Origin of the sequence: Acinetobacter sp. COS3 (assembly GCF_000475335.1) — a bacterium.
Classification (GTDB): Bacteria; Pseudomonadota; Gammaproteobacteria; order Pseudomonadales; family Moraxellaceae; genus Acinetobacter; species Acinetobacter venetianus.
In genome coordinates this window covers 57,672-114,209 of the sequence record NZ_AXCD01000003.1, presented here as the reverse complement: position 1 = coordinate 114,209, position 56,538 = coordinate 57,672, and the positions used below count along the sequence as shown (strand labels likewise).

General features: G+C 38.1%; 54 protein-coding genes (1 of these 54 cut by a window edge). 18 read left to right on the top strand and 36 right to left on the bottom strand.

Annotation, left to right across the window (positions count from 1 at the left end):
- The 3 genes from IO68_RS18970 to IO68_RS18960 all read right to left on the bottom strand — a co-directional run.
- On the bottom strand, positions 1-514 hold a 514-nt coding region (locus IO68_RS18970; RefSeq protein WP_023012556.1), incomplete at its 3' end, for a contractile injection system protein, VgrG/Pvc8 family.
- A gap of 166 nt (positions 515-680) precedes the next feature.
- Entirely contained in the window at positions 681-953 is a 273-nt protein-coding gene (locus IO68_RS18965; protein ID WP_004879988.1) for a YeaC family protein, read from the bottom strand.
- Positions 950-1,858: an NAD(+) kinase gene (locus tag IO68_RS18960; RefSeq protein ID WP_004879991.1), complete on the bottom strand. Its 909-nt coding sequence runs from the start codon at positions 1,856-1,858 to the stop codon at positions 950-952. The genes IO68_RS18965 and IO68_RS18960 overlap by 4 nt, the downstream gene beginning before the upstream one ends.
- A 234-nt stretch (positions 1,859-2,092) precedes the next feature.
- Here IO68_RS18960 and mrcB point away from each other — a divergent pair, with 234 nt between their 5' ends.
- On the top strand, positions 2,093-4,504 hold the full coding sequence (mrcB, locus tag IO68_RS18950; RefSeq protein ID WP_023012554.1) for a penicillin-binding protein 1B: 2,412 nt from the start codon (positions 2,093-2,095) through the stop codon (positions 4,502-4,504).
- A 20-nt stretch (positions 4,505-4,524) separates the two neighbouring features.
- Entirely contained in the window at positions 4,525-5,082 is a 558-nt protein-coding gene (locus IO68_RS18945; protein WP_023012553.1) for a tetratricopeptide repeat protein, read from the top strand.
- A 1-nt stretch (position 5,083) separates the two neighbouring features.
- On the opposite strand, the gene IO68_RS18940 is transcribed toward IO68_RS18945, so the two are convergent.
- On the bottom strand, positions 5,084-5,995 hold the full coding sequence (locus IO68_RS18940) for an NUDIX domain-containing protein (RefSeq protein WP_023012552.1): 912 nt from the start codon (positions 5,993-5,995) through the stop codon (positions 5,084-5,086).
- Positions 5,996-6,172: 177 nt separating this feature from the next.
- Here IO68_RS18940 and hemP point away from each other — a divergent pair, with 177 nt between their 5' ends.
- Positions 6,173-6,343, top strand: coding sequence for a hemin uptake protein HemP (hemP, locus tag IO68_RS18935; RefSeq protein WP_004661888.1), 171 nt, complete (start codon positions 6,173-6,175; stop codon positions 6,341-6,343).
- Positions 6,344-6,475: 132 nt separating this feature from the next.
- Here the strand turns inward: hemP and IO68_RS18930 are convergent, their stop codons facing one another.
- Complete coding sequence (locus IO68_RS18930; RefSeq protein ID WP_023012551.1) at positions 6,476-8,233, bottom strand: GspE/PulE family protein; 1,758 nt, start codon at positions 8,231-8,233, stop codon at positions 6,476-6,478.
- Positions 8,234-8,457: 224 nt separating this feature from the next.
- On the opposite strand from IO68_RS18930, the gene IO68_RS18925 reads away from it, so the two are divergent.
- Positions 8,458-9,720: an MgtC/SapB family protein gene (locus IO68_RS18925; protein ID WP_023012550.1), complete on the top strand. Its 1,263-nt coding sequence runs from the start codon at positions 8,458-8,460 to the stop codon at positions 9,718-9,720.
- Positions 9,721-9,730: 10 nt separating this feature from the next.
- Here IO68_RS18925 and tsaA read toward each other — a convergent pair whose 3' ends face one another.
- Positions 9,731-10,435 carry a tRNA (N6-threonylcarbamoyladenosine(37)-N6)-methyltransferase TrmO gene (gene tsaA, locus IO68_RS18920; RefSeq protein WP_031234657.1) on the bottom strand — a complete coding sequence of 235 codons (705 nt, stop codon included), beginning with the start codon at positions 10,433-10,435 and terminating at the stop codon, positions 9,731-9,733.
- A gap of 118 nt (positions 10,436-10,553) precedes the next feature.
- On the opposite strand from tsaA, the gene IO68_RS18915 reads away from it, so the two are divergent.
- The gene (locus tag IO68_RS18915; RefSeq protein ID WP_004880003.1) at positions 10,554-11,333 is read left to right on the top strand and encodes a ferredoxin--NADP reductase; all 780 of its coding nucleotides are present in this window, start codon (positions 10,554-10,556) and stop codon (positions 11,331-11,333) included.
- A gap of 126 nt (positions 11,334-11,459) precedes the next feature.
- Here IO68_RS18915 and IO68_RS18910 read toward each other — a convergent pair whose 3' ends face one another.
- Entirely contained in the window at positions 11,460-12,020 is a 561-nt protein-coding gene (locus IO68_RS18910) for a TetR/AcrR family transcriptional regulator (protein WP_004880004.1), read from the bottom strand.
- A gap of 446 nt (positions 12,021-12,466) precedes the next feature.
- Between IO68_RS18910 and IO68_RS18905 the strand changes: the two genes are divergently transcribed.
- Positions 12,467-13,327, top strand: a complete 861-nt coding sequence (locus tag IO68_RS18905; RefSeq protein ID WP_023012548.1) for a hypothetical protein — start codon at positions 12,467-12,469, stop codon at positions 13,325-13,327.
- Between the two features lie 49 nt (positions 13,328-13,376).
- Here IO68_RS18905 and IO68_RS18900 read toward each other — a convergent pair whose 3' ends face one another.
- On the bottom strand, positions 13,377-14,255 hold the full coding sequence (locus tag IO68_RS18900) for an NAD(P)/FAD-dependent oxidoreductase (protein ID WP_023012547.1): 879 nt from the start codon (positions 14,253-14,255) through the stop codon (positions 13,377-13,379).
- 105 nt (positions 14,256-14,360) lie between these two features.
- On the opposite strand from IO68_RS18900, the gene IO68_RS18895 reads away from it, so the two are divergent.
- Together IO68_RS18895 and IO68_RS18890 are read left to right on the top strand one after the other, a co-directional pair.
- On the top strand, positions 14,361-14,798 hold the full coding sequence (locus tag IO68_RS18895; protein WP_034603132.1) for an Rrf2 family transcriptional regulator: 438 nt from the start codon (positions 14,361-14,363) through the stop codon (positions 14,796-14,798).
- A 123-nt stretch (positions 14,799-14,921) separates the two neighbouring features.
- Positions 14,922-15,377, top strand: a complete 456-nt coding sequence (locus IO68_RS18890) for a DUF441 domain-containing protein (RefSeq protein WP_004880012.1) — start codon at positions 14,922-14,924, stop codon at positions 15,375-15,377.
- A gap of 11 nt (positions 15,378-15,388) precedes the next feature.
- Here IO68_RS18890 and IO68_RS18885 read toward each other — a convergent pair whose 3' ends face one another.
- Positions 15,389-16,309, bottom strand: coding sequence for a LysR family transcriptional regulator (locus tag IO68_RS18885; RefSeq protein ID WP_023012545.1), 921 nt, complete (start codon positions 16,307-16,309; stop codon positions 15,389-15,391).
- A gap of 370 nt (positions 16,310-16,679) precedes the next feature.
- Here IO68_RS18885 and IO68_RS18880 point away from each other — a divergent pair, with 370 nt between their 5' ends.
- On the top strand, positions 16,680-17,375 hold the full coding sequence (locus tag IO68_RS18880; RefSeq protein ID WP_017196651.1) for an epoxyqueuosine reductase QueH: 696 nt from the start codon (positions 16,680-16,682) through the stop codon (positions 17,373-17,375).
- Positions 17,376-17,434: 59 nt separating this feature from the next.
- Here IO68_RS18880 and IO68_RS18875 read toward each other — a convergent pair whose 3' ends face one another.
- Complete coding sequence (locus IO68_RS18875; protein ID WP_023012544.1) at positions 17,435-18,226, bottom strand: DUF4198 domain-containing protein; 792 nt, start codon at positions 18,224-18,226, stop codon at positions 17,435-17,437.
- 195 nt (positions 18,227-18,421) lie between these two features.
- On the opposite strand from IO68_RS18875, the gene IO68_RS18870 reads away from it, so the two are divergent.
- Positions 18,422-19,630, top strand: a complete 1,209-nt coding sequence (locus IO68_RS18870; RefSeq protein WP_031234654.1) for an MFS transporter — start codon at positions 18,422-18,424, stop codon at positions 19,628-19,630.
- A gap of 87 nt (positions 19,631-19,717) precedes the next feature.
- Here IO68_RS18870 and IO68_RS18865 read toward each other — a convergent pair whose 3' ends face one another.
- The 6 genes from IO68_RS18865 to IO68_RS18840 form a co-directional block, all read right to left on the bottom strand.
- Positions 19,718-20,332 (bottom strand): DUF2238 domain-containing protein, encoded by a 615-nt coding sequence (locus tag IO68_RS18865; RefSeq protein ID WP_023012542.1) that lies wholly within the window; start codon positions 20,330-20,332, stop codon positions 19,718-19,720.
- Between the two features lie 98 nt (positions 20,333-20,430).
- Entirely contained in the window at positions 20,431-21,384 is a 954-nt protein-coding gene (locus IO68_RS18860) for a siderophore ABC transporter substrate-binding protein (RefSeq protein ID WP_023012541.1), read from the bottom strand.
- A 9-nt stretch (positions 21,385-21,393) separates the two neighbouring features.
- Positions 21,394-22,158, bottom strand: a complete 765-nt coding sequence (locus IO68_RS18855) for an ABC transporter ATP-binding protein (protein WP_004772594.1) — start codon at positions 22,156-22,158, stop codon at positions 21,394-21,396.
- On the bottom strand, positions 22,149-23,105 hold the full coding sequence (locus tag IO68_RS18850; RefSeq protein ID WP_023012540.1) for an iron chelate uptake ABC transporter family permease subunit: 957 nt from the start codon (positions 23,103-23,105) through the stop codon (positions 22,149-22,151). The genes IO68_RS18855 and IO68_RS18850 overlap by 10 nt, the downstream gene beginning before the upstream one ends.
- Positions 23,095-24,051 (bottom strand): ABC transporter permease, encoded by a 957-nt coding sequence (locus IO68_RS18845; protein WP_023012539.1) that lies wholly within the window; start codon positions 24,049-24,051, stop codon positions 23,095-23,097. Before IO68_RS18845 ends, IO68_RS18850 begins: the two co-directional genes overlap by 11 nt.
- A 269-nt stretch (positions 24,052-24,320) precedes the next feature.
- Positions 24,321-25,304, bottom strand: coding sequence for an ion transporter (locus tag IO68_RS18840; RefSeq protein WP_023012538.1), 984 nt, complete (start codon positions 25,302-25,304; stop codon positions 24,321-24,323).
- Positions 25,305-25,528: 224 nt separating this feature from the next.
- Between IO68_RS18840 and IO68_RS18835 the strand changes: the two genes are divergently transcribed.
- Positions 25,529-26,986, top strand: a complete 1,458-nt coding sequence (locus IO68_RS18835; protein ID WP_023012537.1) for a DASS family sodium-coupled anion symporter — start codon at positions 25,529-25,531, stop codon at positions 26,984-26,986.
- Between the two features lie 83 nt (positions 26,987-27,069).
- Here the strand turns inward: IO68_RS18835 and IO68_RS18830 are convergent, their stop codons facing one another.
- The 8 genes from IO68_RS18830 to IO68_RS18795 all read right to left on the bottom strand — a co-directional run bounded on the left by IO68_RS18830 (position 27,070) and on the right by IO68_RS18795 (position 39,843).
- On the bottom strand, positions 27,070-27,291 hold the full coding sequence (locus tag IO68_RS18830; protein ID WP_023012536.1) for a hypothetical protein: 222 nt from the start codon (positions 27,289-27,291) through the stop codon (positions 27,070-27,072).
- A gap of 40 nt (positions 27,292-27,331) precedes the next feature.
- Positions 27,332-27,853: a hypothetical protein gene (locus tag IO68_RS18825; RefSeq protein WP_023012535.1), complete on the bottom strand. Its 522-nt coding sequence runs from the start codon at positions 27,851-27,853 to the stop codon at positions 27,332-27,334.
- Positions 27,854-27,856: 3 nt separating this feature from the next.
- The gene (locus IO68_RS18820; RefSeq protein ID WP_023012534.1) at positions 27,857-28,558 is read right to left on the bottom strand and encodes an ImmA/IrrE family metallo-endopeptidase; all 702 of its coding nucleotides are present in this window, start codon (positions 28,556-28,558) and stop codon (positions 27,857-27,859) included.
- Between the two features lie 50 nt (positions 28,559-28,608).
- Positions 28,609-31,248: a bifunctional aconitate hydratase 2/2-methylisocitrate dehydratase gene (locus tag IO68_RS18815; RefSeq protein ID WP_023012533.1), complete on the bottom strand. Its 2,640-nt coding sequence runs from the start codon at positions 31,246-31,248 to the stop codon at positions 28,609-28,611.
- A 257-nt stretch (positions 31,249-31,505) separates the two neighbouring features.
- On the bottom strand, positions 31,506-31,871 hold the full coding sequence (locus IO68_RS18810; protein ID WP_004880036.1) for a hypothetical protein: 366 nt from the start codon (positions 31,869-31,871) through the stop codon (positions 31,506-31,508).
- 97 nt (positions 31,872-31,968) lie between these two features.
- A complete protein-coding gene (locus IO68_RS18805) occupies positions 31,969-32,433 on the bottom strand; it encodes a DUF4124 domain-containing protein (RefSeq protein WP_023012532.1) in 465 nt (154 codons plus the stop codon).
- Positions 32,434-32,568: 135 nt separating this feature from the next.
- A complete protein-coding gene (locus tag IO68_RS18800) occupies positions 32,569-37,074 on the bottom strand; it encodes a translocation/assembly module TamB domain-containing protein (RefSeq protein ID WP_023012531.1) in 4,506 nt (1,501 codons plus the stop codon).
- A gap of 48 nt (positions 37,075-37,122) precedes the next feature.
- Positions 37,123-39,843 carry an autotransporter assembly complex protein TamA gene (locus IO68_RS18795; protein WP_023012530.1) on the bottom strand — a complete coding sequence of 907 codons (2,721 nt, stop codon included), beginning with the start codon at positions 39,841-39,843 and terminating at the stop codon, positions 37,123-37,125.
- A 165-nt stretch (positions 39,844-40,008) separates the two neighbouring features.
- On the opposite strand from IO68_RS18795, the gene IO68_RS18790 reads away from it, so the two are divergent.
- Positions 40,009-41,328, top strand: coding sequence for an MFS transporter (locus tag IO68_RS18790; protein ID WP_023012529.1), 1,320 nt, complete (start codon positions 40,009-40,011; stop codon positions 41,326-41,328).
- A gap of 3 nt (positions 41,329-41,331) precedes the next feature.
- Positions 41,332-41,967 (top strand): 2-polyprenyl-3-methyl-6-methoxy-1,4-benzoquinone monooxygenase, encoded by a 636-nt coding sequence (coq7, locus tag IO68_RS18785; RefSeq protein ID WP_023012528.1) that lies wholly within the window; start codon positions 41,332-41,334, stop codon positions 41,965-41,967.
- A gap of 50 nt (positions 41,968-42,017) precedes the next feature.
- Here the strand turns inward: coq7 and IO68_RS18780 are convergent, their stop codons facing one another.
- From IO68_RS18780 to IO68_RS18745, 8 genes are all read right to left on the bottom strand, one after another.
- Positions 42,018-42,476 (bottom strand): hypothetical protein, encoded by a 459-nt coding sequence (locus IO68_RS18780; RefSeq protein ID WP_004880048.1) that lies wholly within the window; start codon positions 42,474-42,476, stop codon positions 42,018-42,020.
- A 118-nt stretch (positions 42,477-42,594) separates the two neighbouring features.
- The gene (locus tag IO68_RS18775) at positions 42,595-43,146 is read right to left on the bottom strand and encodes a DUF2799 domain-containing protein (protein ID WP_023012527.1); all 552 of its coding nucleotides are present in this window, start codon (positions 43,144-43,146) and stop codon (positions 42,595-42,597) included.
- 39 nt (positions 43,147-43,185) lie between these two features.
- A complete protein-coding gene (locus IO68_RS18770) occupies positions 43,186-43,620 on the bottom strand; it encodes a 2-amino-4-hydroxy-6-hydroxymethyldihydropteridine diphosphokinase (protein WP_023012526.1) in 435 nt (144 codons plus the stop codon).
- On the bottom strand, positions 43,577-43,957 hold the full coding sequence (gene folB, locus IO68_RS18765; RefSeq protein WP_023012525.1) for a dihydroneopterin aldolase: 381 nt from the start codon (positions 43,955-43,957) through the stop codon (positions 43,577-43,579). Before folB ends, IO68_RS18770 begins: the two co-directional genes overlap by 44 nt.
- A 56-nt stretch (positions 43,958-44,013) precedes the next feature.
- On the bottom strand, positions 44,014-45,312 hold the full coding sequence (locus IO68_RS18760; protein WP_023012524.1) for an ABC1 kinase family protein: 1,299 nt from the start codon (positions 45,310-45,312) through the stop codon (positions 44,014-44,016).
- 57 nt (positions 45,313-45,369) lie between these two features.
- On the bottom strand, positions 45,370-46,098 hold the full coding sequence (locus IO68_RS18755; RefSeq protein ID WP_171068553.1) for a HesA/MoeB/ThiF family protein: 729 nt from the start codon (positions 46,096-46,098) through the stop codon (positions 45,370-45,372).
- A 234-nt stretch (positions 46,099-46,332) separates the two neighbouring features.
- Positions 46,333-47,373 (bottom strand): lipase secretion chaperone, encoded by a 1,041-nt coding sequence (locus tag IO68_RS18750; protein WP_023012522.1) that lies wholly within the window; start codon positions 47,371-47,373, stop codon positions 46,333-46,335.
- A gap of 83 nt (positions 47,374-47,456) precedes the next feature.
- Positions 47,457-48,473, bottom strand: coding sequence for a lipase family alpha/beta hydrolase (locus IO68_RS18745; protein ID WP_004880063.1), 1,017 nt, complete (start codon positions 48,471-48,473; stop codon positions 47,457-47,459).
- A gap of 277 nt (positions 48,474-48,750) precedes the next feature.
- On the opposite strand from IO68_RS18745, the gene IO68_RS18740 reads away from it, so the two are divergent.
- Entirely contained in the window at positions 48,751-49,770 is a 1,020-nt protein-coding gene (locus IO68_RS18740) for an AraC family transcriptional regulator (protein WP_023012521.1), read from the top strand.
- A gap of 54 nt (positions 49,771-49,824) precedes the next feature.
- Positions 49,825-50,403 (top strand): flavin reductase family protein, encoded by a 579-nt coding sequence (locus IO68_RS18735; RefSeq protein ID WP_023012520.1) that lies wholly within the window; start codon positions 49,825-49,827, stop codon positions 50,401-50,403.
- A gap of 90 nt (positions 50,404-50,493) precedes the next feature.
- Here IO68_RS18735 and IO68_RS18730 read toward each other — a convergent pair whose 3' ends face one another.
- Together IO68_RS18730 and IO68_RS18725 are read right to left on the bottom strand one after the other, a co-directional pair.
- Entirely contained in the window at positions 50,494-51,069 is a 576-nt protein-coding gene (locus tag IO68_RS18730; RefSeq protein WP_023012519.1) for a hypothetical protein, read from the bottom strand.
- A 179-nt stretch (positions 51,070-51,248) separates the two neighbouring features.
- The gene (locus IO68_RS18725) at positions 51,249-52,019 is read right to left on the bottom strand and encodes a 3-hydroxyacyl-CoA dehydrogenase (protein ID WP_023012518.1); all 771 of its coding nucleotides are present in this window, start codon (positions 52,017-52,019) and stop codon (positions 51,249-51,251) included.
- 144 nt (positions 52,020-52,163) lie between these two features.
- Here IO68_RS18725 and IO68_RS18720 point away from each other — a divergent pair, with 144 nt between their 5' ends.
- On the top strand, positions 52,164-53,225 hold the full coding sequence (locus IO68_RS18720) for an AraC family transcriptional regulator (protein WP_023012517.1): 1,062 nt from the start codon (positions 52,164-52,166) through the stop codon (positions 53,223-53,225).
- Positions 53,226-53,241: 16 nt separating this feature from the next.
- Positions 53,242-53,874 carry an FMN-binding negative transcriptional regulator gene (locus IO68_RS18715; RefSeq protein ID WP_023012516.1) on the top strand — a complete coding sequence of 211 codons (633 nt, stop codon included), beginning with the start codon at positions 53,242-53,244 and terminating at the stop codon, positions 53,872-53,874.
- On the opposite strand, the gene prmC is transcribed toward IO68_RS18715, so the two are convergent.
- Together prmC and prfA are read right to left on the bottom strand one after the other, a co-directional pair.
- Positions 53,871-54,689: a peptide chain release factor N(5)-glutamine methyltransferase gene (gene prmC / locus IO68_RS18710; RefSeq protein ID WP_023012515.1), complete on the bottom strand. Its 819-nt coding sequence runs from the start codon at positions 54,687-54,689 to the stop codon at positions 53,871-53,873. The two genes, IO68_RS18715 and prmC, sit on opposite strands and share 4 nt — an antisense overlap.
- Positions 54,689-55,777 (bottom strand): peptide chain release factor 1, encoded by a 1,089-nt coding sequence (prfA, locus tag IO68_RS18705; protein WP_023012514.1) that lies wholly within the window; start codon positions 55,775-55,777, stop codon positions 54,689-54,691. The genes prmC and prfA overlap by 1 nt, the downstream gene beginning before the upstream one ends.
- A 466-nt stretch (positions 55,778-56,243) precedes the next feature.
- Between prfA and IO68_RS18700 the strand changes: the two genes are divergently transcribed.
- Positions 56,244-56,538 carry the 5' portion of a hypothetical protein gene (locus IO68_RS18700; RefSeq protein ID WP_004880080.1) on the top strand. Its footprint extends 131 nt past the window's final position, so 295 of the gene's 426 nt are visible here — the first part of the coding sequence; the start codon lies at positions 56,244-56,246; its stop codon lies beyond the right edge, outside the window.

Genomic DNA, 56,538 nt, shown 5'->3' with positions numbered 1-56,538 from the left:
GTTGCATGATAAAGGGACGGACATCATAGTTCTGACTAAGTCCGCTTAAATCAAGGCTTAAGCTCGCAGCGAAGAGTGGGCTTTTTTGTTGCCATTCTTTAAAGATAATCTCGATAACATCAACCACAGTTTTATTCATAAACACTCGGCTATTGCGACGTTTTTTCCAAAGTGTGGTGGGATCTTCAAGTGTGAGTTTATAGAGGCTTAAACTGCCGTCGGATTGGCCTTGTAGTGCCTGAGTAATAATACCTGTGGTACGGAACAATTGTCCTGAGTCGGTGACTTGGTCGACCGCCACTTGGCTACCAATGAATTGTTTTAATGGAATCGTAGCATCAGTGGATAAGCAAATCAGTTCTGCACGAATGCCTTGATTGATTTCATGTTGCCCATCTATACGTTGTAAAAACACCTGAGCATTTAATATAGGATTAGAAAATTGAATATGGATGGCACGTTTTTGTGGGGTGATGCCTAATTGATCTAATGCGCGAAATATATTATTCAACATCTCTTGTTATTTAATATTAACTTAAATTTCGCGCATTCTATAAACCATAGACTAATCTGTCTATGTTTTTAATGTTACTTTATTGCAACAATTTAAACATTATATTGATCTATTAAGGTGCTAATTAGCTACACAAAAAAGCCCAGTCATCACTGGGCTTTTTAAATTAAACAAACCGAATTGGTTTAAACTCAGGCTCATTTTTGTGATGATCATCATCACACTCTTCACCATCTTTTTTGGTACCACGATCGATATAACCGCTACGCTGTTCTTTCGGTAAATTTTCCATTTCCCATGCATAAACAGCTTGCATACAAATTTCGCGTTGCTCTTTTGTCAAAGCTACACCATTTGGCCATTTACCAATTTCAACAGCAGTTTTTAAGCGCTCAACAATCTCAGGATTTAAAATAGCGAGCATTTGTTCAATATTCATGATTCATCCTGTTGAAAAGATTCAAAATCTTGATTCCAACCCAGTTTAGTACGGCAAGCCATATAAAAGTCATAACCAGGCGGATGTAATAAGCTAAGTTTAAACGGATGTTTACGAATATGCACGGTGTCACCAACATTTAATGCAACACTGTGTTGTCCATCAGCACTTACCATTGGCAAAACACGATTCTCACGAATTGTAATTTTGATTTCACTCTGACCACCAACCACAATTGGACGAGATGACAATGTGTGAGGATGCATTGGAACAAGAGCAATTGCATCCATACTAGGGTGTAGAATCGGTCCACCACCCGACAACGCATAAGCTGTTGAACCAGTAGGCGTTGAAACGATTAAACCATCACTGTGCTGGCGGTACACATACTGACCATCGATATTCAAATCAAAATCAAGCATGTGTACTGATTTACCCGAATGCAATACCACGTCATTGAGTGCAATTGCATCATAAATCGTTTCACCATTTGTCCGAACTTCCATTTCTAATAAGAAACGGCGATCGAGCTGGAATTGACCTTGTAATACCTGATCAAGTTTAAAAATGGCTTCAGCAGGTTTTATATCAGTTAAAAAACCTAAACGACCGCGGTTAATACCAATGACTGGCGTACTATAGCGAACCAAGGCACGCGCAGCATGTAACAGCGAACCATCACCGCCAACGACGATCACAAGATCTACAACTTCACCCAGCAAGTTACGACTTACTGTTTGACCGTGACTATAAGGTACAAGTTTTGCCGTTTCTTGGTCAAAAACTGGGTTTAAGCCTAAAGTGATCAAATGATCATGAATTAAACATAACGTTTCTACTACAGAATATTTATCTGGTCGCCCAATTAGACCAATATTTCGAAAGGATTTATGGGAAATTTGCACGAATAATTCAGCTCCGCTGCGATTCCTGACTATCATATCATTAACAATCAATGTTGCGTTGATGATTGATTAAAAAGTATAAAAATGTCTATCCGTTGTTTTTTTATACGATTAATGTCAACGGATTCTTAAAGTTTTTATTGCATGTTGCTATTTATTCACAGTTTTATGATTGCAAATTACTGACAAGCTATCGCATCATTACCACCATTGTTTTGGTTTTAACGCAAATCTATGAAGTTTGAACGTGGTATTGGTTTTCTAGCACTTTTATTTTCAATTTTAGTGATCGGTGTTTTTATTGCCTTTAGTATCTATTTGATCCGTTTAGATAATATCATTCGGGACAAGTTTGAAGGTAAGCGTTGGGATATCCCTGCAAAGGTATTTGCTCGGCCTTTAGAGATCTATGCGAATGCACCAATCACTCAAGATAATTTCACTCAAGAATTGAAATTACTCGGCTACAAAAACACAGCGAATTACGACAAATCTGGTAGCTATGTTGTTCAAGGCAACCAGATGTATGTTCATACACGCGGTTTTGACTATGGTGATAGTACCGACCCTGAGCAAGTATTAGAACTTGCTTTCAATGATGGTCAAGTGAGTGATGTACGCTCTACCAAGCCATCGAATACGGGAGTCGCACGTTTAGAGCCATTATTGATTGGGGGAATTTATCCTCAGCATAATGAAGACCGTGTTCTGATTAAATTAAACAAAGTTCCTAAAACACTCATAGAAGCGTTAATTTCAACCGAAGATCGTAATTTTTATCATCATCATGGTATTTCGATTCGTGGTACTGCCCGTGCAGTAGTTAGCAATATCACAGGTGGTCGACGTCAAGGTGGTTCTACATTAACTCAGCAGTTGGTCAAGAACTTTTATCTCTCACCTGAAAAAACATTGAAGCGTAAGGTGAATGAAGCATTAATGGCTTTGTTAATTGAGTTGCACTACAGCAAAGATGAAATCCTTGAGGCTTATTTAAATGAAGTAAATCTCGGTCAAAATGGTAACTATTCAATTAATGGCTACGGTTTGGCTTCACAGTTTTATTTTGGTTTACCCTTACGTGAGTTAAATATTTCACAACAAGCTTTTTTAGTCGGCTTAGTTCAAGGCCCTTCTTTATACAACCCTTGGCGTAATCCTGAATCAGCAAAAAAACGTCGTGATGTCGTGCTCAATAACATGTTAGTGATGGGCTATCTCACTGAAGCAGAATACCAAGATGAAATTGCTCGTCCTTTAAATGTAGTAAGTAAGCCAACTTTAGGGCCAGCAAAATTCCCTGATTTCCTTGACATCGTTCGTCGTCAATTGCGTACTGAATATCAAGAAAGTGACATTACCAATCAAGGTTTAAGAATTTTTACAACACTTGATCCTATCGCACAAACACAGGTTCAAAACTCATTCAAGAGTACAGTTGAACGTTTAGCAAAGAACAATCCTGCTCGCTTAAAGAACCTACAAGGTGCTGTGCTTGTTGCACATCCAGAAAATGGTGAAATCATTGCAGCAGTTGGTTCAACCCAAGACTTTACAGGCTTTAACCGTACTTTAGATGCCAAACGCCAAGTAGGTTCATTATTGAAACCTATTATTTATCTCAATGCGATTGAGTCTGGTCGCTATACATGGGCTAGCCCGATTGAAGATAGTGCTGTAAACATTCCTATTGATGGCGATAAGAGTTGGACACCAAAGAACTATAGTGGCGGTGAACACGGCGTTGTTCCAATGCAACAAGCGCTAGCAAACTCATATAACTTATCGACAGTCCGTTTGGCAAATGAGTTTGGCCTTGCTGCATTTAGTAATAAATTGCGACAATTCGGTGTTAGCTCGGATATTCCAGCCTACCCTTCTATCTACCTTGGTGCTGTGAATATGTCACCGATGGAAGTCCTGAGCGTATACGGCAACTTTGCAACGGGTGGCTTTAAATATCCGCCACGCTCGATCCGTACAGTTGTTGATGCTAAAGGTCGCCTACTTGATCGTTATGGTTTAAACGTTCAACAAACCATTGATCCAGCTGCTGCCTATATTCTGAATTATGGTTTACAACAAGTCATGCGTTCAGGTACAGGTCGCTCAGCCTATAACAGTCTTCCTGAAACACTCAATCTTGCAGGTAAATCAGGTACAACTAACGATACCCGTGACTCATGGTTTGCTGGTTACTCTGGTAATAATCTTGCGGTTGTATGGTTAGGCTTAGATGATAACAAAGTGACAGGTTTAACGGGTTCATCAGGTGCTTTACCTGTTTGGATTAATGTGATGAAGCAACTACGCCAAGAACCAGTTAATCTACGTCAAACAGATAATGTTCAGTGGCAATGGATTGATAGTGCAACTGGTGATTTATCTGCTCAAGGCTGTGATGGTGCAATGTATATTCCACTATTAAGACAAACTGTTCCACGTCGTGCAACGGTATGTGGCCAATCACATTATGAAGTGGAGCCGACATATATTCCTCAAACTGATGAAAATCAGGATTATGATCACAATGATGGCATCACTAACTATATTCGAGAAAGTGAAAACCAAATGGATGCTGACCTGAACAATCACACAGCTCCAAGCCGCATTATTTCTAGCGGTAGTTACAACGGTGATAACTAATCTACAAGGATGTTTTTAGTATGATGAAGAAAATTACATTGATTATTGGCGCGTTAGTTCTTGCTGGCTGTACAGCAGCACCTGAAAGAACTACCAAACCACCAACACACTCAACGCAAAATAAGACTCAAAAGAAGAAAGTTGAACAACCTTCTTCCGGCGTCAAAATTACGCCTTATGAGCAAAAAGAAATTAAACGTCAAAATGTGCCTGTGATTGTTCCTGAGCAGAAAGTTCAACAGAAGTTTAATGACGGAAGCCAACTTCCAGCTTTCAGAAACTTGATGCAAAAGACTCAAACAGCCTTTAAACAACGCAAATATACTGAGGCCGAGCGTTATGCACTTCAAGCACAACGCATCGCTCCACAAGCTTCTGAAACCTATTTGTATCTAGGCTTAATTGCCGAGCAGAATAAGGAATATGCAAATGCAGAAGCCTTAGCACGTCGTGGTTTAAGCTATGCTCAAAGCAATGCGATGAAAAAACAACTTTGGTTAATCGTATTACGTGCGAGTCAAGCACGTAATCATCCAGTCAAAGCACAAGAAGCCAAGAAAGCAATTCAGGCACTTTAATTTATACAATTGAATTAAATTGACTTATTCCTGCAAGCCCATAAGCGTGATATTTCTGGGCTTGTTCTATTTCTGTTGGTGCAACACCACCAAGTGCAAAAACTGGAATATCACTTTTCTGTGCTAAGTCTGAAAAATTATCCCAGCCTAGAACTTTCGTATCAGGATGTGTTGCTGTCACATGCACAGGACTAAGTAGGATTGCATCACAACCTAAATGATGTGCATGCTGAATTGATACTGCATCATGGCATGCCGCTAAAAAACGTTTGCCAATATTTAGATCACCTTTACTCAAACTCATAAGTTGTGATTGTTTTAGGTGAATGGTTGAAATTTTGTCTTTTAGCTCAGTATTTAAGCGTTGCCAGATATCAAAATTAATGGCTAACTTAGCTAACTGCTGATCATCTAATCCAAGCAATTGTTGTTCAATTTGCTTTATATCTGTTAGTTCTGTCCGCCAGTAAAATAAACTTGTTTGTTGTGGTAAAGCGGATAATTCATGATTTATTTTTATTAAATGCGACCAAATCAAACGATCTAAAATTGCAGCATTTGCTTTTGGAAAGTTTAGTTCTGCGAGTTGATCACGGTTAAACCATGTCCACGGCTGATGAATTAAGTTAAGTAATTCATCAGGTACATAAGCATGGAATAAGTGTAAATTTACGATAATGTCATCATACTCATGACATATCACATCAAATCTATGCCAATCTTTTAAACCGATTCCAACCTCCTCATAAATTTCTCTTCTACACGCTTGTTCAGGTGTTTCCCCTTTTTCCACCTTTCCACCAGGAAATTCATGCTTATTTCCTTGATGCTGATTAGCTTGTCTCCAACCCACTAAAACTTTGGATTTGTGTAATAAAATTGCGATTGCAACATCAACTGTAGCTTTTGCCATAACAGTCTAAAATCTCTCATCTTTTCCAGTTGATTTTAAGTAATTAAAACAATCTTTCCCATGCCATTTTAGGAAATAAATAAATCATTTTGTAAATTATAAAAATTTCCGTTGACAGGTCTATTCGATAATGATTATCATTTAAAACATTAAGAAATACACCACGGAGCATAACAAATGAACGCACCATTTAACTTATTTACTCGCAGCACTGATGCAGCTCAATCGCTACCAATGCTACATTCAAACAACCTTTTTGCTTTAGGGCGTGAAATTAGAATTATGCATGCAGGTGAAGAATATCGTTTACGGTTAACTCGAAATAACCGTTTGATTTTAACGAAGTAATATAATAATAACCGAATAAGAATAAACGTGGGAATAGCAGTATGTCAGCGCGTACTGCTCTTTTTGTTTTGCTTAAAATTTTATCAATATGATTTCCACATCTGAAAACCATATCGATCATTTAACTCACAATTAACTTAAAGGTACAATCCTTAATACTTCTTCTAAAGTCGTGACTCCTTCAATGACTTTACGCGCACCAGCAATTCTCAAAGGTTCAATGCCTTCTTTCTTCGCTCTCGCTCTCAACTCATCAAGCGTGCCATTTGCACTAATCAATGATTTTAGTTCCAAGCTTACTGGCATAAACTCATAGATACCCACACGACCTTTGTAACCCGTTTGACGACAAACCTCACAGCCTACAGCTTTATACATTGTCGTTGGCATTTCCATGATGTAGTCAAAGGTGAGATGCTCCCACTCTTGCTCATTCATTTGTGTTTCTTGCTTACAGTGTGGGCATAATCGACGTACTAGACGCTGTGCTAACACACCTAAAATGGTCGCTGCGGTTAAAAATGGTTGAACACCCAGATCATGTAAACGGGTAAGACTTGATGGTGCATCATTGGTATGCAAGGTTGATAAGACCAAATGCCCTGTTAATGCTGCTTGAATTGCCATGTTCGCTGTGTCATGGTCGCGAATCTCACCTACCATAATAATGTCAGGGTCTTGACGCATTAAAGCTCGCACGCCATCTGCAAAACCAAGTTCAATATTTGGATTGACCTGCATTTGGTTAAAACTTGGCTCTAGCATCTCGATTGGATCTTCAATCGTACAGACATTGACTTGTTCTGTGGCCAACTGTTTTAGAGATGAATATAAAGTTGTAGTCTTACCTGAACCCGTAGGCCCAGTCACCAGAATGATGCCATGACTATGCTGAGTGAGCGATTGCCAGCTTTGCAACAAATGACCTTCAAACCCAAGTTGTTGGAAACTGCGTACCAACACTTCAGGGTCAAAAATACGCATTACAAGCTTTTCACCAAAAGCCGTAGGTAATGTAGAAAGACGTAACTCTGTTTCTTGGCCTTTAGGTGTTCTTGTTTTTAAACGGCCATCTTGCGGTTTACGTTTTTCAGCGACATTCATACGTCCTAAAATTTTAATACGCGAAATCACAGCCGTAAGCGTATTTGCAGGCATGTTATAGATAGTATGTAATACACCATCGATACGAAAACGAACTTTCCCTTTGTCTTTCCTTGGCTCCAAATGAATATCACTAGCACCTTGTTCAAAAGCAAATTGCAACACCCAATCTACAAGTTTGACAATATGCTGATCATTTGCATCGGGGTTTTGTGTATCCCCTAATTGTAATAATGCCTCAACCCCTTTATTTTCACGATCATAAAGATTGGCATTTTGTGATGAATTAACAGCACGACTCACTTGGTAATATTCCACCAAATAACGCTGTAATTGTTCTGGGCTCAGTAAAACTGCTTCAATCTTTTTCGGCGCTAAACTTCGTTCTAAGTTATTTTTCCATTCCAAAGAAAACGGTTGGCTTGTACCAATCAGAAGTTTTTCAGCATGTACCTCTACCGCCAAAATATGGTTACGTACAGCAAATTCTTGTGACATAACACTGGTTAATGCAGTCACATCAGCTTTTAGTGGATCAATCACATATAAAGGAATTTGTGCTTTTTCAGCGAGCCATTGGCATAAGCGATTTAGTGTTAAGTTTGCAGCAGGATTTACTTGATCTTTTAGATTAAAACTCGCAATCCATTGTAATGGATGCCATTTCAACTGATCTTTTTGACGGTGTGTTGTTTGAATTAACAACTTATCACGCTCTGTAATACGTCCGTCTTTTTGTAATTGTTCTAAACACCAAAATATATCGATTTCAAAGTTAAACGTCATTGTTATACCCCAATTAAGCACTATACTATAACAGAGTTTTCTTGAAAAAATTTAGATCATTTTTACTGTTTATTTGCATTAAATGCATTATAAAAACATATAGATAACGAATTACTCATCACAGAAATTTGACTAATTTTTTGTTATCCAGTCATAGAACATCACCAACAAAGTTCGAAGCCTTAGCCGATTTTAAAATAAGTAAATAATCAAAGAGATTACATATGAATGATGTCATCACATTATCGCTACAAGATACACCATTTAATCAGTTGATCATGATTTTTGCAGTCTCTCTAGGGTGTGGTTTACTTATCGGTTTAGAACGTGAACGAAGTAAAGGAAAACATAAAAGCAAAACATTTGCAGGTTTTAGAACTTTTGCCATTGCAGCTTTATTAGGAACGCTGTGCTTTCTATTCAATTTTGTTATTGGCATTGTTGGCGCACTTTTAGTTGGGGCAATGAGTATCGCTTCTCTTAAAAACCAGCAAGAAGACCCAGGTGTAACCACTGAACTTGCTTTTATCATGACTTACTTTATTGGCGCGGTATGCATCTGGAATATCACATTAGCTGCTGGACTCGCCGTTTTATTAACTATTTTACTCATGGCAAAAGAATCTCTACATGGCATTGCCAATCAATGGATCAGTGAAAATGAACTACGCGATGGTGTGTTACTTCTTTCTTTAGTTTTAATTGGATTACCACTCGTTCCTGATCAAGCTTTTTGGGGTCCTGTATTAAATCCATATACGATCTTAAAGTTACTGAGTCTTATTCTTTTTGTTCAAGCTTTAGCACATATTGCCAAAAGATTACTTTCTTCAAAAAATGCATTGGCACTTTCATCTTTAGCCTCTGGCTTTGTTTCAAGTACCGCAACAGTCGCCAATTTAGGCATGGAAGTTCGCAATAAAAATGCTGATCCAATTGTTAATGCTGGTGCAGCATTGATGTCTTGTGTTTCAACACTCATTCAAATGTTGATCATTGTTGCAAGTATCAGTTTTGCATGGTTAAAACTCATTTTCTTACCGACTTTGATTGCAACTGTTATTTTGTTCATTTGGTCTTGGTATCTGATGCGCCGATCTGACACGATAGATCATGTGATGGATACAGACTCAAAAATGTTTAGTTTTAAAAATGCTGTGATTATCACACTTGCGTTATCAGGTATCCAAGTTGCAATTTATGCACTTAACCTATGGTTAGGGAGTACAGGACTTATACTGGGTACAGTGATCGCATCCCTATTCGAAATACATGCTGCTATCGCTGCAATTGTGGTACAAGGTGAACCAGAGACAGCTCAATCAATGCCTTTATTGATCGCCTTAATGGTTGGCTTACTCGCACATTCTATTTCTAAAAGTATTAATGCGGGACTGACAGGTGGCTACCGCTACGCATTCGCTTTTGTCCCAGCACAAATTGTACATATGGGTATTTTGGCTATCCTATTGTGGTTTGGAATTTAAGTCTTCGATATTAAAGGCTTAAAATAAGGATTCGGTCATCTACAATTTTAAAGTTTACATCCCACTCTGAAAATTTCATCTTATATACTCGCTCTTCGTCGTCATGATATGCAGGGCGTGGATCTAAAGATAAAACTTCAACCAGTTCTTCTAGCTTTTTTTTGATTGAAGCATCAGCTTTTATCAAATCAAATTGCTGTATTTGAGCTGATTCTGACCAAACAATGTTTTTACGTTTAGGCACATCTTGTGCGTATCCGCTCACGGCATCTGCAATTGCATCAGAATATTGAATATAAGGTTTGATATCTAAAATAGGCGTGCCGTTTAATAAATCACTTCCAGTTACATACACCCGAAGTGTCTTTCCTTGCTTTTCGACACGCAAAAATCGCACAACAGATAAGCCTATTGGCGAAGGTCGATACATGCTTCGCGTTGCAAAAACACCTATTTTTTGATTACCTCCAAGCCTTGGAGGTCGTACTTGAGGACGAAATTTAGGTATTTGATTCAAAGAGTTATCATTATTTTTATTTTCATGGAACTGCCATAGTAACCATAAATGACTAAACTCTTCGATCCCCTCGAAAGCTAAAATATCATTGTATGGCTCAATCATATCAATGTAGGACTCGACTTGGACTAAATTGGGCTGTCTCGGTATGCCAAATTTCTCACGATAAGGTGAATGCATATACCCAATGATCGGCATAACAACAGAGTTAATCATCACTTTTTCTGATAAACACAATTAAATATATTCAGTTTATCGAGAATGTTTTTAGATTAGAATAGCAATCTGTTTCTTTTAACTGTGATCGAGACCTTTAATGGCTGCTTTTAACGTTGAACGCATTACTGATGTTCACCACTGGAATGACACACTTTTCAGTTTTAAAACTACACGCGACGCAAGCTTACGTTTTAAAAATGGTCAGTTTGTGATGATCGGACTTGAAGTGAATGGTAAGCCTTTAATGCGTGCTTATTCGATCGCGAGTGCGAATTATGAAGAAGAACTAGAATTCTTCTCTATTAAAGTACAAGACGGTCCTTTAACTTCTATTTTACAAAAAGTTCAAGTGGGTGATGAAATCCTTATTTCTAAAAAACCTACAGGTACTTTAGTACACGATGATTTATTACCAGGTAAGAATTTATACCTTTTATCTTCTGGTACTGGACTTGCGCCTTTCTTAGCTTTACTTCGTGATCCAGAAACTTACGAAAAATTTGAAAAAGTAATCATGGTACACGGTACGCGCTACGTTTCTGAACTCGCATACCAAGACTTAATTTTAAACGAGCTTCCTAACCATGAATTCTTCCAAGAGTTAGGTATCAAAGATAAATTGGTCTATTACCCAACAGTTACTCGTGAACCATTCCACACTCAAGGTCGCGTAACGACAGCAATCGAGTCTGGTGAACTTTTTGAAAAAATTGGTTTACCACGTTTCAATCGTGAAACTGACCGTGCGATGCTTTGCGGTAGCCCTGCTTTCTTGAAAGACGTTGCTGCATTATTAGACCAACATGGTTTAGTAGAATCACCACGTATGGGTGTAATGGGTGATTATGTAATCGAACGCGCATTCGTTGAAAAATAATACCTATCATAAAAAACCGAGGTTTATACCTCGGTTTTTTTATTAATTAATTAAAACTTCATAACCACTTAAATAAATATTAAAATTTAAAAAACTTTAATATATTATTAAGTATCAACTTAATAATTAGGCAGCATCGAGTGATATTAATCGCTCAATATAATACCAACACTCTTCAATTTGATGATGATCTTTATTCACTTTTGCATATGCAGTCATTCCATCCAAAATATTAATGTACATCGACGTTAATACATGAGGTTGATAGACCTTTGCCTTTTCAAATAAACCTTCAACCAAACCCATTAACCACTCTCTATATTCAACGATCGGTTTGATAATAGAAGGATAGGTTTGTAATATTTCTAATGAGGCTTTTTGAAACATACACCCATGGAAGTCATCTGAGTTAAACCATGCTAAATGCCAAAAATAGACTGCCTTAATTTTGCCAAGATAGTCATCTTCTTTTTGTAAACTTACTTCATACTCAATTGCAGCTTGGATGCTTTTATTACGACGTGATAAGCACTCTTCTATCAAGCTTTCCTTTGAAGGGAAATACTTGTAAAAAGTCATCTTTGCTACACCTGACTCGCTAATGATTCGATCAACCCCAACCGAGCTATAGTTATGGCGATTAAAGAGATTAAGAGCCGTTTCAATAATATCTTCTTTTTTTGACATGTTATTATCCTTTTAGAATTTTAAAAACAACTTAATGTATTATTTAGACACGGTTAAAGCTGGATAATTCTGGCAACCATGTTCCTTCATATTATTTTATGAGTATTACAGAAAATAGCTAAAAATACCTTATCTACACCTATATAAATTAAGCAAAAAGTCACATACAAACAAGCTAATTTGTAAAAAAATCTTTCGATTCTTAAAAAATTAAAATATTAAGTGAACTACCTCACCTTTTCTTAAAAATAGATTAAATCTACAAAGTTTATTTTAATTTTTCAGATTGTTTAATAAATTGATTTCACAAAAAAATCATTTTATATTTAAATTATCCAATAAAAAGGTATTTGGTTGATCTAATAGTTATATTCATAAGCAACCAAAGCAAATCGAAACTATATAATTGGAAAAAGCAATAATATTAATTCATTGAGTAGAAGACTATGCCAAAAAAATTCGAAGATTTTGACAACCCTAGACAGAAAGCTATAGACGGAATGAAAAATAGTATTTCTGAAACGTTATGGAATAAGAACCTGAATTTTCTGAAAGAATTACGCGCAGAAATTTCAAATCATCCTGTTTCAAAACACCCTGCAATCCAGCTATTAAATGATGGCTTGATTGATAAAGAAACCTTAAAACATATTCATTTAGAATATCGACATGCCATTGTCCAAGTGTTTACAGATGCGTTGTTGATGGCACAATTTCAAACCAAGCAACTTGAACCACGTCTTTTATCAGGTTCGAAGATGTATCCGCGTTTTTTATTAAATCTTAACATTCTAGATGAGTTCGGCTTCCGACCAGCAGTAGACCAAGATGGCTATTACTCTGGTAATCCTCAATATGCGCACTATCCATTGTTTGAAGATGTGCTTGATGACTTTGAATTATCGCAATCTGAGCGTAATAATTACCAACCATCAATTATTGCACAACAAGTTCGAAACTATTTAGAACGTTCATTTGATCGTTACCAAGCTGTTTCGGCTCTACTTGCTGTAGCAGAAGAAGAAGTTATTCTGTTTAGCCCTGCTTTACGTCAAGCAACCAAAGCTGTTGGATTTGATGTTGATGGCGGTTACTACTATGTACACGGCGTATCACATGATGAAACAGCTGAAGCGGCAGATGATGATCATGAAGATGATTTATGGTTTGTACTTGCTCAAGCATGCGTCGAATCAGATTACGCAGCAATTCGTCAAATCTGTTTGGAATACTGTGATTTATGGCAGCAATTTTGGGATGAGCAAATTGCAACTTATCAATATGAAACCTTCCGAAAACTGGCTTAGTTTTAGATCAAGGTCATTTCTATACTCAATATAGAAGTGACCTTGTCATTTAAAACAAGAGTGATCGATGTGCTGCTACGCCCGCCATTGTTCCATCTCCTACAGCCAATGAAACAGAACCACCTAAACGCGCAACATCTCCACAAGCAAAAACACCAGTAACTGAAGTTTCTTTCAATGTATTGGTTTTAATCATTTCACCCATAGAGTTCTGTTCTAACTCACATCCTAGATTAACAATCCACTCTTGATTAATTAGACATCGTGTACTCACAAACGCCCCATCTAAAGCAACCGAGCTATCATCTTCTAAAACAATATTGCATTCTCCATTAATTTTTTTAATCCTTCTTTTTTCAATCTTGATATTTCGAGCTTGCAGTGCTTGTTCTGTTTCTATATCAATACCTTGATTATTTAAGAATAAAGTGACACTCCCCCAATCAATCAACATCATCGACATATGGATAGCATGTTCAGAAGATGCAATGATTCCTATATTGCCTTTGTTTAACTCATAACCATGACAATATGGACAATGAAAAATACTGGTTCCCCATCGCTCTGAAATTCCTTTAATTTCGGGTAATTGATCTTTTATACCTGTGGCTATGATCAAGCGTTTTGCTGTTAAGGATTGAACGCCATCAATACAAACATGGAAATGCCCATCTTTCATTTCAACTCGCTTTACTTTGCCTTGCTGCCAGCTCACAGTTTCATATTTCATTAATTGCTGTTTGCCAATATGCGCAATTTCACTTGCAGGCGTACCATCTTGAGTCAAAAAACCATGAGAAAATTCGGCAAAGCGATTTCTCCTTTCTCCTGCATCGATAATGACAACATTTCGTCTCGCTCTAACCAAGGGTAATGCAGCTGCTAAACCCGCATAGCTTCCACCAATTATTGCTACATCATAAATCATAATCACACCTATAAGTAACTTTTAAAGTTACAATAATGCTATTCTTTTTATTTTGCAACTTTTGATGTTACATTAAGACAACTCTAACTTTTACAATCCTACCTTATGCGAACAGACAGCAAGCTTTCACGAATGCTACATGTGCTCTTACACATGGCTAGAAATAACAAGACTTATACTTCTGATGAGATAGCGAAAATGCTAGCTACAAATCCTGTAGTGATTAGACGAACAATGGCAGGCTTGAAAAAAGCAGGCTTTATTCACTCTGAAAAAGGTCCTAAAGGCGGTTGGTCATTGGTTGAAGACCTAAGTAAAATTACGCTTTTTGATATTTATAATGCGGTTGGCGAGCCAACTATTTTTGCAATGGGCAATGAAAGAGCAAATCCAGATTGTGCTGTCGAAAGAGTCGTAAATGCTGCTTTAGATGATGCAATGAATCAAGCGCAAACGATCTTACTTACCCAACTCAAGGCAACGACACTTGCCGATCTGGCATTGGAGTTTGATCAGATTTGTACTCAAGAATCTTTTAAGTAATTGAAGATACGCTAGATAAAACCAACTTCATTAAGACATATTTTTAATATAAAACCAGGCAAATTTATCTGCATCGAGTTGAGAATTACAATACAATTCAACTTTGTTTTAATTTCTTCCGCTATGTTTTCACAATTTGACGTTAACTTACTTGTATTGTTGATTCTTTTAGGCTGTGGAATCTTTAGTCATAATACAGCCGTGACTGTGGCTGCTGGTGTTTTGATTCTCGTGAAACTTACACCTCTTGATCAGTTTTTCCCTCTTATACAGCAACATGGGCTTAATGTCGGCATCATCATTTTGACCATTGGTGTACTATCGCCAATCGCAAGTGGCAAACTAAGCGGTGAAAGTATTCTAAAATCTTTTGTAAGCTGGAAATCACTTCTCGCGATCGCTGTCGGACTATTAGTGGCATGGTTGGGTGGCCGTGGAGTGAAGCTCATGAGCAATCAACCAGATGTCGTCGCGGGTTTATTAATCGGGACTGTTGCAGGCGTTGCCCTACTACGAGGAGTTCCAGTTGGCCCTCTCATCGCAGCAGGAATATTATCGGTTTTGATTGGTAAGTCTTAGTTTAAGCACGATCAGCGTTCATAATAAACTGCACGCTTTTGTGAGAACTTTTCCAACTGCTTTAAAAAGCCCTCAAAATAGCTCTTTTCTGTGTCTTCTGTACGATAGCCCGCATACAGTGTACGTCTTAAACCTTTTGGCGATACACAGTCTAAACGGCGACTGACCACCCATCCTTTTTGTTCATATTCATTGACAACCCAATCAGGTAAAGCCGCTATACCTCGTCCACTTGCAACCAATTGAATCAGCATTTGAGTCAAATCAGTCGTCCGAATATGCTTTGGATGAATATTTGCAGGAATAAATAAATGCGCCATGATATCCAAACGATGCTTATCGACAGGATAGGTAATCAATGTTTCTTCTGCCAAATCTTGAATCGAAACTTTTTCAGCACGCACTAATGGATGCGTAGTTGATAATACTAAACGCGATTCATATTCAAAAATTGGAAAATATTCAATCCCTTTCAAAGCAATTGGATCAGCGGTAATAAGTAAATCAAACTCTGCATTCTGTAATAATTCATGTGGATTTGATTCAAAACCTGCTGCAAAATCTAGGTCAACATCAGGATATTGTTGACGATATTGATTAAGCAAAGGCATTAACCAATCAAAGCAACTATGGCATTCAGATGAAAAAATGATACGTCCAGTTTGACCATGCACAATACGAGTAATATCTGTTTGCGCAATTTGAACTTGCGGCAATACATCATCCGCCAGTTTAAGCAGTCGTTGCCCCACATTAGAGAAAGCCACAGGACGACTACGGCGGTTGACTACCTCAACGCCATACCAATGATCAAGTTCTTTTAATTGATGTGAAATTGCTGAAGGTGTGAGACATAAATCTGCTGCCGCAACGACCAATGAACCATGCTCTCTTAAAGCAAGAAGCGTTTTTAAATGACGAAGTTCTAACATGAATAATAACCAGAAAAACAACAACTTTCCTTTAATCTAAATCTAGTCAATGCACAGATAGAAAGGATAAGCTGCTGCCCTTTAATTTATTAATTGAATTGTTTTCATCTTAACATAGCATTAATGAGATAGTCTCAACATGAATTCTATTTAATTGTTATTTTATTAAATGAAATTTAATTATTTGAAATATCACCTATTCAATCATCACAAAATTGAGAATACTAAACGATAGGACGGCTAAGTACGCAGCAAGTATCGGCAGTTAAAAAATTTCAGTTTGAACTGAAAACATTTCATTCAATCCAAGCCCTATCATTTATTAAAACTTTTAAACTATCAGCTGGATTTCTGTAGACCTTATAAAACCATGACACGTCAAAGCCAAAAGACGCTTGAACGCCAAAAACTCAGCTTACCGAAAGGTCATAACAAATTGCTGTTGCATTCATGCTGTGCCCCATGTTCAGGCGAAGTCATGGAAACACTGATAGAGTCTGGTATCGATTTCTCTATCTTTTTCTATAATCCTAATATTCACCCAGTCAAAGAATATTTGATTCGTAAAGAAGAAAATATCCGTTTTGCCGAAAAGCATAATATCCCTTTTATCGATTGTGATTACGATACCGATAACTGGTTTGCTCGAGCCAAAGGAATGGAGAATGAACCTGAAAAAGGCATTCGCTGTACCATGTGTTTCGACATGCGTTTTGAGAGAACAGCGCTCTACGCACATGAACATGGATTTAGTTTAATTAGTAGTTCTTTAGGCATTTCTCGCTGGAAGAATATGCAGCAAATCAATGATTGTGGACTTCGTGCCGCTGCTCATTATCCGGATATTCAATATTGGGATTATAACTGGCGCAAGCATGGCGGCGCTGTACGCATGTTGGAGATCAGCAAACGAGAAGAATTTTATCAACAAGAATACTGTGGCTGTGTCTATTCGCTTAGGGATACCAATCGCTGGCGTATGAGTAACGGACGTGATCGAATTCAATTAGGTGTGAAATTTTATAGTAATGCCATGGATGAAGATCAAAATACTTCCAGTAAATAATACTCAATCATCAGCCAAATACCCTAAAAAGGCTGATCGCGAAGATCAGCCTTTTTATTTTAATTTACAGACAAACTAATGATGGTATAAAACTGATTACTCGGCTTTTTCTTAGAATCTACAGTCTCACTTACTTCAACTAAATACTCCGTTGCTTTTGGAAAAATAAGCTCTGCTGTTCCATCTATTAAAGTTTTCAAATTCTTAGCTTGCTCATCTGTAGCACCTTTAGCTCGAATCACAACATTGGCATTTGCTAATGCTTGATTGTCTTTTGAAACCTTAATTTTTACTGCTTGATTAGTCTTTAATTCATTTGGATGCGTCAAAAACTCAACTTGAATAGGTGCTAACATTGCTTGAATTGGGGTATTTTTTTCTTTTGATACATAAGTGAATAATGTCCATTCACGCTTCACTTCGGTTGGCGTATATTTCTTCGCTTTTAAATCCGCAGGGATTACATAATCACGCTCAGCTTTTTTAGGCGCTTGATCCGCAGGCATGTCAAAAAACATTTTCCATTCTTTTTGATCTTGAATGTATTTCAATGGATAAGTCGTGCTTGTTTTAACCGTATAAGTCCCTGACTCTGGAAGCTTAAGATCAAATACCGTTGTAGAGCCTAATTTAGATTCAGGTTCAATCAAATTCTTATCGTTATTAGGACTTATAATTTCAAACTTTGCATCTTTCAGTGCATATTCACTATTCAATGCCTCTTCTGCATAACCTGAAACAATCGCAACCTGCGTTTGTGAAGTGTTATAGGCCAATGGTGCAACATAAGGTTCATGTGCAAAACTAGAAACTGAAAGCATCAGTAATGAACTAACCAATAAAATCCTCATAAATCATCTCCACCCTAAAAACTTATAAATTTGATCGCATTTAATTCAGCATTATTATACACAAATGCAAATAATTATCATTATATTTAATTGGTTCATTCCTTAGTTTATTTCACTGTTAAAAATTACGTTCCTTTTCACTTTTCTTTTCTAAGCTCGAATATAATATGCTCGGTTTATTATTTTAGAGTCATTATGTCCTCTCTAAGCTCTCCTACACTCTCTTCTCAACCTAAACACTATTCATTATTTCTCGTTATTTTTTCTCTTGCGGTCGGTAGTTTTTGCATTGGAACGACCGAGTTTGTGGCAATGGGATTGATTCAAGAAATCGCAAGTGATCTGAATGTGAGTGTTCCCCACGCTGGCTATTTCATTAGCGCTTATGCTTTAGGTGTGATGGTTGGTGCACCGATTATTGCAATCTTAGGCGCGAAAGTTCCTCGAAAAACGTTATTACTTAGCTTAATGCTGTTCTATGGGTTGGCGAATGCTGCTACAGCTTTTGCGACAACTCCAGAGACAATGTTAGTTTCTCGTTTTATCGCAGGTTTTCCTCATGGTGCTTATTTTGGGGTAGCTGCGTTGGTTGCAGCTGAGCTTGCAGGTAAACAACGTCGTGCAACTGCGATTGCACAAGTGATGATGGGTCTAACAATCGCCAATGTGATTGGTGTACCTTTTGCAACGTGGTTGGGTCAGCAGTTCGGATGGAAAGCGGGTTTTGAGTTTTCCGCAATTATTGCCTTCATCACCCTGATTGGGGTAAGTCTATTTGTACCGAACATTCCACTACAGAAAACCGCAAGTATCCGTGCTGAAGTTGCTGGACTCAAAAATATCAATATGTGGTTGGCACTTGCTGTAGGTGCAGTTGGTTTTGGCGGCATGTTCTCAGTTTATAGTTATGTATCTCCTATTCTGACTGAATACACAGAAGCAAATATCTCAATCGTTCCTATCGCATTAGCCATTTGGGGAACAGGTATGGTATTTGGAGGACTTGTGGCTGGATGGTTAGCGGATAAAGACTTGTTTAAAACCATGATTGGAATTTTGATTAGTTCAGCACTCACATTCGTATTTGCCAGCTTTATGATGTCAAACCTATATTCAGCAATATTGGCTTTATTCCTGATAGGCTTTACAGTGATTGGTCTTGGTGGTGCTTTACAAACCTATCTTATGGATATTGCTGGTGATGCACAAACACTAGCGGCCTCACTGAATCATTCTGCATTCAACTTAGCCAACGCACTTGGTGCATTCCTAGGTGGCTGGGTGCTTAGTCATAATATGGCTTGGCTCGCACCAATTTGGGTGGGTTTTGTTTTAAGCCTAGGTGGATTAATCATTTTATTAATCGCTCTAGCTGTCGCAAAATATACAAAAAAGAATCTGTAGCTTGTTAGCTATAGATTCTTTTCAGCAGACGACCTTTTCTCATAATGCCTTATTTTTCTTATAAAAGATCATCATTAAATATCAAATTTAAGGCTTACTGATTAAGTTAGAAATCTGCCAATCATGCCATTTCGATAAAAATAGCAACGCGGTACTACCGCCAATTAATGCAAAAAACATATCAGACTGTGTATCCCACTCATAACCTTGAGTTCCGAGGAATTCTTCTGCTCCCTGTCCCAAGAACAATGCTGCGGCCCATTCGATCAATTCATAGGTCGCACTAATTGCCAACACAATACAAATCACAATAAAACTCAGCATTTTGCCTTTGCCTAAAATATGATTTCGAATCAATATTTCACGGGCAACTATTGCTGGAACAAAACCTTGCATGAAATGCCCTATTTTATCGTAAGGATTACGATCTAAATTAAACCAGTCTGCAATTTCAAAGCCTAAAGGCACGCGTGCATAGGTATAAGCACCGCCAACAATAAGAACAATTGCATGCAAAAAAATTAGACTATATAGCAAGTTGGTCAAAGGAAATTTTTTAAAGCTCATAAATAACACAGGCATCACAAGCAAGACTGGTATCACTTCCATCAACCACGTCATTCGATCATATGGCTTAATCCCAGAAATAATCAAAACAATAGCTATAATCGCTGCTCCCAAACCTAATAAAGAAATTCGCATCTTTTTATAAAAAGTATTGATTCATTTACTCATTACATCATATAAAAAACCCGAGGAAAGTCCTGCTGGTTTTTGTTATAAAATCGGCGAATTAAGCTTTATTTTACAGCATCCGCGACTTCCTTCAGCATGGCTTTCATCCCATCCAAGCCATTATTCATTAAATACCAGTTACTCGAATCGAGATAGACAATATTGCCGTTTTTCGCAGCTTTGGACTCATTAATAATCTTGTTATTCAATACGCGCTTTGCACCTTCCTGATTTTCAGTAATTGCTGCACCACGATCAATGACAAACAGATAATCTGGATTTTTTTGGGCAATAAACTCATGTGACACCGCCATACCATGCAGCCCAACCTTGATTGAAGGATCTGCTGGTGTAAATCCATACAAGTCATGAATATTACCGAAACGCGAACCTGGGCCATAGGCAGCGATCTTGCTGTTATTCACCAGAATCACCAAAGCCGTTTTACCTTTAGTCTTGTCTTTTAATGTAACAATATCTTTTTCCAAGCTTTGTAATTGCTGCTCAGCCTCAGACTTCTTGCCCACCATTTCAGCAATATTCAAGGTTTGCTGTTTAAAAGAGTTGAACTGATCGTTGTAATCCACATCGACAAAGTAAGTTGGCGCAATCTGCTTGATTTGACCCACCAGATTTTCCATTCGGCCACTCATCAAGATCAGCTCAGGCTGACTGGCTGCAATTTTTTCCAGATTCGGTTCTTTCACTGTCCCTACATCCAGATATTTACCTTCACTGAAATTTTGCAAGACTTTCGGCAACGGTGTTCCTTTTGGCAAAGCAACCACTTTATCGTCCGCGCCCAAAGCATGAATGGTATTTAAAGCACTAGTATCGAGTACAGCAATACGCGATAAATTCGCTGGAATGATAATTTTCCCTGCCTTGCTGTTAAAGTTTAAGGTTTCATGTGTAGCAGCAGTATGACTGTTCTGATTTGCCGAAGGTGTGTTGGAATTGCCACATGCAGCCAATGCCACACTCAGCATCATGACTGGCAATGTTTTTTTGAAACGCATAACGAACTCCTAACTAATAAAATACAAACCTAATTTATGTTGCTGAACCTGCTGGATCGGAATATGGAAATCGAAAATATCTTGCAGAATATGTTCATCCATCAACTGTTGTGGATGCCCTTGATACACCAATTCACCTTCTTTCATGGCAATGATGTGATCGGCATAGACGGAAGCAAAGTTAATGTCATGAATCACCACGATGATCGATTTGCCATGATTCTCGGCCAAATCTTTTAAGACCCGCATAATCTGTGAAGAATGCTTCATATCCAGATTGTTTAAGGGTTCATCGAGCAAGATATATTCGGTGTCCTGAGCCAGAATCATGGCGATATAGGCGCGTTGTCGCTGCCCACCCGACAATTCGCTGATTTGTCGGTGTCTTAAGGCTTCCAGATCCATATAGGCAATTGAGCGATCAATCACCTCACGGTCTTCCTGCGTTAGGCGACCTTGTGAATATGGGAAACGTCCGAAAGCAACCAGATCTTCAATACTAAGGCGTAACTCGGTATGGTTAGACTGTTTTAAAATCGCCAGTTTTTTGGCAATGTCAGCACTTTTCATCTGTTGCAGATCTTGCCCATCCAGCAAAACTTGACCTTGATCTGCTTCAATTAAGCGACTCATCATCGAAAGTACAGTACTTTTACCTGCACCGTTTGGACCAATAAATGCCGTAAACTGTCCTTTGGCAATCGTCAGGGAAAGCGCATTTACCACACGCTGCTGTTGATAGCTTTTACTTAAATTCTTAAGCTCTATTGCCATTTTTTATTTTCCTTCAATAAGATCCAGAAGAAATAAATTCCACCGACAAAGTTAATAATCACACTGAGCGTTGTTTTGAAATTCAGTACATGCAGAACCATGAATTGCCCAAGCATCAGACAAAGAATGCTGACCAGAATAATGCCAAGCAGTAAGATATGATGTTGATGGGTCTTGAACAGTTCTAAGGTAATGTTGAGAACCAATAAACCGAGGAACATCATTGGGCCAGCTAAAGCTGTTGCAGAAGCCAGTGCCAATACTACGAGGATCAACAGCAGGCGGCTGGTCTTGTCATAATCCAGCCCTAAATTCAGCGCATGATCTCGTCCCAGTGCCATCACATCGAGCTTGTGATAATGCTTCAGGCTGTACAATAAAATCGGCACAATGGTCAGCAAGGATAGCCCCACTGTTTCCATTTTCACGACATTAAAACTGGCAAAACCAGCGTAGGCTGCAATCTGAAATTCATCGGGATCCAGTAAAACCTGAAAGAACGTGGTCATGTTGTCGAATAAAGTCGAGCAGATCAGACCAACAAGCAGGAGGAAATAGATATTTTGCTGTGCGACTTTCTGGAAAATAAACCGATATAGCAGTAAGGCAAAGGTCACCATTAACAGCAAACTGATCAGATAGTCGATGACAAAGTTCAGTGACAATAACGTACTGGCACCAAAGAAATAGATAATCGCAGTCTTGGAAAGTTCGTATAACTTATCTAATCCTAAAGCCTGTGGCGTCACCACCCGATTATTCACAATAGTATGGAAAACCAGAGTCGAAACACCGACCGCAACACCCGCCACGATAATGGCAGCAACTGTTTTTAAACGTAGATTCAAGGCATATTGCCATGCCACACCTAAATTCCAGCCGAGGTACAGTGCAATCGTTGCAATCACCAATACAGCCAAAACGATCAGCTTGGTTTTATGAGGCATAACGATATCTCCTGAGTAGCAACCACAGGAAAATCACGCTTCCCACCACACCCATAATCAGGCTCACAGAGACTTCATAAGGGAAAATTACCACTCTGCCAAATACATCACAGAGTAGAACCAGCAAAGCACCCAACAATGCAGTATGCGAAAGCGTTCTACGGATATTGTCACCCAGATACAGACTCACCAGATTCGGTACAATCAATCCAAGAAATGGAATCGCGCCCACAGTGACAATCACCACACCCGTAATGACTGAAACCAGTAGTAGGCCAATAAAAAGGGTCTGCTTATAATTCAGTCCAAGATTCGTCGCAAAATCCTGCCCTAACCCAGCCAAAACAAAACGATTGGCAAAGATATATATCAGAATCAGAACAGGCACGCTGAGATAGATCAGCTCATATTGACCATTTAAAATGGTGGAAAAATCCCCTTGCAACCAACCTGCTAAGTTCTGTAATAAATCCAGTTGCAGCGCAATAAAGGTGGTAAATGCAGAAATGATACTGCCAAAAATCATCCCCACCAGTGGAACAAAAACAGTATCACGATGCTTTAAAGTCGCCAGAATACTCATAAAGGCCATCGCACCAATGAGCGTTACTACAATCGCCAAACCAGTTTTAATAAAGATTGAAACGCTTGGCAGTAAAATAATCGAAACCAGTACACCTAAACGTGCACAGTCATATAAACCTGCGGTGGTTGGTGAGACAAAGCGGTTACGACTTAGCGACTGCATAATCAAACCACAGACACTTAGACCTGCACCCGCCACAATAATCGCCATCAAACGGGGTAAACGACTGGTCCAAAACAACTGCCACTCTTGAGGATTGCCAGTCCAAAGACCAGCAAGACTCATCTCACCCACACCGACAAATAAAGAAATAAATGCCAGTGGAAGTAATAATAAAATCAGGTAACGCCGCTTAATCATGTTGGGAGAACTTCATAGGATGCGTAAACTTAAAATAAGCTTAAAAAAAGATAGGTAATAAGAAACTATCACAAATGATAAAGATTATTGTTAACTTTTTTAAATGGATCTTAATTTCTATTAAGTAAAACTTAATTTTCAAAGCTTTTATTTTGAATATAAAAAGCTCTAAGCATCTGCAATGCCTAATTTTTAACTTGATAAACTATAAAAATGATTAAGAGTTTTAAGCTTAATTCTGATCTAAATTTCTATGATAAATCTTTGAATTATTCAGCAAGATTTTCACCGCAATAAGGACAGTAATGTTTCTTTCCCTGTTTTTTGTCTTGCTCTTCAAGCAAATGTTCACGCATGAGTTGTACAATAATCTCGTGCATCTGCTCTTTAGGTAAACCTACACGCTGCCTTAGTTTTTCAAGCTCTGCTTGATTATGTAATACATCATTCCCCTGTGCTTGTAAAAGCTCCCTAAATTCTTGTTCTAATTTCTGATTTCTTTGATTCAACTCATTTGCCAAACCAGAAGCCAAAATACCAGCTGGCAATGCCGCTATACCAACCCCGAGAATAGTGATCAAAGCACCGAGAAACTTACCCATACTGGTAACAGGTGTTACATCTCCGTAGCCTACCGTTGTTAAGGTAACAACCGCCCACCACATGGCTTTTGGAATAGAGCTAAACGCTTCAGGCTGAGCCTTATTTTCGACCACATAAATTCCTGATGCAGCCATAACGATCATAATCACAAGAATGAAAATAACTGCCTGAAACGAGCCTTTTTCACGTTTTATGACTCTGAGTAAGATTTGCAAAGAAACAAAATAACGCGTGAGTTTCAGGAGTCTCAATAATCGGAGGATACGTAATACCCGTAAGTCGATATGTACAAAGAAGTTAAAGTAAGCAGGTAAAATAGCAATTAAATCAATAATTGCTCCACCACTTTTTGCCCATTTCCAGCGCTGGCTCCATGCGGAATCTGTCGGATCATTTTCAGCTACACTCCAAAATCGCAAGAAATATTCAGCAGAAAAGATCACGATCGAGGTAAACTCGAACATATCAAAATAGTTTCTATAAGCGACATAGACTTCTGTAATCGACTCCAATATAACCGCAGCAACATTTCCAACGATCAGAAAAATCAGAAAATAGTTCACACATCGACTAAAAGTGGTTTGATAGTCATCATTGTGCAAATTGTTATAAACAAAAAGGCGTAATCGTTGTATCGAAAAATTAGTCATATCCTACTTATAGTTATCTCAAGCTTTTAAAAATGTAACACGTTGCTTGGTTGTTTGATAAGTGATTTATGCATTGATTGATCTATAACGCTCTATAAACAAAACTCTGTTTGAATCAATCTAGCTAATGCTTTGATAATAGAAACTTAACGATTGCTTCTTTAACGATACTTTCATAAAGAACTATAAGTTTTATTAAACCCATGATAACAAGGGGAAAACAAATGGGATTCAAACCTATCCCTACACTTATTTCTTTATTTCTTACATTGATTATTTGGTTTGCCATTCCTGTACCAGCTGGTGTTGATCCAAATGCTTGGCATTTATTGGCAATGTTTGTTGGTGTGATTGCTGCCATTATCGGAAAAGCGATGCCGATTGGTGCGATTGCAATCATTGCAATCACCTTAGTTGCCGTCACTGGCGTAACGAATGATAGCCCATCTGGCGCAATCAAAGATGCATTGAGTAGCTTTGCAAATCCATTGATCTGGTTGATTGGTATTTCAATCATGATCTCGAAAGGCTTGCAGAAAACTGGGCTTGGTGCACGTTTAGGTTATTTATTTATCGCTGTGTGGGGTAAAAAAACCATCGGTATCGGATACAGTATGGTACTGTCTGAACTAATCCTTGCTCCTGTAACGCCAAGTAATACAGCACGCGGTGGAGGAATTATCCATCCAATTGTACGTGCAATTTCTACCAGTTATGACTCTGATCCAGCCAAAGGCACTGAGGGTCGTATGGGGAAATTTTTATCTCTCGTCAATTATCAAGCCAATCCAATTACCTCTGCAATGTTTATAACCGCAACCGCCCCAAACCCATTGGTGGTTGATCTTGTTGCTAAAGCGACAAATAGCGAAATTTCATTAAGCTGGAGCACATGGGCAATCGCAATGTTAGTTCCGGGTCTGATTGCTTTAATTATCATGCCTTTGATTATGTATTGGATGTATCCACCTGAAGTCAAAGAAACACCCAATGCCGCACAGTTTGCGAAAACTAAACTCAAAGAAATGGGTTCAGTGAGTAAAGATGAAATCATTATGCTTGGTGTTTTTGGAATATTGTTGCTGTTGTGGGCAGGTATTCCTGCGATGATTTTTGGTGCTTCATGGGCTGTTGATCCAACAGCAACTGCATTCATCGGTTTAGCATTATTACTACTTACAGGTGTTTTGACTTGGGATGATATTCTGACGCAAAAAAGCGCGTGGGATACGATTACTTGGTTCGCTGCTTTGGTGATGATGGCGACTTATTTAAATAAGCTTGGTTTGATCACTTGGTTTTCGGGTTTACTTGAAAGTAGTATCGGCTCATTGGGACTAAGTTGGATGCCTGCCTGTTTATTGTTAATGCTCGCCTATCTGTATGCACATTATATGTTTGCTAGTACCACGGCACACATCACTGCCATGTTTGCAGCCTTCTATACGGCAGGACTTGCACTAGGTGCGCCACCGATGTTGTTTGCCTTAATGATGGCAGCGGCTTCTAGCATCATGATGACCTTAACCCATTATGCAACAGGTACATCGCCTGTCGTATTTGGTTCGGGTTACACCACATTGGGTGAATGGTGGAAAGCTGGCTTTGTCATGAGTGTGGTCAATATCATTATCTTTGTGGTGATTGGCGGAATTTGGTGGAAAGTGTTGGGATATTGGTAGAATTGTTTTAGTTTAAAAAAGCCCCTAAGGATGGGGCTTTTTCATATATTTATTTTAAAAAGTACTAAATTACATCTGCTTAATTAATCGAGCTTGATATCATAAACCCAATTTCGTGCTTGTTGATCCGTCGTCGTTTCGCAAACGTAGTAATCTTGATGCCACGAGTCTTGGTTGAAAATTTCTTTTTTGTGGTAGCTTACTTGTTTGCCATTTTCAACACAGATAAAACGGTCACCTTGGTCTTTAACAGCAGAACCATTAAGAAACCGACCAATACATAATTTCAGGTATTTACGAAACAAAACTATCTATTTAATTACTTAAGAGTAAAGCTAATTAACATTAAAACTGAATTAGTTCACGCCCAACACAATAATAATTATTATTTTCTTCCATATATAGATATACTTTTTTAATTCTATCAACTGGAATATCCCCTATAACTGCCGCTTCTAATCCTGGTAAAAACTGCAAGTTAATTTCTGATTTAATATCTTCTGACCATTTAGCATACAAACTATTTCTATCAATAAAATCAATACCATCAACATCAACTTCCAACCATACGCAAGCACCTTCAACCACCCTACTATTGACTATATTTTTAACTGCATTTCTAGGTGGATCTATCCTTTCCAAATATTCAGAATAATTAAAATCAATTAGATCAAAAACACTAACTCCATTTATACTTTGTACATAAGTTTTACCTGATTTAACAGCAAAGTTAACCCACTTATTTTGGAACAGTAAATCATCATTAGGATTAGCGTAAATAAAACCCTTACCATAAATATTTTTTAAATGATTTATAGAAGTCATATGCCAGACTTTACCCAATAATATACTAGGAAATAATTTCATAACTCAATCACTCTTAACTGTATTGATTAAAATTAGAGCTAGATCTTCTATTCTTCTTAAATTTTTAAAAGTCTTTCCACATCTTACAATTTCCATAACATTTAAAGAATATTCTTTACTCAATAGCGAACAATCCACTTCCATATAATTTCCATTGAATTTACTTAAATTATTTTCAACTTCCTTAAAAGATAAAAATAGATTTTTCATTTTAACTATTAGCTCTTCTCTTGAAGAACCAGCATAAAACTCATCAATTGTAAAGGGGAATTCATGTGTAATATCCGTTTTTAAAATTTCACTATGGTAAAGCTGATTCGACAATTGATTTTCAGTTAAAATATCATCTATTAATAAGTGCTGTAAAAAATTAAATATCTGTACTTTTAATAAATTAAAATCATAAGGATACGTAATTCTTTCTATCTGATAGCATAATTCATTTGTATCACCTAAAAAATTTAATTCTACATGAGCTAATTCATGTGCAATACAAGATATTTTTTCCTCATAATTTAACGATGTACTTATTCTTATTACACCACTTTCGCCTTCATCCAAGAAGTAACCTAAATTTGGCGTTGAGTCATTAAGTGACTTATATTCTAATGCAAGTCGATAATTATAGTTATCGCATAATCTCAAAATTAATTGATAATAATCATTCAAACTTTCATTACTATGTATAATATCTAATATATTCATAAAAAATAAGGGCTGATTACTCAGCCCTTATTTTTAGCAAAAACAATCGATTAGGTCAATTGAGCAGCTTGGATTTTCTTGGTATCAACTTGATCAGCTTCTTTGGTGTATTCACCCATTTGATCGAAGTTCAAGTATTTATAGATGTCAGCAGAAGCGCTGTCGATTTGCGACGCGTACTGTTGATATTCTTCTGGGCTTGGTAATTTACCAAGAACCGCAGCTACAGACGCAAGCTCAGCAGAAGCTAAGTAAACGTTTGCACCTTGACCTAAACGGTTCGGGAAGTTACGAGTAGAAGTCGATACACATGTTGTGTTCGGTGCTACACGTGCTTGGTTACCCATACACAATGAACAACCCGGCATCTCAGTACGTGCACCAGCACGACCGTAGATGTTGTACATACCTTCTTCCATCAATTGATGCTCGTCCATACGAGTTGGTGGAGCCAACCATAAACGAGTAGATAATGAACCGCTTGGCACTTTATCTAACAATTGACCAGCCGCACGGAAGTGACCAATGTTCGTCATACAAGAACCGATGAATACTTCATCAATTTTGTCGCCTTGAACGTCAGAAAGAAGTTTTGCATCATCTGGATCGTTCGGACAGCAAAGAATTGGTTCTTTGATGTCAGCAAGATCGATTTCGTAAACTTTTAAGTATTCCGCATCAGCATCAGCTTTTAACAAGCTTGGGTTATCTAACCACTTCTGCATGTTTTCAGCACGACGTGCAAGTGTACGTGCATCGCCATAACCTTCAGCGATCATCCACTTCAACATTGTGATGTTAGAACGTAGATATTCCGCAACTTTACCTTCAGAAAGTGTGATTGAACAACCAGCAGCAGAACGTTCAGCAGATGCATCAGAAAGCTCGAATGCTTGCTCAACAGTTAAGTCATTTTCCATTTCTGACAAATCGATCTCAAGGATACGACCAGAGAAGATGTTTTTCTTACCTTTCTTCTCTACAGTTAAGTCACCCGCTTGAATTGCGTAGTAAGGAATTGCATGTACAAGGTCACGTAAAGTGATACCAGGCTGCATTTTACCTTTGAACTTAACAAGTACAGATTCAGGCATATCCAGTGGCATAACGCCAGTTGCAGCAGCAAACGCTACAAGACCAGAACCCGCTGGGAATGAAATACCAATTGGGAAACGAGTATGTGAGTCACCACCAGTACCTACTGTATCTGGAAGTAACATACGGTTTAACCAAGAGTGGATAATACCGTCACCTGGACGTAAAGATACACCACCACGGTTCATGATGAAGTCAGGTAATGTGTGGTGAGTTGTTACGTCTACTGGTTTTGGATACGCAGCAGTGTGACAGAAAGACTGCATCACTAAGTCAGCTGAGAAGCCCAAGCACGCTAAGTCTTTTAACTCATCACGAGTCATAGGACCAGTTGTATCTTGAGAACCAACAGTTGTCATCTTAGGTTCACAGTAAGTACCCGGACGGATACCTTGACCTTCAGCAAGACAACATGCACGACCTACCATCTTCTGAGCTTGAGTGAAGCCTTTGCCAGTGTCAGCAGGTTGTTTTGGTTGACGGAACAAGTCAGAAGCAGGAAGACCTAACTCTTCACGTGCTTTAGCTGTTAAACCACGACCAATGATCAAGTTAATACGACCACCAGCACGTACTTCATCTAAAAGTACAGGTGTTTTAAGTTCTGATTCAGCGATTTGAGCGCCGTTTTTGAATGCAGTAACTGTCGCTGCTTCTTTGTTGATCTTGAGTGTAACTTCGTCACCCATGTTCATGTCAGAAACATCGATTTCTACAGGTAACGCACCAGCATCTTCCATTGTGTTGAAGAAGATCGGAGCAATTTTACCACCTAAGCACACACCGCCATCTTTTTTGTTTGGAATGTGTGGAAGTTCGTCACCGAAGAACCAAAGTACAGAGTTAGTCGCTGATTTACGGCTTGAACCTGTACCAACAACGTCACCTACGTAAGCAACTTGGTTGCCTTTCGCGATCAAATCGTTGATTTGAGTTGTAGGACCAACTTCACCTGGTTTTTCAGGGTTGATACCATCACGTTCGTTTTTCAACATTGCAGTTGCGTGCAATGGGATGTCTGGACGGCTCCAAGCGTCTTGCGCTGGAGATAAGTCATCCGTATTTGTCTCACCAGTTACTTTGAACACAGTGATTTTAATTTCTTCAGCTACGTCAGGACGGCTAGTGAACCACTCAGCATCAGCCCATGATTGTAAAACTGCTTTTGCATTTGCATTGCCCGCTTTTGCTTTATCAGCAACGTCATGGAACGCATCAAATACAAGTAAAGTCTTTTTCAATGCTTCAGCAGCTAACTCTGCAAGTTCAGCATTGTCAAGAAGTTCAACAAGTGGTGCTACGTTGTAACCACCAAGCATAGTACCGAGTAAGTAAACAGCACGCTCTTTAGTAACAAGTGGAGAAGTTGCTTCGCCTTTTGCAATCGCAGCTAAGAAAGCAGCTTTTACGTAAGCAGCCTGGTCAACACCTGCTGGAACACGGTTTTCAAGCAAATCAACTAAATATGCTTCTTCGCCTGCTGGTGGATTTTTTAATAATGCTACTAATTCAGCAGTTTGAGCGTCATCAAGCGGCTTCGGTGGGACTCCGAGTGCGGCACGTTCTGCAACGTGTTGGCGGTAAGCTTCTAGCACGGTGTTATTCCTCTTCTTTAAAAAATTACTTGTAAGTTCCAGCTTTATACAAGCTTTACAAGTAATATGGACAGCAAAATTTTACTAGACTTCGCGTTAAAAGTTAATGCAACTACCGTATTTCTACGTGATGCCCATTATTTTATAGCGAAATGTTCATCTGTTTTAAATACCGCTTTGGTAGTAACTTAAAGTCCAATAAAACAATGAATTAAATGCATAAAAAAAGACAACAACGTTGTCTTTTCATTTTAACATTAGAATAATTTATAGTTTGGCAATTTATCATGTGGTGTTGCCAAACATTTATCAGTGTATTCTTGCTTTAACTTTTCACGTAATGCTTCTGGATCAGATTTCAATTGATCTGCTGGAATTGCATACACATTTTCAATAATTTCAAAAATGAATTTACGTGTCGTTTCATCTTCGATTTTACCCGCATGTTCTGTTGCTTGTTTTTGTTCAATTCCATTTTGGCGATCTAAAGTAATCGAACGTGCTGCATTCCCCACACTGACGCAATAGCCATGCCATTTTTCTTCAGGTGTTAACGGCTTTTTTTCAGCACAACCAACCAAAGCTAAACCCAATGCAATCAATAGAACTTTTTTCATCATCATACTGCGGCTAATCGAATGCACACATCATACTGAAACTCAGTCATTTTGCAAAAAAGATGTTTTTAAAACATGGCGTCCATTAATAAAAGCATACAAATTATTTACTACAATGCATATTGTTGCCTGTTTTTTGACATTTACCACCAGTCGCTGACAGATAAGTATTGCCCTGAACTAAGTTGTAATGCTTCCCTTTCGTATCCCAACATCTCACCCCATTACAGCTTTTTAATGGAATATTCACCTCTATTTTTGCACTCACAGTGGTATTTTTTGCTGGAGCATTTACTGTTGATTTCACTGTAGTTGAGTTGGTTTTAACCTCATTATTGGATTGAGGTGGAATTACAGCAGTCGTCGGAGATGTCACAGCATTTATTTTTTTCTGTGCAGGATCAAGTTGAGGTTCTTGTTTTTTAGCTGGTGGTGGCGTTGCTGAGTATGTTGTTACACCATGTGCATCAACCCACTTGTAATATTCTTTCGCATTCACATGAAATAAACTACTCAGCATACAAATACTTACAGTTGCCAAAACCTGACTAAAAGTGACAGATTTCATCTCATTTCTCCAAAAAAATGTCATTTATTCTTTAATTTTCAATTACTTATATTAATTGTATCACATTTATTTGCAAAAATAACCACAAACAAAAAACCTGCTTTATCGAAATAAAGCAGGTTTGACTGAAATGGATTAGAAACGCCAATTATAGAATATATCGATCGCTCTTTCTAAAGACTGACTTGCTTCCAAATACAATCGTCGATTCATTTGATAACGCAATGTTAGTTTATTCACTGGTGTGAACACACCAATGCCATAACGAATGAATAGATCAGGTGTGATATATCCCGTTAAACTCACTTGTGTATCATCACCTGTTCCTTGTGCATCAAGCGCTAAACCACTCAATCCGAAAGTACGTCCAATTTGATTGGTTAACGCTCGTGTTCCGCCAAGCCCCATACTAATACCCGCAGCGGCAATCGTATTATTTACATCCGACTTAAAGCCTTCAGTATTACTCAAGCCTGTATTACCCTCATTGATTCGACCAGTTAACAATGCATTTAGTGCTTCTTGTTCAGATAAGCCTGCATCGTTATAAACCTGTACATTCGGAACGGTTGCTGTACCAGTCACACGCACGCCTACCATGCTGCCTTGGACAGGTTTATTCGCATCTATATCAAGAGTTGGGTTTGCTAATGGCCCATTAAAACGCGCGATTGCTCGATTAAGATCTAAGCTTTGACCATAAGCTTCAATTTTAACTTTTTGACTTACACCAATTGCACCATTGGCACGCATTGCAGTTTCTAAACCACGTTGAGATAAATGTAGACGACCGACTAAAGGAATATTACTTTCAAAGCCTTGGAAGATGACTTGATTTCCTAAAGTTACTGTCATATCTGCACGGATTTCCCAAGGTTTAGCTGCTTTCAAAGTTGCTAATAAATCTTGACCTTGCTGTACGACACGAACATCTGGTGAAACATTAACTACAGTTGCAGAACTTTCTGGCATCGAGATACGAGCACGTGGCACATCAATTGAACCTTTCAAACTTAATTTTTGCTGGAATGGATAAACATCCAAACTTAAATCAGGTTGCACAATCGCAGTGATCATCGGTGCTTGTCGAACCAGTAAATTGTCACCTTTTAATGTTAAAGCTAAATGTGGATCATTTTTCCAATCAAAGCTACCTTTGAGACGCCCTACACCACGACCGCTGTTAAATGCACCATCAATACTTGCTGAGTCTTGGCGAATCGATGAATAAAGCTGAATATTGCTAAGATTCACAGGTAACGAAATCATACTGATCGCACCATTTTTTAAGCGCATTTCACCCGTAATCTGAGGCTGAGTTAGTGTTCCATTGACCTTACCAGCGAGCGCCAACGTACCTGACATTGAACGTACATCTTTGATGAACGGTTTGAATACTTTTAGTTGAACATCATCAAATGCAACTTCACCTCGCATCGGCATGTTATTTTGATATGGATTGATAATCACATTGGCATAACCTGTACCAATATCAGGTGTTTTCATATCAACACGGAACAACAAACCATCATTCACACTTTTCGCAATCAGACTTAACTCGTCATATGTTACTGTCGTTGCAATATCTTGTGGGTCGGCAGCAGCTAAACCTATTTCACCTTTACGTGTGACTAGACTGGCATCGAGTTTTGGTCGACTACCATTTACCCATGAGCCACGTGCATAACCATTTAACTGGCCAGTAACGGCTAAGCCTTCAGGCATAAATGCTGCAAAGTCACTGAGTTCAAGATTTTTAGTGACAACAGAAAAGTTACCTTTGGCTTTACTTAATCGTGCTGCCTGATCTAAACACAACTGACTATTTGAACTCTGCCAACAATGCTGACCGATATACAGTTCAGACAATGAGGTTGTATAAATGATGGGTACATTTTGACTTTGCACTAAGTTGACACGACGTGAGCTAAATTTGCCTTTTTGCAGTTGTCCTAACCAATCATTATTTGCATTAAAACCACCAGCAAGTTGAACATAGAAATTTGACTGGCGATTTTTACTTTCAACTTTTAATAGGTGTGCTTTTCGAGTTCCTGCGAGGCTGACAACTGCATTTTCAATTTCTTTATTTCCACTACGTAAATTATCAATTTTTGCAGTCAATAAAGTAGGCGTTGTTTCAGATGTCGGTAATTCACCTTGTATGCGCAAAGACTTAGTGCTCACCAAATCATTGAATGCAAAATCATCAACTGCAATATTTGCTGTAGCTTTCAAACGCGGTTGCGATTGGATATTTAAACTACCGTATGCACGGCCTTGTAAACCTGGATATAGCTCATACAGTGCAGGTGCATTTAATTTAATTTTCAAGCTTTGAGCATTGCCTGTTGCTTGCAATTGATTTTGAGCATACGCAAGGAACAGATCATTTGCTTCAAACTGTTGCGGCAAAAAGCCTTTTTGGTTTGAATCAAGTAATAAAGTAAGATTTCCACGACCACGTACAGGTTTGTTATTAATAAAACCTGCTGCATTTAACTGACGAATATCAATACGTTTCAATTGATCTGACCAAACGCCTTGTGATTTTACATGACCCGAAATTTCACCTTTGACACTAGAAACAAAGTACTGCGGCTTAAAACGAACTAATGAAGCATCAATATCCCAACCTAATTTATCTTTTAGATTTACTGAACCTGTAGCAAACAATTTACCTGCTACACCGTCATGTTTGAGTTCATTCACTTTAATAAATTCTGGTGTACCAGCAATATCAATTTTTAATAAACCATTCCCCTGATTTAAAGCATTCAATGAACCGTCATAGTTCACAGCAAAGCTTTTAAAGCCACCACCTGCTTTTTGATCGTGGAAAATGAGTGCGGCTGTACTTTTACCTTTTAAAGCAATCGTTTCATTACTACCCGCTTGAGCAAGCTGACCTTTTAAATCAATCTGCTCTAACTGAATAATTTGTTGATTTGGCTTGGCAAATCCTGTCGCTTTAATTTCACCGTTTAGCAAATTAACGGGTGCTGAAGCCGAAACTGTTTGTGGATTAAAGTCTTCTGCTTTGAGTTGAGCTTGCCATGAAAGTTGTTGCTTTTCAGATGGGAGTTTTACTTTTGCTTGACCAACTAAGCTACCTTTTGCAGCTTGATAACTAAAGTTTTCAACATCTAACAGACTGCCTTTTACATCAAGACGTGCATTGTACTTACCTGTTGGTAATATTGTTTGCTCATGCGGGCGTACAGTTGTCGATAGATAAATATCTTGTTGACCCTCTTTCAAGGCAATATTGGTTTGACCTTCATCACTGCTTAACCAACCAATATAGGGAACAGCACGGTCGATATTTTTCCAAGAAACATCTAATAGCATCGGTTGAGGCTTTTTGTCCTTCGCTTCAGCTTGGTTAAGCTTTACATTCCATGTTTCATATTTATCAAAAGCCAATTCAGCAACTAATGACAAACCTTTTTCCATTGTTCCCGATGAACTAATATTCGCATCTAAATTCGGTGGTAAAAAGTCTTGAGCAACTTGGGGTACGGTTTCATTTTTTGGATTCAAATGACTTAACCGACCTTTAATATCCCAAGAAACATGCTCATGCCAATTGACCAAACCATTTAAGGCAACAGATCCATCCATGAGTTGCCCATTAAAATCTCGTATATTCAGTTGATTTTTTAGGTCTGTATCCATAAGCGCATTGTATTTGCCTTCTGGAATTTGTTCGCCCTTTAGATCAGTATCTAAATTAATGACTAATTTCTGAATATCACCACGAAAACGTGCAACACCATCTTTAGCAAATAGCTTTTGCTCTTTCAGTAATGGTAAATGATAGTTTTTAAATAATAGTTCGCCATTCATAGGCACATGATCACGTACAGGATGAACGAGAAACCAACCTGTCAACATATCAGGTGTTTGAGTCGCAATACCTGCTTTCAAAGTATCCAATGTACCCGTCGCAACAAGCTTAATGGTTTTAATATCTAGACTATTGAGTGCAGGAATGATCACATCAGCTTTGGCATTCAGTGGATATTTACCACTAAAGTCCATTTCACCTGCGGCATTTTGTAGGGCTAAGTAGCCCATATCCATACGTGAATCTTCAAAATTCAGCTTTGTACCTGACCATAATGCATCTTTTAAATAAATATCATTAAAATCAACAGTTGATGTTGTTGTTTTGATTTCTAAACGATCTAAGGTCGCTTCATCTACACGCAGAACGAAAGGTAATTTAATTGCATCAAAAGCAAACGGCTTACCTGATGGTGGATTTTTATTAATAATGACCAGATTCTTGATATCAGCATGACTCAAGTGTATTTCTTTATTTAAAATCGCACGCCAACCAAGTGATACATCTGCACGATCTATTGAGACATTTACTGCTTTCAGTTGTACAAGTACATTTTTTAGAATAATGCCTGAAAGTAAATTACCCCCCTCATATTCATACTTAATAATTTGCTGAGTCTGAAGTACACGATCTAGCAGAAAGCGGCTACCTTTATCTGTAGACATCATTACTAGCACTGAACTTACCAATAGTAAAAGCGTGATAAATATAATCAGCACAATACTACGGAAAATATGCCGTTCTGATTTAGGTCCAGTTGGAGGCGTTAATTGCTGTTCTACTTCCGTCATAATCAACCTGAAAATTATTTGACCTTTTAAAGGATTTTTTAAAGTTTATTAAAGCTGTGGGCCAATAAAGAAATGTAATCGAATAGGATTGTTATCATTTGAAATACCTGATGCAACATCTAATCGAATTGGGCCAATTGGCGATATCCAACGAATACCAACACCAATACTATATTCTGTCGGATTATTAAAATCTTTATCATAAGCATTACCAAAATCAGAAAAAATAGCAGCTCGCCAGCCATCTTTAAACTGATAGTTATATTCTAAAGAACCGACCCCTAACGCTTGTCCACCGATCTTATAGCCGTTTTCTTCTGGCGATAAACTCTTGTAGTCAAATCCACGTAATGACTGATCCCCACCTGTGAAGAAACGCAAGTTATAAGGTACTTTATTAAAGTCATCAGTGAAAATATAACTTGCATCACCACGACCAACAAACTGATGGTCATCGTTTTCACCTAGTGAATAAATAAATCTCCAACCAGCAGTTAAGATCGCCATGTTTGCATCAGAAAGTAATGATTCAGTTCCCAGTTCAACTTTGTAGGTCTGTTTAAAGCCTTTGGTTGGATTTAAACGAGAATTGGCATTGGTTTTAGATAGTTCATAACCAAACAATAGAGATTCTTGTTCTGAATCCATTCCTGATACTTTAAATGCATCAGGTAACTCATTTACATCAACATCACCTTTTTTAGTGAGTCGATCTAGACGATAACGAACACCCATCGTATGTTGCCAATCACCGAGCGGGTTTTTAATGACACGCTCACCACCCAATACAGCAGATTCAACAAGCAGATTTACATCTGGACCAATATCATCACGCTCTTCACGCTCATAACCACCAACAAGGTTAAAATAATCATTTAATGGATGTTTGTAAGGAATGCTATAGCGTCCATCAATTGATTGACGAATTTGTGAAACCTCAATATTGGCATCAAATGCATGTCCATACTTATTTACAATGGCACGTCGATATTGGCTACGAATACGTGCCCCTGTATCCGTACCATACCCCAGACCTGTTTCTAAGCTGTTTAAACGATCTGCGTTCAATGTCACAACAACTGGGATTTTTTTCTCGATTCGCGTTTGCTCTTCTAGTTTTTGTCTTTCCTCTTCCTCATCATCGTGATCATGCGAGAGTGGCATTGCACGTGCAATTGCGTATTGTTGTGACTCACCACCAGAGAACTGTGATTCATCCACAACATCTTGAGTCACTTCTTCAGCAGAAACGACTTTTTGCCGAGCCAAATCAGCTTTCTGTTGGCTACTCATCAGCTGTGATTGCTGAATATTTTGTTGATCAACCAATGCCTGTAAATCGGGTGCTAATTCTAAAGGCGGTTGAATCGGGTCTGGCTTGATCGTATCAACCAAGGTGTAGTTAAAATAACGGGTATTAGTGAGGTTGTTTGCCAATGCATTAACACGCCAGAAAGCATAGTCATCATCTTCTTTCCAAGGAGCTAAGCTATCCAATACTTTTTGTGTTAGTGGCAAAGGCTTACTCGGATCGCTCATCCGGTACTCAACTTTTTTAAGCTTATAACGGTCGCCTGTCTCATATTTCAGGTTAATTTCCGCTGTCTTATCTGGTTGAGTAATTTTTACATCGTGTAATCGCCAATAAGCATCAAAGAAACCATTGTCGGTTGCAGCGCTGACAATTTTAGTTTTAGTCTCTTCATATTTACCGTGATTGAAGATATCACCTTCATCTTGCTCAGGAATTAAGCGAAGAACTTGGAGTTGTGGTAAATTCTCACCTGCTCCAGAAAACTCAATATTTTGTTCTTTGATTTTAACTGGTTCATTTGGCGTGACGTTGACTTTAACCTTGCTATCACTGACTTTTTCAAATTTAAATTCAGCATTGTAATAACCTACTGCTTGTGCAGCTTGATTTGTAAGTGATCTTAATTGTGGTAATGCAACGTTAAAATCTTCAAACGACTCTTGAGTAAAAGTAGAAAGCTTAGCCTTGATATTCGTTGCCAATATCGCTGGCGCACCTGAAACATCTGCTGAAATACGGGGTATTTTCTCAGCATTGAGTAGATTATCAGGATGTAAACGATTCCAAATTCTTTTGAAGAAGCCAACTTTTTCATCTTTCTTGTCATCATTGACTTGCAATTCAGGTAATGTTCGACCTGTCTCATTTGCCTCAACAACAATCTTGCTGTCTGTTTGAATTTCCTGCATCAATTGATCAATATTCACAGGTGCTTTGGTAATCTCTGTCAATTCCGCCTGCGAAGCATCATTCACCAATACATCGGACGTTTTAGTCGGATTATCACGATAATTTTTCGCATCATTTTTTGCTTCTTCAGCAACACGGAAAATTTCGTCTGCCATATTTTGATCAACAGTGACCGTTGGTAAATCTTCTAAGTTGTCGTCTAACTGAATTGGTTTCAATTCGTTAATTTGATTTACGGATTGTTCTTGCTGTTTTAACGCGTCCAAACTGTCTTGCACATTGATATTCGAACTTGGTAAAGCATTGACCAATTGAGTATTAAACGTCGTTGTTTCTTGTACAGTGTCTGAATCGACTGTTGTTGTAGGTTGTTCAATTGTTTCATTTTTCGACAGATCAGAAACCTGCTCTTGAGCACAAGCAACTGATATACAAGAACTAATTAAAAAACTACTACAAATAAGTTTAGGAAAGCCCTGCATTTTAAATATTAAATGCATAGAATGAACCAGTGTTGACTGTTTAAACTTAGCTTTAGATGGCATGTGAAACTCTAAACTTATTTTTAATTTATCTTTTTTTGATGGGTGAAAAGTTCTTCAAATCGTTGATTTTCATCCAATCAAACATTGAAAGTATCATACATGCATTTTGTAGTATTTTTACAGTAAGTCACATTTTTTTATAAAACACAATGAAGTGAACACACGATGAAACAAGATGACCACTTAATGACATCACGTCGGTTTGTTCCGATGTTTTTCACACAATTTTTTGGGGCACTGAATGACAACGTTTATAAACAAGCTTTACTCTTAGTCATTACCTATGGTTGGATTCAGCAACAAAGCGCACCCATTAGTACTTTAAATAATCTTGCTGCACTTCTTTTTATTCTACCTTACTTTTTCTTTTCAGCGACAGCAGGTCAAATCGCTGATAAATATGAAAGATCTCAGCTTATTCGATTTATTAAAATATTAGAAATTGTCATCATGCTCATCGGAACAGCAGGCTTTTTACTTGGTAATTTGTGGCTGTTATTGTTTGCTTTATTTCTTATGGGTACACATTCAACCTGCTTTGGTCCAATTAAGTACGCCATCTTGCCTGAAATTTTAAAACCTCAGGAATTAATGTCTGGTAATGCATTGTTTCAGTCGGGTACTTCTATTGCGATTTTACTTGGTATGATTTTAGGTGGTGCTGTCATCGCCTCATCTGAAGGAAACTTATTGTGGATTAGTATCACAGTTTTCACAATTGCCTGCTTAGGCTATTTATGTAGCCGATTTATTTTATCTCAAAAAGTTGCTGAACCAGACTTAAAGATTGATTGGAACTTTGTCCGTACTAGCTTTCAGACATTAAAATACGTCAAAGGCATTCCAGTTGTTTTTATTATTTTGCTGGGTAATTCTTGGTATTGGTTTTATGGCGCTACGTACCTCACCCAAATTCCTCAACTCACTCAACAAAACTTACATGCTTCTGAAAATGTCGTGAGCTTATTACTGACCTTTTTCTCTGTAGGAATTGGTGTTGGCTCACTACTATGCAGAAAGATTGGCGGTAGTGATATAAATATCAAGATGGTGCCTTACGGTGCTGTTGGTCTGACTGTATTTGCACTTTATTTAGCTGCAAGCCTTGCTTTTGTTCCTGAACGCTCGGGTGAGCTTCTCAATCTTGGCGACATTTTTACTCAAGGTTTAGTCTATTATCACGTAATGTTAGCAGTCACTCTACTGGGTATTAGTGGTGGTTTCTATATCGTGCCACTGTACGCCATGATGCAGGCTTATTCTCCACGCTCTCATCGCGCACGCGTTGTGGCCGCGAATAATATTTTAAATGCTGTATTTATGGTTTCATCCGCAATTTTCTCAATTTTAGTCTTAAGCATTTTAAAAATTGATATTAAAATCTTATTTATTATTACGGCTGTTTTAAGTGCATTTTTCTCCATTTGGTTGTTGAAACGACTAAAACCACTTATTGCAAATGTTCCAAACACTTTAGAGGATTAACTTATGCGTCAGTATACAGGTCTAGATAAGCTGATTAACTCATTTGACCAAGCATTACGCAGCTTAGTTCCTGGTGCAACGAGTGCTCAACGCGGTAATCCAGCAGATCATGAACCATCACAACTGTGCGTGAGTGATGCTCGTCATGTTGCAGGTTTAATGCGTGTTAATCATAGTGGCGAAGTCTGTGCTCAAGCGCTTTATCACGGACAAGCATTGACAGCAAAACTCCCTCATGTTCGTGAAGAAATGCAACAAGCAGCCATCGAAGAACAAGACCATCTTGCTTGGTGTGAAGATCGTTTAAAAGAGTTAGACAGCCACACCAGCCTACTTAACCCGATTTGGTATGGATTGTCTTATGGCATGGGTGCAATTGCAGGAATTGCTGGTGATAAATATAGCTTAGGTTTTGTCGCAGAAACAGAGCGTCAAGTCAGCCAACATTTACAAGATCATATTCAACAATTACCCGAACATGATTCGCGTTCACGTAAAATCTTAGTACAAATGAATGAAGATGAGCTTCATCATCGAGATACAGCACTCAATGCGGGTGGTGTTGATTTACCTGTACCTGTTCGTATCACCATGACAGCCATTTCTAAACTCATGACTAAAACCAGTTACTATCTATAAAGGATAAAGGGCGTTTCAACACAACGCCCTTTTTTATAATCAATCACAGATCATTTAACAATAATCTTACCATGCATGTTTGCTTTTTGATTATGCCAATAACTTTGCGAATATCTATTTTGATCAGTAAAAATCACATAAATTATTTTATCTTTTTTGAACTGTAACTGATCTTTGCCCTTTTTAACAAAGAACACTCGTTTGCTATTCACCCATACACGTTTTGCATCATCAATTTTGATGGTTGCTAATTTTGAACCATCAGCTTTTTGAGCAACCCAATCTTTTTGATGAATGCTTTGATTTGATATCATTTGTTGAGGTTGTGGTGTGACGAAACCCGACGTTGCATTTTCTTCTTTGCTTTTATAAATATCACAACCTTGCATTTCACTCACTTGTGTACAACCTGATTGGATTAGTAACTCTCTATATTTGGCATCAATCGCATACGCCGAGTTCATTGCGCTACACGCAAGTAAGCCCAATATCAGATATTTAATTTTCATGCCGTTCCTTTCAAATAATTCATGTGAATATTCAAACACTGCTTAAGCTTTTAGTATGTGTTTCAATTGTTCTATTTATAAAAAAACCTATGGCAGCACCATAGGTTTTAGGATTGGATTAATTCAATCCATGTTCTGCTTTAAATCTTTCAAGGTTCCTTACAGCATCTTGATAACGATATTGAACTCTGCTGCTATTTGAGCGTAAATCGTATAAACGCTTTTTATAGTCATCTCTAAGCTTTGATGATAAATCTTTACGTTCTAATTCTCTCAAATAATAACTGACATCATTTTGTGAGCGATCAAATTCAGAATTTGCTTGGTAGTATTCATTAGCAACTTGATAATATGCTCGTAACGCATCACGTTTTTCAACTGGGCAAACTTGATAATTACCGCGTCCTTCCATCGCTTCATAGAAGATTGATTCAGGACGACAATAATAACTTAAACCTTGCTTATAACCTTTTTCATAAAGCGCTTGATTCGGAACAATATTCGCTTTCTGACACGATGAATAGTATTTATCTAATCTTGACTCTCGTCCTGCCGAACCGTCTTTTTCACCAACACTTGTCCAGTTTGCCGTTTTACATTGATCAACACTCATGGCTGCACAACCAGACAGTAAAAGACTTAAAAATGAAATTTGAAAAATAATTTTCATAAAATTATTCCTATTATTATGGTGTTACAAACAATAAAATTACATTGTAATGACAGGATATTGCAGCTCTGAATTATATTCCAGCGCATCATCTTGCCATAATTCAACTAAAGGAATTTTCACATCTACTGCCAATGGTAGCTTCTTTGAATTAAATTGCATATGGTTCAAATCTTTGCCCCATGCAATAACATCGATGTCTAAGCTAATATGATGCGATGGCCGAATACGCCCAGATTCTAATTCTAATTTTTTTAATGCCTCAATCATGTCCTCAACAGACAAGGTACTTGTTAATAAACAAGCGGAGTTCCAATAATCAGCACCTACACCATCACGACATGGAATCTGATAAATAGAAGAAAATTTCACATCACCCAATTGCTTAATTTGAGCATAAGCAAAACTGAAATGATGTTGTTGTTGGACATTACTCGCCAGTGCGAGCGCAAAAATCGTTTCTGTTGCGTTCAAGGCGAATTCCTACTGCAGTTGCTTGAGCAATAATTGCAGGTTTACGAATAGTGATAATAATAGATTCAATCGAAGAAAAAGTCGTAAATAAACTTTCAAGAACCAATTGCGCAGCATGCTCAATTAACTTAGGTTTTGCTTGTTGGATCACTTGTGCAGCTAACTCACAAATTTGAGCGTAATTCAGTGTATCTTCCAACTCATCAGACTGAGCAGCCTGACTCAAGTCATTATGAATCGTTAAATCCAACATCAAAGGCTGAATGATTTGGCGTTCCCAATTAAAACAACCAACAACCGTATCAACTTTTAGCCCTTCTATAATAATGGCGTCCATTAACTCAACATCACATAAAATTTCCCCCTTGAAACAAGGGGGATTTAAAAGAATTTTTAGTGCTTCAAGAATGAAGCAGGTTCGATATTGTGAACCATTTTCAAACGTTGGTCAGCATAAATATCGGTATATGGTGCGAGAACACGCATGAAACGATCAAAATATAACATTTGCTTGAATAATAGCGCAAAGTCGCGCGGGAATTTAATGCCGTGACGTTCACCAACCCCTATCATATCCATCATAATGTCATTGAGATCAGCTGGATTTGAAGTCAAAATCTCTTGAGGATCTGCTAAAAGTACGCCACTAAATAAACGCTCGAGATCATCAGCTAAAACTTGGGTATCAATTTTCTGATGCGTCATCCCCATTTTGAGCATATTTTCAGCCATAGCAGTGTAATTGGTATGCTGCAAAGCATCCATAAATGCCATACATGCAGTCCAAACTTCTGGTTTTAATTGACCAACAATACCGAAATCAATAAAGCCAATGCGACCATCTTCAAGCAGCATTAGATTCCCTGCATGTAAATCTGCATGGAAACTCTTACATAACATTAAACTACCAAACCATGTATTCATGGCTGTAATCAATACTTGTGTTGGATCTTTTGCATATTTCTTTACAACGTCAAAATCAGTTAAAGACACACCATACAATCGTTGCATCGTTAAAATACGGCGCGTAGAGAATTGATGGTAAACCTTTGGCGCAGTTGCAGCTTGATTACCTGAGACATTTAGGTACTGTACGAAATCATCAAGATTTTGTGCTTCTTCGATAAAATCTACTTCTCGTACCATCCGTGTTTTGATTTCATCAACGATTTCAGACAAAGAGGCAAATTTGATTTTAGGAACTGCCTTTTCAAGGAGTTTTGTTGCCCAATGTACGACATTTAAATCTGTGTATAAAATCGTTTCCACACCCGGCTTTTGTACTTTTAATACAACATCTTCACCTGTAACTAATCGAGCAGCATGTACTTGTGCGATTGATGCTGATGCTAAAGGCTTTTCATCAATAAAGCTAAAGATTTCATTTAGATTCTTACCTTCAAATTCTTCAGCTAAAACTTGTTGAATATAACTAAAAGGCAAAGTTGGTGTTTGATCTAAACAGCCTTGGAACTCTTCAACATATTCACGAGGGAATAAAGATGGTGTACTTGCGATGAATTGACCAAGTTTAATATAAGTAGAACCCAATGATTCAAAAGTCTCACGCATAAGTTTTGCGTTACTTGGTTTTTCAGTTGCGTATTTTACACCTGCCTGTGCTGCAACCATCACTGTTTCACCAATACGTGCAACAGAACGCAATCCATCGAATAAAATATTTCTTTTCATAATCTTTCATTGCCTCATAGATGGTTTTAGTTTATCAAATTTCACGGCGTTTACCGATTAAGTTGCCTGACAAACTGGACAATTTGTATCTTTTTCAAATTGCAGAATACGCTGTGAAAGATTTAAACCATTCCAAAGCAAGAGTTTCTGTTTAAGTGGCGTTAATCCACGCCCTAAGAACAATAAAGTGTGATGTGCTTGTAATGACGCCATAATGACAGGGGTGGTAGCCAGCACACCTGACTCTGCACAGCTTAATCCTTCATTTGCATGATTTTCTTTAGGAAATAGACACTCATAGCATGCGGTCTCAGCATCAACCATAAATAACTGCCCTTCGAAACCAATCGCTGAAGCACTAATTAATGGAATTTGATATTTTCGACAAATCGAATTGACCAAATAACGCGTACTAAAATTATCGCAACCATCTAAAACTACATCTTGATGCTGTACTAAATCATCAGCATTCGTTGGGTCAAAACGTATATTTTGATAGTTCACTTGTATATACGGATTAATTGTTTGTAGATGCTTAGCCAAAATCTCTGCTTTGTAACGGCCTAGATCATTCAATGTAAATGCAATCTGTCGCTGAAGATTACTCATCTCAATGGTATCAGCATCAACAATCGTAATTTTACCCACACCCGCTCGTGCCAACAGCTCAGCACTTGTACAACCTATGCCACCTGCACCGATAATCAAAACATTGGCGAGTTTGAGTTTTTCTTGTGCTTCAATGTCCCAACCATCTAATAAAATCTGACGACTATAAAGATGCATTTCATCATTACTTAGCTCAAATTCGTTTTCTAAATGGTTTGACACAACAATTCTCTAGCCTGTTCCGAACAGATTAGATTCTAAGTGTCAGCGCATTTTTATGAAAGTTAAATTGCATAAAATACGAATAAACAGCAAATTCATATTTTTTATTGAAGTGAGTTACCCTCCATTTCTACAACTCATTTCAGGGAAATATAATGGAGAGCACTTACAGCTAGAAATAATGATTGATTATGATCCTTTACTTTTTTGATCATGCATCACTTCATAGGATTGAGCTCTTAATAGCTCTTCTCTTGTCCCAAATGAACTATTACGTAATTCAGCAATGGATTGTTGTTTACTGGCATCATTTGCATCACTTTTTAAAATTTGATCCCGCACAGATAAATACTGATTAACTTGCGTTTGCCACACTGCTTCTTCTTGATCAACTTTTTCCAAACGATCAGCTGCTTCAGGCCCAAGTAAACTTTCCCTCATACTTCTTAAATCTTGAGCTGATCCGCCTTTTGCTTGGATTTCTTTCGTAAGTTGCTGCAATTCAGCGAATTGCATCGAAACCCGTACTCCGTCGGCCAACGCTGGAGGTAATTCATCAATCAACTTCGCAAGCTCTGTAGCCTTTTCTTGTGTCGTTAGATTTTTATTGGAATGGATACGCATTTGCTCAAGATTAAATTGATTTAGATTTCTTTCATTACCAAACAAAGCATTAATTTCAGACGCATTAAAAAACTGTTGTTGTACTTTTGCCATTTGATCTACGACTTTTTGCAAAGCATCAACATTATTAGATTTAAAGCCTGCATTTGGTTTTAAGTTTTGTAGTGCATGCATATAAGCAACATATTGATCAAGCAAATAAATTGCATAGTTTGAAGCGGACTCTGGCAATGTAGCGAGCAAATATTGTCGTATATCTGCGACAAGCTCTGTTTCAGTTTTTTCACCTAAGCTAGAAAAGAAATAATCAAAACAACTACGAATACCAACCGTTAAAATGAGTTTCCCATTTGCATCGACCTGAATTGGGCAATCAATCTCTGTACCTTGTAATGATGCTGCTAGGGTTGGCAGTTTTCCTTGTTTATTGTTTGCAGTTGCACTTTCTAAAACTGTGTTTTCTGGCTGTATTGCCTGCGTATTTATATTTTGGTTTTGAGTTTGAGCTTCTGGTTTAAATACATAGTAAATCAGCAGTAGCAAGAGCAATACACTCGTGATAACACCAAATACAATTGTCTTATGATTTATAAATTTACCGCTCATAATCCCTTGCTCTATTTATAATTAATTGTGTGAACCGTTATATGGTAAAGGGAGTAAAACCATACTCCCTTATATTTGAATAGTTATAGACCTTGATTCTTCAAGCGGTTTGCTTGAGTTCGATAAGGAGTGACTGGATTTTGTAAGAAACCAACCAAGCCTAACACCTGATTCACTTCATCCAAATGGTTAAAATTATAATTATCACGAATGACTGTGCCTAAATGATTTGAACAACGCGGCACCAAGCCATCATTTTCACCACTTATGAGTAATGATGTTGCAACTAAAGCATAGTCCAGAGGATCTAATACATTGGTTAACACCCCTGTACCACCCCATGAATAATAGCGAACACCATTGACAAGTTCAGTACCAGAACCACAAGCAGTCGTTGGAACACCTGCTGGGAAACGACTATTGAAATTCGCTGAACCAGCCGTTGTAAGTGAATTCAGGCCTGCGATTGCATCTTGATCATAATAATGACCAGACCCAATACCCACTAAAGAAAAGAAAGCATCCACTGCGGCTGCAACAACAGGTGCTGCTATCGGCCCCACTGGTGATTGAGTGATGGAATAAACCACATCAGCTACATCAGAACCTTTAGTTGGTCCACCTACAGCAGTTACTGAGGCAACTTTAGTTGGCATAAGGCTCGCTACATAACGAACTGATTGTGAGCCATGACTATGTCCGATCAAATTGACCTTTTGAGCGCCTGTAATTGCCAGTACTTGTTTTGCTTGTAAAAGTAATTGTTCTCCACGTACTTCTGATGAGTTAAATGATGCTTGTTGAGCGACAAATACATTTGCACCATTACCAACCAAGTCCTCCGTAATGCCATTCCAATACTGTAAAGGCCCAACAGCAGAGAAACCTGCCATACCATGTGCTAATAAGATTGGATACTTTGTTTTGGCATAACTAGAGGTAACATAAGTACTACCGCCGACTGAACATGAGTCCACATTACAATTTTGCCATGATGCCTTTGGTGATAAGAAGTCGAATAAACCTGCATGTACTACAGATCCACTGCTCATCAGCATACCCGCCATTAACGTCATAGCGCTTAAATATTTTTTCTTCACGTTTTGCTCCTAGCATTTTTCGTTTTTATTACAGCTATATAGTCCGTGCGATTTGTATGCGGATTCATTCCAAACATACAAATGAACTGCAAAATTATACTCCCTACAAATATTGCGTGAATTTTAGACTAAAACAAACTGCGCCAAATTCATAACAATAGACGCCAAAATTATGCTCGAATCCGAAAATTCCGATGAATGTACATTTTCAAATTCACATTGCTAGATTATTTTCAAAGTCGCAGGATCAGTTTAAAAATGGAATTTAGTTACTATCATGAGTCTTCCTCGTCATCATAAACATCATTTTATAAGTAGCTCTTATGCACATTTACTAAGTGAGGTCGTGGCTCAATGGGATATTTCAGTTGAAACCCTCTTTTGGGGAACTGGTGTAGAAATTGATAAGCTGAATGATCTAAGTTATAAAATTAGTCTCGCTTCTTTTAAAAAAGTAATTGAGCGTACGATCGAACTGACACAAGAAGAAGGCATTGGATTTTACGCAGGAACACAGATTAAAATCAGTTCTCATGGCTTACTTGGATTTACTGTCGCAATATCCAAAAATGCTTATGATGCAATTCAAACGATTAATCAGTTCGTTAGCTTACAATGTTCGTTTGTTGAATTTGATTTCAAAATCGAACAACATCTTGCCTACTACACGATTATTTATGATCCATCTCTATTGAACTTCACTGATGTTTCAGATACTCGATCATATGAATTTAGTTGTATTTTTTTCTTAACTGGCTTCGTTCACTTAGTTAGATTTTTCATTCCTGATTTTAAACCAAGCATTGATTTACAATGTAAATATCCGCCCTATTTTTCTCGTTTTAATAAAATTCTGAATACTACTTTTGAAGAAATACGTTACGAACAACCCCATACTCGTTTAATAGCACCTGCCGAATTTTTAGATCGACCTTTGAGTATGTCAGACCCTCTTACCTCTGAAAAATTTAAATTGCTCTGTCAAAAAGAACTTGATGAGTTAGTTGCGACACAAGATATTCTTTATCGAGTTAAGCGGTTGATTGATGATCCAATAGAAGGATTGCTCAGCATTGATCAAGTGGCTCAAAAGTTGAATTTAACCAAAAGAACATTACAGCGGATGCTGCAAGAGAAAGCGGTCAGCTTTCAAAGTCTACATGACGACGTGCGTAAACAAAAAGCGCGTAAGTTATTATTAAATCCGTTAATCACGAAAGAAGAAGTTGCAAAAAAACTCGGTTATTCATCCACCTCAAGTTTTAATCGTGCCTACAAACGTTGGGAAAATGAGTAAATCATAGCGATCTTTATGCAACAATAGTTGTGTTCAGAAATATTCGGAAAGTGTATGAGCACTCAAAATCTATTAGCGGTTGAGTTACCTAAAGCTTATCGTCTTTTAAATCATGGCCCTACAGTGCTAGTTTCAGCTCAGCATGAGCAAGACGCCGATGTTATGGCGGCAGCTTGGGCATGTGCTTTAGAGCTAACACCCGCGAAGGTCACTGTGGTATTGGATAAAAGTACCAAAACACGCCAGTTGGTTGAACAAAGTGGATACTTTGCACTTCAAGTTCCATGTTTCGCTCAACTTGATATGGTGCATCAGTTAGGCACTATCAGTAAGTTTAATCATCCTGATAAGTTAGCAGACTGCAAAACTGAGCTATTTTATAAAGATGATCTAGAAGTTCCATTAGTTGATGGCTGCATAGCATGGCTAGTCTGTAAAGTAATCCCTGAACCACATAATCAACAAAACCATGATCTATTTATTGGTTCAGCCATTGCAGCTTGGGCAGATTCACGCGTTTTCCGTGATGGACACTGGCATTTTGAAGATGTCGATAAGTCTTTAAGAAGTCTGCATTACATTGCTGGCGGAACGTTTTATTTGATTGGTGAAGAAGTAAAAGCTCAGCTCTAATTCAAAAGGGAAATGCAGTTCCATTTCCCTTTTATATACCAACACTGAAATAGTATTTCATCTCAAGCAATAGCCTAGTAAAACCATCGGTTATGATGGCGAATCAACTTTCATTAACTCAGAATACAATGTATCTAAAAACTGCTTTTGTTGAGCATCATCTTTGAAATATCGTTGATAATTTACGCTACAACTTTCTACATCAGCGATATTATTTTTATTAAACGACCAATCGCGGATATCTTTGACCGTAATTCCTAAGTCATCATTGCAACTTTGCCACAACTTAGAAAATTGCGTCCGCTGCTTGAGTTCAAGCTGATTGAAATCTGCATATACTGAGTAACCCCGCATTTCTGTATTAAAAAATCGAGAAATTTGAGTGACAGGTACACCTCCCCAAACAATTGTTTTTCCTTCTGGTAATTTTATATCTGTGAGCTTATCTTCAGGTAATAAACGCTCTTGCTTACCCTTTTTAAACGCATATTTCTCATACACAAGTGTCGTGCCAGCGGGTACACGTATATTTTTAACGGCTATCGGTTGTTGTGTCGTATAGTATGGATAGTTTGGTCGAGTCATATTACCCGTTGGATTCATATTACCAACGCAGCCTGTTAAAAGTAATGTAAATGCGACTGATAAAGTTTTTATAGATTGCATTAATAAGCTCCAAAACTCGATTATTTTTATTGTGCTACATAAAATCTTTTACCTAACATTAAAATGAAATAATCAAATGGGCAAGTCTAAGCATCGAACCCTAAAATAAAGACCGTTGTAAAATTTCTTTTTACAACGGTCTATCAGCAAAATCTATTTGTAAGGCTAAACAGAAACCATCATTTTGCTGCCATGCGAATAGCACCATCCAAACGAAACACTTCACCATTTAAGTAAGAATTTTCGGCAATATGGGCAACCAAACGAGCAAACTCTTCAGGGCGACCTAAACGAGAAGGATATGGAACCATTTGTCCTAATGCATCTTGTACGTTTTGCGGTAATCCTTTTAACATTGGTGTTTCCATAATACCCGGTGCAATCACCATAATACGAATCGCATGACGTGCTAATTCTCTTGCGATCGGTAAAGTCATCGCAACAACTGCACCTTTTGAAGCTGAATATGCGGCCTGTCCGATCTGACCATCAAAAGCAGCTACAGATGCAGTATTCACAATCACACCACGGTCTTCATCTTCTTCAGCTACAGTGTTTTTACTCATTGCGTCAGCAGCAAAGCGAAGCATGTTGAATGTACCAGTCACATTGATCTGTAAAGTTTTAGAGAACATCGCAAGATCATGGACTCCTTCTTTCCCCACAACTTTCGCCGATGGGCCAATGCCCGCACAATTGACTAAACCATGTAGTGCACCATGCTTTTCTACAACATCTTTAAAAAATTGTTCAGCGGCTTGCTCATCCGTTACATCTAATTTTACGAATTCAGCTTGATCACCTAGCGCTTTAGCTTGTTGTTCTCCAACTTCAGCATTCATGTCCACCAACGTTACCGATGCGCCCTTTTCTACTAGATATTCTGCTGTAGCTGCACCTAATCCTGAACCACCGCCAGTAATGACAAAATGTTTTCCTTGAATTTTCATTTACGTTTCCTATCAAATTAAAGATATAAATTTTTATAAGTCAGAGTAAAGCGAAGTTTTTTCCGATACAATTCCAAAAAGTAGCAAATTTAATGCAACTTTTGAGCATTTAATCTATTTTTTTCTCCTGTATTTCATTGTTGTATGAGCAAAAACTTACCTTTAGATATAAATTCGGCCAAAGATACTATTTCTAATGCTTTAATCCGTGAAGCGTTAAGTGTTGCCGCAAGTCGTGGTTTAAATATCGTGAGTATTGCCAATCGTGCAGGTATCTCAGCAGAATTGCTAACCTCGACCAAAGCGCGTGTTCCTGTAACTCAATGCGCACAATTATGGGTAGAACTTGCAGAAACCATGAATGATGAATTCTTGGGAATGGATCAACACCCCATGCGACGTGGCAGTTATAAGCTCTTGGCTCAACTCGCATTCAATGCTGAAACATTAGAACAAGCAATAAAAGAAATCCTTAGATTCCTGAGTTTAATCTTAGATGATATTCATGGTGAACTTGTTCAACAAGGTGACAAAGCCTATTTGATTTTGCACGATCACGAACAGCCTAAACGTATGTTCACCTATTCAACTTTTTTAATGTTAGTGCACAGTTTGATGTGTTGGTTGAGCGATCAACGTATCGCATTTCAAAGTATGACTTTTCGATGCCATCCACCTGTAGAAATACAAGATTATCGTGTTCGCTTCTGCGAAGACATTCAGTTCAATGCGGAACAGAATAAAATCGAATTTGATGCACATTATCTCAAACATAAAATTAAGAAAGATAAACAGGCATTAAAAGATTTTCTGAGTCAGACACCTTATAACCTAATTGTACGTTTTAAAAATGAAAATTCTTTAAGCTTGCAGATTCGTCGTCAACTACTGTTACAACCGCCTTCACTATGGGCTGAATTAAAAGATATCGCACAACAATTAAATATGTCGACGGCAACGATTCAACGGCGCTTGAAACAAGAAGGTGTTAGCTATCAACAACTTAAAAATGATATCCGCTGCGATATTGCAATTGAACGCCTAAGTAAAACCAATGATTCCATTCAAAGTATTAGTGATGAGCTGAACTTCCATGATCCAAGTGCATTTCATCGCGCTTTTAAAAAATGGAGTGGTGTAAGCCCTGGTACTTACCGTAAATCATCCCCCAACAAAAAGAGTTTTTTAAGCAATTTGGATTCGTAATAAATGGAGGTTAAAAATGTATCTTCCTGAGATTTTTGAAGAGAAAGATCATGAAAAGCTTTACCAACTCATTGAAAATTATCCCTTTGCGACATTAGTTAGCCAAAGCACGAATGGATTTGGGGCTAATCATTTACCATTTAAATTGCTCCGTGAACCTGAACATCATAGTGCTATTCTCGTTGCACACATTGCAAGAAATAATCCTCTACACACCCAAATCAGAAATGGAACAGAGGTGCTTGTCATTTTTCAAGGTGAACAAGGCTATATTTCACCAAACTGGTATCCAAGCAAGCAACAACACCATCAACACGTACCGACTTGGAACTATCAAGTGGTTCACGTCAATGGCGCTATTCGCTTTTTAGAAGATGAAAAGTCCTTGCGTGGTATTCTTGCAAAACTGACCCGAACACATGAGGTGAAACAACCGAAACCTTGGAAAATGTCTGACGCACCAAGTGGCTATATCGCAGAAGAACTCAAAGGCATCATTGGAATAGAAATTGAAATTCAGCAAATGACTGGAAAATTTAAACTCAGTCAAAATCGCGATAAAGTCGATGCTGTCGGTGTTGTGGATAGTTTAGAGCAACGAGGTGAAGCTAAATTAGCGCAAGCAGTCCAAGGATATATTCAAGATTAACCTGATTTCTGCCCTAAGCTAACGCGATCATTTGCACCATAATCTTGAATCGTTTGGATTTGACTAAATCCTTGTTGCTCAAAGATATTACGTACCGCCTGTCCTTGATCATAGCCATGTTCAAGCACAATCCAACCGTTTGGCTTTAACCAGTCTTTTCCCTGAGTAATGATGATTTCAATATCTGCTAGCCCATGATTATCTGCAATTAATGCTCGCTCAGGTTCAGACTTGAGCTTTTGCATATGCACATCTTCTGGATCGATATAAGGTGGATTAGATACAATCAAATCAAATGTTTGCGATTCTAAAGCATCAAACCAAGCTCCACAGGCAAAGTTAACTTGCGTTAAACCATGTCGAGTCGCATTTTCTTTTGCAACGTCTAAGGTCGGTAGATAAACATCAGTTGCTGTAATCTGCCATTGCGGACGCTCACTTGCCAACGACAAAGCGATTGCACCAGTTCCTGTACCTAAGTCGACAATATTGGCATTCGTACTGATTGGAAGTTTCAGCACCGTTTCAACCAAAATTTCAGTATCAGGACGTGGAACTAAAGTATCGTGGGTTACTTTTAAATCTAGCGTCCAAAATGGCTGAGAACCCGTAACATAAGCCAATGGCTCGCCCTGTTCAATACGCGCAAGCCCATCTAAATAAGCTTGTTCTTGTATTTCAGTCAACTCTTGCTCAAGCATTAACTTTAGCTCCAAAGCACCGATTCCTACAATATGCTCAAGTAGCCATGCTGCTTCTTGGCGTTCGTAGCTATCAATTTCGCCTTTGATTTCTAATGCTTGAGCAATATTCATTAGCCGCCATTTTCCTGTGCAAGCAGAGCTAACTGATCCGCTTGATATTCACGATGCAAGCTATCTAACAGTTCTGTTAGATCACCTTCCATAATTGCATCTAATTTATATAAAGTTAGATTGATACGGTGATCGGTCATACGGCCTTGCGGGTAGTTATAAGTACGGATACGTTCAGAACGATCACCAGAACCTACTAGGTCACGGCGCATTTCTGAAGTTGCAGCATCTGCTGCAGCACGTTTTGCGTTTTCTAAACGTGATACGAGTAGCGCCATCGCTTTAGCTTTGTTTTTGTGCTGTGAACGTTCTTCTTGACATTCAACCACAACACCTGACGGAATATGGGTAATACGCACAGCAGAATCGGTTTTGTTAATGTGCTGACCACCCGCACCTGATGCACGGTAGGTATCGATACGTAAATCAGCAGGGTTTATATCCACTGTTGTGTCTACATCTACTTCTGGAAGAATCGCAACTGTACATGCAGATGTATGCACACGACCTTGGGATTCAGTGGCAGGTACGCGTTGTACACGATGTGCACCACTTTCAAATTTCAAGCGGCCATATACGCCCTCACCATCTACACGGCAGATCACTTCTTTATAACCGCCATGTTCACCTTCATTTTCAGAAAGCACTTCAATACGCCAACCTTGAGTTTCAGCATATTTACTATACATACGGAATAAGTCACCAGAGAAGATCGCAGCTTCATCACCACCTGTTCCTGCGCGAATCTCAAGATATGCAGCATTGGCATCGTTTGGATCTTTAGGAATCATCAATACATTCAATTGATCTTCGAGATCAACCAAAAGCGTCTTATTTTCTTTGATTTCTTCTTCTGCCATATCTTTAAAGTCTGGATCAGACTTCATCATTTCAGCAGTTTCGATGTCTTCTTCAGCTTGACGATATTTAGCCCAAACCTCAGTAATTTCTGTTAAATCATTATGTTCACGTGACAGTTTACGAAAACGTTTATTGTCCGAAATAACTTCTACATCTGCGAGCAATGCAGTCAGCTCTTCATGACGATCACATAATTGATCTAATCTTAAACGGAGTGATGCTTTCATGGGTGGAATATCTCAAAATCTAAAGACTCTATGCAACACAACTGGCGGAAGCACGAGCAAAATCAAAAAATTGCGCATAGTTTACAGATTCTCCTGATTAAATAACATAGAGAAGTTTGCTAACTTACTATTCCACCATCATTTCATCACAAATCACTTGGTTTTATCTGTTCTGAGCGGTTTGATTTATTGAAGCGAAGTGTAAAATTTGAAATAACATATCCAAGTTAGAACATTGCCTACTATTTTTATAATTCTGTATTTTCAAACGAGATTAAATCGTTATCTACTTCGGGTTTTGAATTGATTTATCGCTCTATTTCTCATCGAAAGCAACAAAACACTACAATCCAATCACTAAACCGTAATAATTCAGGAAAGCATCTCCACATTTTCCATCTCAAACTTTGTTACATTTGCTCGCATTACAAAAGATGTCCTATCCAATAGGAACGTGGAGTTAAAAATGAAAGCCAATGCTTGGTTATGTGCGATTTTAGCAAGTACCTCTCTGATGACCGTTGCTCATGCAGATAATGGTACACGTGTAGCAGCAACATCTGCGCTTGGTAGTGTTGTCGGTACTGCAATTGGTAAAGAAGTTGGTGGAAACAGCGGTGCTATGATTGGTTCTGCGATTGGTGGTGCTGGTGGTGCAGCTGCTGCAAGTAGTAAACGTACACGTACCGAAGCTGCTATCGGTGGCGGTTTAGGTGGTGTCGGTGGCTATACAGTTGGTAAAAATCTAGGTGGAACAACGG

Coding starts and splice junctions, on each gene's coding strand:
- IO68_RS18965 (WP_004879988.1), bottom strand. CDS start 953: ATGAATATTGAACAAATGCTCGCTATTTTAAATCCTGAGATTGTTGAG.
- mrcB (WP_023012554.1), top strand. CDS start 2,093: ATGAAGTTTGAACGTGGTATTGGTTTTCTAGCACTTTTATTTTCAATT.
- IO68_RS18945 (WP_023012553.1), top strand. CDS start 4,525: ATGATGAAGAAAATTACATTGATTATTGGCGCGTTAGTTCTTGCTGGC.
- IO68_RS18940 (WP_023012552.1), bottom strand. CDS start 5,995: ATGGCAAAAGCTACAGTTGATGTTGCAATCGCAATTTTATTACACAAA.
- hemP (WP_004661888.1), top strand. CDS start 6,173: ATGAACGCACCATTTAACTTATTTACTCGCAGCACTGATGCAGCTCAA.
- IO68_RS18930 (WP_023012551.1), bottom strand. CDS start 8,233: ATGACGTTTAACTTTGAAATCGATATATTTTGGTGTTTAGAACAATTA.
- IO68_RS18925 (WP_023012550.1), top strand. CDS start 8,458: ATGAATGATGTCATCACATTATCGCTACAAGATACACCATTTAATCAG.
- tsaA (WP_031234657.1), bottom strand. CDS start 10,435: ATGCCGATCATTGGGTATATGCATTCACCTTATCGTGAGAAATTTGGC.
- IO68_RS18915 (WP_004880003.1), top strand. CDS start 10,554: ATGGCTGCTTTTAACGTTGAACGCATTACTGATGTTCACCACTGGAAT.
- IO68_RS18910 (WP_004880004.1), bottom strand. CDS start 12,020: ATGTCAAAAAAAGAAGATATTATTGAAACGGCTCTTAATCTCTTTAAT.
- IO68_RS18905 (WP_023012548.1), top strand. CDS start 12,467: ATGCCAAAAAAATTCGAAGATTTTGACAACCCTAGACAGAAAGCTATA.
- IO68_RS18900 (WP_023012547.1), bottom strand. CDS start 14,255: ATGATTTATGATGTAGCAATAATTGGTGGAAGCTATGCGGGTTTAGCA.
- IO68_RS18895 (WP_034603132.1), top strand. CDS start 14,361: ATGCGAACAGACAGCAAGCTTTCACGAATGCTACATGTGCTCTTACAC.
- IO68_RS18890 (WP_004880012.1), top strand. CDS start 14,922: ATGTTTTCACAATTTGACGTTAACTTACTTGTATTGTTGATTCTTTTA.
- IO68_RS18885 (WP_023012545.1), bottom strand. CDS start 16,309: ATGTTAGAACTTCGTCATTTAAAAACGCTTCTTGCTTTAAGAGAGCAT.
- IO68_RS18880 (WP_017196651.1), top strand. CDS start 16,680: ATGACACGTCAAAGCCAAAAGACGCTTGAACGCCAAAAACTCAGCTTA.
- IO68_RS18875 (WP_023012544.1), bottom strand. CDS start 18,226: ATGAGGATTTTATTGGTTAGTTCATTACTGATGCTTTCAGTTTCTAGT.
- IO68_RS18870 (WP_031234654.1), top strand. CDS start 18,422: ATGTCCTCTCTAAGCTCTCCTACACTCTCTTCTCAACCTAAACACTAT.
- IO68_RS18865 (WP_023012542.1), bottom strand. CDS start 20,332: ATGCGAATTTCTTTATTAGGTTTGGGAGCAGCGATTATAGCTATTGTT.
- IO68_RS18860 (WP_023012541.1), bottom strand. CDS start 21,384: ATGCGTTTCAAAAAAACATTGCCAGTCATGATGCTGAGTGTGGCATTG.
- IO68_RS18855 (WP_004772594.1), bottom strand. CDS start 22,158: ATGGCAATAGAGCTTAAGAATTTAAGTAAAAGCTATCAACAGCAGCGT.
- IO68_RS18850 (WP_023012540.1), bottom strand. CDS start 23,105: ATGCCTCATAAAACCAAGCTGATCGTTTTGGCTGTATTGGTGATTGCA.
- IO68_RS18845 (WP_023012539.1), bottom strand. CDS start 24,051: ATGATTAAGCGGCGTTACCTGATTTTATTATTACTTCCACTGGCATTT.
- IO68_RS18840 (WP_023012538.1), bottom strand. CDS start 25,304: ATGACTAATTTTTCGATACAACGATTACGCCTTTTTGTTTATAACAAT.
- IO68_RS18835 (WP_023012537.1), top strand. CDS start 25,529: ATGGGATTCAAACCTATCCCTACACTTATTTCTTTATTTCTTACATTG.
- IO68_RS18825 (WP_023012535.1), bottom strand. CDS start 27,853: ATGAAATTATTTCCTAGTATATTATTGGGTAAAGTCTGGCATATGACT.
- IO68_RS18820 (WP_023012534.1), bottom strand. CDS start 28,558: ATGAATATATTAGATATTATACATAGTAATGAAAGTTTGAATGATTAT.
- IO68_RS18810 (WP_004880036.1), bottom strand. CDS start 31,871: ATGATGATGAAAAAAGTTCTATTGATTGCATTGGGTTTAGCTTTGGTT.
- IO68_RS18805 (WP_023012532.1), bottom strand. CDS start 32,433: ATGAAATCTGTCACTTTTAGTCAGGTTTTGGCAACTGTAAGTATTTGT.
- IO68_RS18800 (WP_023012531.1), bottom strand. CDS start 37,074: ATGACGGAAGTAGAACAGCAATTAACGCCTCCAACTGGACCTAAATCA.
- IO68_RS18795 (WP_023012530.1), bottom strand. CDS start 39,843: ATGCCATCTAAAGCTAAGTTTAAACAGTCAACACTGGTTCATTCTATG.
- IO68_RS18790 (WP_023012529.1), top strand. CDS start 40,009: ATGAAACAAGATGACCACTTAATGACATCACGTCGGTTTGTTCCGATG.
- coq7 (WP_023012528.1), top strand. CDS start 41,332: ATGCGTCAGTATACAGGTCTAGATAAGCTGATTAACTCATTTGACCAA.
- IO68_RS18780 (WP_004880048.1), bottom strand. CDS start 42,476: ATGAAAATTAAATATCTGATATTGGGCTTACTTGCGTGTAGCGCAATG.
- IO68_RS18775 (WP_023012527.1), bottom strand. CDS start 43,146: ATGAAAATTATTTTTCAAATTTCATTTTTAAGTCTTTTACTGTCTGGT.
- folB (WP_023012525.1), bottom strand. CDS start 43,957: ATGGACGCCATTATTATAGAAGGGCTAAAAGTTGATACGGTTGTTGGT.
- IO68_RS18760 (WP_023012524.1), bottom strand. CDS start 45,312: ATGAAAAGAAATATTTTATTCGATGGATTGCGTTCTGTTGCACGTATT.
- IO68_RS18755 (WP_171068553.1), bottom strand. CDS start 46,098: ATGCATCTTTATAGTCGTCAGATTTTATTAGATGGTTGGGACATTGAA.
- IO68_RS18750 (WP_023012522.1), bottom strand. CDS start 47,373: ATGAGCGGTAAATTTATAAATCATAAGACAATTGTATTTGGTGTTATC.
- IO68_RS18740 (WP_023012521.1), top strand. CDS start 48,751: ATGAGTCTTCCTCGTCATCATAAACATCATTTTATAAGTAGCTCTTAT.
- IO68_RS18735 (WP_023012520.1), top strand. CDS start 49,825: ATGAGCACTCAAAATCTATTAGCGGTTGAGTTACCTAAAGCTTATCGT.
- IO68_RS18730 (WP_023012519.1), bottom strand. CDS start 51,069: ATGCAATCTATAAAAACTTTATCAGTCGCATTTACATTACTTTTAACA.
- IO68_RS18725 (WP_023012518.1), bottom strand. CDS start 52,019: ATGAAAATTCAAGGAAAACATTTTGTCATTACTGGCGGTGGTTCAGGA.
- IO68_RS18720 (WP_023012517.1), top strand. CDS start 52,164: ATGAGCAAAAACTTACCTTTAGATATAAATTCGGCCAAAGATACTATT.
- IO68_RS18715 (WP_023012516.1), top strand. CDS start 53,242: ATGTATCTTCCTGAGATTTTTGAAGAGAAAGATCATGAAAAGCTTTAC.
- prmC (WP_023012515.1), bottom strand. CDS start 54,689: ATGAATATTGCTCAAGCATTAGAAATCAAAGGCGAAATTGATAGCTAC.
- prfA (WP_023012514.1), bottom strand. CDS start 55,777: ATGAAAGCATCACTCCGTTTAAGATTAGATCAATTATGTGATCGTCAT.